43 protein-coding genes and 16 pseudogenes (1 of these 59 running past the window's edge) are annotated in these 56,482 nt (G+C 68.1%); 31 read left to right on the top strand and 28 right to left on the bottom strand.

Annotation, left to right across the window (positions count from 1 at the left end; all coding sequences use genetic code 11):
- The 5 genes and pseudogenes from alr to ABFB10_RS17720 form a co-directional block, all read left to right on the top strand.
- Window positions 1-521, top strand: a pseudogene (gene alr / locus ABFB10_RS17740) (alanine racemase) (it extends 522 nt beyond the left edge of the window).
- A gap of 44 nt (window positions 522-565) precedes the next feature.
- Window positions 566-1,300 (top strand): MlaE family ABC transporter permease, encoded by a 735-nt coding sequence (locus ABFB10_RS17735; protein WP_347168056.1) that lies wholly within the window; start codon window positions 566-568, stop codon window positions 1,298-1,300.
- 100 nt (window positions 1,301-1,400) lie between these two features.
- Window positions 1,401-2,146, top strand: a pseudogene (locus ABFB10_RS17730) (ABC transporter ATP-binding protein).
- Window positions 2,147-2,256: 110 nt separating this feature from the next.
- On the top strand, window positions 2,257-2,643 hold the full coding sequence (locus ABFB10_RS17725; RefSeq protein ID WP_347167506.1) for a hypothetical protein: 387 nt from the start codon (window positions 2,257-2,259) through the stop codon (window positions 2,641-2,643).
- Window positions 2,631-3,095 carry a paraquat-inducible protein A gene (locus ABFB10_RS17720; RefSeq protein ID WP_430523050.1) on the top strand — a complete coding sequence of 155 codons (465 nt, stop codon included), beginning with the start codon at window positions 2,631-2,633 and terminating at the stop codon, window positions 3,093-3,095. The genes ABFB10_RS17725 and ABFB10_RS17720 overlap by 13 nt, the downstream gene beginning before the upstream one ends.
- A gap of 273 nt (window positions 3,096-3,368) precedes the next feature.
- On the opposite strand, the gene ABFB10_RS17715 is transcribed toward ABFB10_RS17720, so the two are convergent.
- Complete coding sequence (locus ABFB10_RS17715) at window positions 3,369-3,614, bottom strand: hypothetical protein (RefSeq protein ID WP_347167504.1); 246 nt, start codon at window positions 3,612-3,614, stop codon at window positions 3,369-3,371.
- Between the two features lie 55 nt (window positions 3,615-3,669).
- On the opposite strand from ABFB10_RS17715, the gene ABFB10_RS17710 reads away from it, so the two are divergent.
- The 3 genes and pseudogenes from ABFB10_RS17710 (at window position 3,670) to ABFB10_RS17700 (ending at window position 6,222) form a co-directional block, all read left to right on the top strand.
- On the top strand, window positions 3,670-4,029 hold the full coding sequence (locus ABFB10_RS17710) for a hypothetical protein (RefSeq protein WP_347167503.1): 360 nt from the start codon (window positions 3,670-3,672) through the stop codon (window positions 4,027-4,029).
- 206 nt (window positions 4,030-4,235) lie between these two features.
- Window positions 4,236-5,604 (top strand): annotated as a pseudogene (radA, locus tag ABFB10_RS17705) (DNA repair protein RadA).
- A 39-nt stretch (window positions 5,605-5,643) separates the two neighbouring features.
- On the top strand, window positions 5,644-6,222 hold the full coding sequence (locus ABFB10_RS17700; protein WP_347167502.1) for a CvpA family protein: 579 nt from the start codon (window positions 5,644-5,646) through the stop codon (window positions 6,220-6,222).
- A 71-nt stretch (window positions 6,223-6,293) separates the two neighbouring features.
- Here the strand turns inward: ABFB10_RS17700 and ABFB10_RS17695 are convergent, their stop codons facing one another.
- Window positions 6,294-7,502, bottom strand: coding sequence for an alpha/beta hydrolase (locus tag ABFB10_RS17695; protein WP_347167501.1), 1,209 nt, complete (start codon window positions 7,500-7,502; stop codon window positions 6,294-6,296).
- Between the two features lie 154 nt (window positions 7,503-7,656).
- Between ABFB10_RS17695 and ABFB10_RS17690 the strand changes: the two genes are divergently transcribed.
- From ABFB10_RS17690 to ABFB10_RS24255, 7 genes and pseudogenes are all read left to right on the top strand, one after another.
- Window positions 7,657-7,833, top strand: a complete 177-nt coding sequence (locus ABFB10_RS17690; RefSeq protein ID WP_347167500.1) for a hypothetical protein — start codon at window positions 7,657-7,659, stop codon at window positions 7,831-7,833.
- Window positions 7,834-8,045: 212 nt separating this feature from the next.
- Window positions 8,046-9,507: pseudogene (gene purF / locus ABFB10_RS17685) on the top strand (amidophosphoribosyltransferase).
- A gap of 330 nt (window positions 9,508-9,837) precedes the next feature.
- Window positions 9,838-10,167: an amidophosphoribosyltransferase gene (locus ABFB10_RS17680; RefSeq protein WP_347167499.1), complete on the top strand. Its 330-nt coding sequence runs from the start codon at window positions 9,838-9,840 to the stop codon at window positions 10,165-10,167.
- 31 nt (window positions 10,168-10,198) lie between these two features.
- Window positions 10,199-10,834, top strand: a complete 636-nt coding sequence (locus tag ABFB10_RS17675; RefSeq protein WP_347167498.1) for an SDR family NAD(P)-dependent oxidoreductase — start codon at window positions 10,199-10,201, stop codon at window positions 10,832-10,834.
- A gap of 111 nt (window positions 10,835-10,945) precedes the next feature.
- Window positions 10,946-11,729: pseudogene (gene surE, locus ABFB10_RS17670) on the top strand (5'/3'-nucleotidase SurE).
- Window positions 11,726-12,368, top strand: a pseudogene (locus ABFB10_RS17665) (protein-L-isoaspartate(D-aspartate) O-methyltransferase). The pseudogenes surE and ABFB10_RS17665 overlap by 4 nt, the downstream one beginning before the upstream one ends.
- A 62-nt stretch (window positions 12,369-12,430) precedes the next feature.
- Window positions 12,431-13,637: pseudogene (locus ABFB10_RS24255) on the top strand (peptidoglycan DD-metalloendopeptidase family protein).
- A 247-nt stretch (window positions 13,638-13,884) separates the two neighbouring features.
- Here ABFB10_RS24255 and ABFB10_RS17650 read toward each other — a convergent pair.
- The 4 genes and pseudogenes from ABFB10_RS17650 to ABFB10_RS17635 all read right to left on the bottom strand — a co-directional run.
- Window positions 13,885-14,679, bottom strand: coding sequence for an ATP-binding protein (locus tag ABFB10_RS17650; RefSeq protein ID WP_430523049.1), 795 nt, complete (start codon window positions 14,677-14,679; stop codon window positions 13,885-13,887).
- A 38-nt stretch (window positions 14,680-14,717) separates the two neighbouring features.
- On the bottom strand, window positions 14,718-15,647 hold the full coding sequence (tatC, locus tag ABFB10_RS17645) for a twin-arginine translocase subunit TatC (protein WP_347167496.1): 930 nt from the start codon (window positions 15,645-15,647) through the stop codon (window positions 14,718-14,720).
- Window positions 15,644-16,126, bottom strand: a complete 483-nt coding sequence (gene tatB / locus ABFB10_RS17640; RefSeq protein ID WP_347167495.1) for a Sec-independent protein translocase protein TatB — start codon at window positions 16,124-16,126, stop codon at window positions 15,644-15,646. The genes tatC and tatB overlap by 4 nt, the downstream gene beginning before the upstream one ends.
- Window positions 16,127-16,176: 50 nt before the next feature.
- Window positions 16,177-16,374, bottom strand: a pseudogene (locus ABFB10_RS17635) (twin-arginine translocase TatA/TatE family subunit); the annotation flags it as partial.
- Between the two features lie 233 nt (window positions 16,375-16,607).
- On the opposite strand from ABFB10_RS17635, the gene ABFB10_RS17630 reads away from it, so the two are divergent.
- Entirely contained in the window at window positions 16,608-17,270 is a 663-nt protein-coding gene (locus ABFB10_RS17630) for a helix-turn-helix transcriptional regulator (RefSeq protein WP_347167494.1), read from the top strand.
- Between the two features lie 64 nt (window positions 17,271-17,334).
- On the opposite strand, the gene ABFB10_RS17625 is transcribed toward ABFB10_RS17630, so the two are convergent.
- The 4 genes and pseudogenes from ABFB10_RS17625 to ABFB10_RS17610 form a co-directional block, all read right to left on the bottom strand.
- Window positions 17,335-18,231: a fructose bisphosphate aldolase gene (locus ABFB10_RS17625; RefSeq protein WP_347167493.1), complete on the bottom strand. Its 897-nt coding sequence runs from the start codon at window positions 18,229-18,231 to the stop codon at window positions 17,335-17,337.
- Between the two features lie 275 nt (window positions 18,232-18,506).
- On the bottom strand, window positions 18,507-19,808 hold the full coding sequence (locus tag ABFB10_RS17620; RefSeq protein WP_347167492.1) for a cytochrome P450: 1,302 nt from the start codon (window positions 19,806-19,808) through the stop codon (window positions 18,507-18,509).
- Between the two features lie 49 nt (window positions 19,809-19,857).
- Window positions 19,858-21,097 (bottom strand): annotated as a pseudogene (locus tag ABFB10_RS17615) (hypothetical protein).
- A 143-nt stretch (window positions 21,098-21,240) separates the two neighbouring features.
- Window positions 21,241-21,984, bottom strand: a complete 744-nt coding sequence (locus ABFB10_RS17610; protein WP_347167491.1) for a cytochrome c biogenesis CcdA family protein — start codon at window positions 21,982-21,984, stop codon at window positions 21,241-21,243.
- A gap of 193 nt (window positions 21,985-22,177) precedes the next feature.
- Between ABFB10_RS17610 and ABFB10_RS17605 the strand changes: the two genes are divergently transcribed.
- Both ABFB10_RS17605 and ABFB10_RS17600 read left to right on the top strand, forming a co-directional pair.
- Window positions 22,178-22,399 (top strand): sulfurtransferase TusA family protein, encoded by a 222-nt coding sequence (locus ABFB10_RS17605; RefSeq protein WP_347167490.1) that lies wholly within the window; start codon window positions 22,178-22,180, stop codon window positions 22,397-22,399.
- 28 nt (window positions 22,400-22,427) lie between these two features.
- Entirely contained in the window at window positions 22,428-22,619 is a 192-nt protein-coding gene (locus tag ABFB10_RS17600; RefSeq protein ID WP_347167489.1) for a hypothetical protein, read from the top strand.
- Here the strand turns inward: ABFB10_RS17600 and ABFB10_RS17595 are convergent.
- The 3 genes from ABFB10_RS17595 to ABFB10_RS17585 all read right to left on the bottom strand — a co-directional run bounded on the left by ABFB10_RS17595 (window position 22,607) and on the right by ABFB10_RS17585 (window position 27,776).
- The gene (locus ABFB10_RS17595; protein ID WP_347167488.1) at window positions 22,607-23,251 is read right to left on the bottom strand and encodes a hypothetical protein; all 645 of its coding nucleotides are present in this window, start codon (window positions 23,249-23,251) and stop codon (window positions 22,607-22,609) included. The genes ABFB10_RS17600 and ABFB10_RS17595 overlap by 13 nt on opposite strands.
- A 133-nt stretch (window positions 23,252-23,384) precedes the next feature.
- The gene (locus ABFB10_RS17590) at window positions 23,385-25,856 is read right to left on the bottom strand and encodes an Rne/Rng family ribonuclease (protein WP_347167487.1); all 2,472 of its coding nucleotides are present in this window, start codon (window positions 25,854-25,856) and stop codon (window positions 23,385-23,387) included.
- Window positions 25,857-26,327: 471 nt separating this feature from the next.
- A complete protein-coding gene (locus ABFB10_RS17585; protein ID WP_347167486.1) occupies window positions 26,328-27,776 on the bottom strand; it encodes a YfcC family protein in 1,449 nt (482 codons plus the stop codon).
- Window positions 27,777-28,205: 429 nt separating this feature from the next.
- Here ABFB10_RS17585 and ABFB10_RS17580 point away from each other — a divergent pair, with 429 nt between their 5' ends.
- Window positions 28,206-28,613, top strand: a complete 408-nt coding sequence (locus tag ABFB10_RS17580; protein WP_347168054.1) for an FCD domain-containing protein — start codon at window positions 28,206-28,208, stop codon at window positions 28,611-28,613.
- Window positions 28,614-28,740: 127 nt separating this feature from the next.
- Here the strand turns inward: ABFB10_RS17580 and ABFB10_RS17575 are convergent, their stop codons facing one another.
- Window positions 28,741-29,613: an NAD(P)-dependent oxidoreductase gene (locus ABFB10_RS17575; RefSeq protein WP_347167485.1), complete on the bottom strand. Its 873-nt coding sequence runs from the start codon at window positions 29,611-29,613 to the stop codon at window positions 28,741-28,743.
- 106 nt (window positions 29,614-29,719) lie between these two features.
- On the opposite strand from ABFB10_RS17575, the gene ABFB10_RS17570 reads away from it, so the two are divergent.
- The 3 genes from ABFB10_RS17570 to ABFB10_RS17560 are packed head-to-tail and all read left to right on the top strand — an operon-like array spanning window position 29,720 to window position 33,133.
- Window positions 29,720-32,188 (top strand): penicillin acylase family protein, encoded by a 2,469-nt coding sequence (locus ABFB10_RS17570; protein WP_347167484.1) that lies wholly within the window; start codon window positions 29,720-29,722, stop codon window positions 32,186-32,188.
- A 16-nt stretch (window positions 32,189-32,204) separates the two neighbouring features.
- Window positions 32,205-32,513, top strand: coding sequence for a hypothetical protein (locus tag ABFB10_RS17565; RefSeq protein ID WP_347167483.1), 309 nt, complete (start codon window positions 32,205-32,207; stop codon window positions 32,511-32,513).
- Window positions 32,471-33,133: a phosphotransferase gene (locus ABFB10_RS17560; RefSeq protein ID WP_347167482.1), complete on the top strand. Its 663-nt coding sequence runs from the start codon at window positions 32,471-32,473 to the stop codon at window positions 33,131-33,133. Before ABFB10_RS17565 ends, ABFB10_RS17560 begins: the two co-directional genes overlap by 43 nt.
- Before the next feature lie 286 nt (window positions 33,134-33,419).
- Here ABFB10_RS17560 and hflX read toward each other — a convergent pair whose 3' ends face one another.
- The 10 genes and pseudogenes from hflX to dusB form a co-directional block, all read right to left on the bottom strand.
- On the bottom strand, window positions 33,420-34,676 hold the full coding sequence (gene hflX, locus ABFB10_RS17555; RefSeq protein WP_347168053.1) for a GTPase HflX: 1,257 nt from the start codon (window positions 34,674-34,676) through the stop codon (window positions 33,420-33,422).
- Window positions 34,677-34,693: 17 nt separating this feature from the next.
- Complete coding sequence (hfq, locus tag ABFB10_RS17550) at window positions 34,694-34,933, bottom strand: RNA chaperone Hfq (protein ID WP_023849333.1); 240 nt, start codon at window positions 34,931-34,933, stop codon at window positions 34,694-34,696.
- 133 nt (window positions 34,934-35,066) lie between these two features.
- The gene (locus tag ABFB10_RS17545; protein ID WP_347167481.1) at window positions 35,067-36,578 is read right to left on the bottom strand and encodes a TrkH family potassium uptake protein; all 1,512 of its coding nucleotides are present in this window, start codon (window positions 36,576-36,578) and stop codon (window positions 35,067-35,069) included.
- Window positions 36,578-37,955 (bottom strand): annotated as a pseudogene (trkA, locus tag ABFB10_RS17540) (Trk system potassium transporter TrkA). The gene ABFB10_RS17545 and the pseudogene trkA overlap by 1 nt, the downstream one beginning before the upstream one ends.
- A 190-nt stretch (window positions 37,956-38,145) precedes the next feature.
- Window positions 38,146-38,706, bottom strand: a complete 561-nt coding sequence (locus ABFB10_RS17535) for a hypothetical protein (protein WP_347167480.1) — start codon at window positions 38,704-38,706, stop codon at window positions 38,146-38,148.
- Window positions 38,707-38,794: 88 nt separating this feature from the next.
- Window positions 38,795-40,210, bottom strand: a pseudogene (gene ntrX, locus ABFB10_RS17530) (nitrogen assimilation response regulator NtrX).
- A gap of 24 nt (window positions 40,211-40,234) precedes the next feature.
- Window positions 40,235-42,497: pseudogene (locus ABFB10_RS17525) on the bottom strand (sensor histidine kinase).
- 122 nt (window positions 42,498-42,619) lie between these two features.
- Complete coding sequence (locus tag ABFB10_RS17520) at window positions 42,620-43,990, bottom strand: response regulator (protein WP_347167479.1); 1,371 nt, start codon at window positions 43,988-43,990, stop codon at window positions 42,620-42,622.
- On the bottom strand, window positions 43,990-45,081 hold the full coding sequence (locus ABFB10_RS17515) for a two-component system sensor histidine kinase NtrB (RefSeq protein WP_347167478.1): 1,092 nt from the start codon (window positions 45,079-45,081) through the stop codon (window positions 43,990-43,992). The genes ABFB10_RS17520 and ABFB10_RS17515 overlap by 1 nt, the downstream gene beginning before the upstream one ends.
- Window positions 45,078-46,015, bottom strand: a pseudogene (dusB, locus tag ABFB10_RS17510) (tRNA dihydrouridine synthase DusB). Before dusB ends, ABFB10_RS17515 begins: the two are co-directional and overlap by 4 nt.
- 242 nt (window positions 46,016-46,257) lie before the next feature.
- Here dusB and ABFB10_RS17505 point away from each other — a divergent pair.
- The 3 genes and pseudogenes from ABFB10_RS17505 (at window position 46,258) to ABFB10_RS17495 (ending at window position 48,336) form a co-directional block, all read left to right on the top strand.
- Window positions 46,258-47,390: pseudogene (locus ABFB10_RS17505) on the top strand (bifunctional 2-C-methyl-D-erythritol 4-phosphate cytidylyltransferase/2-C-methyl-D-erythritol 2,4-cyclodiphosphate synthase).
- Complete coding sequence (locus ABFB10_RS17500; RefSeq protein WP_347167477.1) at window positions 47,387-47,869, top strand: phosphatidylglycerophosphatase A family protein; 483 nt, start codon at window positions 47,387-47,389, stop codon at window positions 47,867-47,869. The pseudogene ABFB10_RS17505 and the gene ABFB10_RS17500 overlap by 4 nt, the downstream one beginning before the upstream one ends.
- Window positions 47,866-48,336: a CinA family protein gene (locus ABFB10_RS17495; RefSeq protein WP_347167476.1), complete on the top strand. Its 471-nt coding sequence runs from the start codon at window positions 47,866-47,868 to the stop codon at window positions 48,334-48,336. Before ABFB10_RS17500 ends, ABFB10_RS17495 begins: the two co-directional genes overlap by 4 nt.
- A 111-nt stretch (window positions 48,337-48,447) precedes the next feature.
- On the opposite strand, the gene ABFB10_RS17490 is transcribed toward ABFB10_RS17495, so the two are convergent.
- Complete coding sequence (locus ABFB10_RS17490) at window positions 48,448-48,819, bottom strand: hypothetical protein (protein WP_347167475.1); 372 nt, start codon at window positions 48,817-48,819, stop codon at window positions 48,448-48,450.
- A gap of 100 nt (window positions 48,820-48,919) precedes the next feature.
- A complete protein-coding gene (locus tag ABFB10_RS17485; protein ID WP_206565039.1) occupies window positions 48,920-49,363 on the bottom strand; it encodes a type II toxin-antitoxin system RatA family toxin in 444 nt (147 codons plus the stop codon).
- 70 nt (window positions 49,364-49,433) lie between these two features.
- Here ABFB10_RS17485 and hpt point away from each other — a divergent pair, with 70 nt between their 5' ends.
- From hpt to ABFB10_RS17460, 5 genes and pseudogenes are all read left to right on the top strand, one after another.
- Window positions 49,434-49,973: a hypoxanthine phosphoribosyltransferase gene (gene hpt / locus ABFB10_RS17480; protein ID WP_347167474.1), complete on the top strand. Its 540-nt coding sequence runs from the start codon at window positions 49,434-49,436 to the stop codon at window positions 49,971-49,973.
- 46 nt (window positions 49,974-50,019) lie between these two features.
- A complete protein-coding gene (locus tag ABFB10_RS17475; RefSeq protein ID WP_347167473.1) occupies window positions 50,020-50,244 on the top strand; it encodes a hypothetical protein in 225 nt (74 codons plus the stop codon).
- A complete protein-coding gene (locus ABFB10_RS17470; protein ID WP_347167472.1) occupies window positions 50,231-50,431 on the top strand; it encodes a hypothetical protein in 201 nt (66 codons plus the stop codon). The genes ABFB10_RS17475 and ABFB10_RS17470 overlap by 14 nt, the downstream gene beginning before the upstream one ends.
- A gap of 407 nt (window positions 50,432-50,838) precedes the next feature.
- Complete coding sequence (locus tag ABFB10_RS17465) at window positions 50,839-51,291, top strand: c-type cytochrome (RefSeq protein WP_347167471.1); 453 nt, start codon at window positions 50,839-50,841, stop codon at window positions 51,289-51,291.
- Window positions 51,292-51,310: 19 nt separating this feature from the next.
- Window positions 51,311-52,172: pseudogene (locus tag ABFB10_RS17460) on the top strand (c-type cytochrome); the annotation flags it as partial.
- A gap of 187 nt (window positions 52,173-52,359) precedes the next feature.
- On the opposite strand, the pseudogene lipA reads toward ABFB10_RS17460, so the two are convergent.
- Window positions 52,360-53,311 (bottom strand): annotated as a pseudogene (gene lipA / locus ABFB10_RS17455) (lipoyl synthase).
- Between the two features lie 308 nt (window positions 53,312-53,619).
- Here lipA and ABFB10_RS17450 point away from each other — a divergent pair.
- Window positions 53,620-55,110 (top strand): catalase, encoded by a 1,491-nt coding sequence (locus tag ABFB10_RS17450; protein ID WP_347167470.1) that lies wholly within the window; start codon window positions 53,620-53,622, stop codon window positions 55,108-55,110.
- Window positions 55,111-55,326: 216 nt separating this feature from the next.
- Here ABFB10_RS17450 and ABFB10_RS17445 read toward each other — a convergent pair whose 3' ends face one another.
- The gene (locus ABFB10_RS17445) at window positions 55,327-56,436 is read right to left on the bottom strand and encodes a DUF6456 domain-containing protein (protein ID WP_347167469.1); all 1,110 of its coding nucleotides are present in this window, start codon (window positions 56,434-56,436) and stop codon (window positions 55,327-55,329) included.
- Between the last annotated feature and the right edge of the window lie 46 nt (window positions 56,437-56,482).

Here is a 56,482-nt window from a genome sequence, read left to right as displayed (position 1 = left end):
TCCGGGCGATGACCGACGGCATCGAGGTGCCGCGCTCGCTGTCTGCCACCGGCGGCATCCTGCTGGGGCCCGACTATCATTTCGATGTCACGCGGCCCGGCGTCGGCATGTATGGCGGCCTGCCGCTGGTCGGCGCGCAGCCCGTCGCGCATCTGTCGATCCCGGTGATCCAGACCCGCGAGGTCCTGCCGGGCGAGACCGTGGGCTACGGCAACACCTGGACCGCGCAGGCCCCCACCCGCGTCGCCACCATCGCGGGCGGCTACGCCGACGGCATCCTGCGGGCAATCGGCGCCGAGGGCTGGCTCTGGACCGGAGAGACCCGCTGCAAGATCCTTGGCCGCGTGTCGATGGACCTGATCGGCGTGGATGTCTCGGCGCTGGATGGCGATCCCGAGTGGCTGGAGCTGCTTGGCCCGCACCAGGGCGTCGACCAGCTGGCCGACTGGGCCGGAACCATCGGTTACGAGGTTCTGACCTCTCTGGGGGCGCGCTACGCCCGGGACTACGTCCTCTCGTGAGCCTCGCCGCGCCCTTCGGCGCCCTGGGCCGCGCGGTGCTGGGCATGCTCTCTGCCGTGGGGCGGGTGACGCTCTTTGCGCTTGCGGCCCTGACGCAGATCCTGCGCCCGCCCTTCTACGGGCGCGAGGTCGCCGGGGCGCTCTTGCAGGTCGGCTGGCTGTCGCTGCCGGTGGTGGGACTGACCGCGGTCTTCACCGGCGGCGCGCTGGCGCTGCAGATCTATTCCGGCGGATCGCGTTTCAACGCAGAGGCGGTGGTGCCGCAGATCGTCGCCATCGGCATGGTGCGCGAGCTTGGCCCGGTTCTGGTCGGGCTGATGATCGCGGCGCGGGTGACCTCGAGCATCGCCGCCGAGATCGCCACCATGAAGGTCACCGAACAGATCGACGCGCTGGTGACCCTGTCGACCAACCCGATGGGCTATCTCGTGGCGCCCCGGGTGCTGGCGGCGCTGGTGACGGTGCCGCTGCTGGTCGGTGTCGGCGACGTGATCGGCATCTTCGGCGGCTACGCGGTGGCCACCGGCACGCTGGGCTTCAACGCGGCGGGCTACCTGACCAACACGGTGAATTTCCTCGAACCGCTGGACGTTGTTTCCTCGCTGGTCAAGGGCTGCGCCTTCGGCGGCATCGCGGCGCTGATCGGCTGCTATTTCGGCATGACCTCGGGGCGCGGCGCGCAGGGCGTGGGCCGCGCCACCAAGGGCAGCGTCGAGGCCGCCGCCGTGCTGATCCTTGCGGCGAACTTTCTGCTCACCGGGGTGTTCTTCTCGCTATGAGACCCTGCCGTGACATCCGCCCCGGGCGCCAAAGCGTCTTCGAAGACGCTTTGAAAGCGCGTTCGAACGCGCTTGCCCCCGCCCCGCAGGAGCGCGCCGCATGATCGAACTCACCGGGCTGCACAAACGCTTTGGCGACAATGCCGTTCTCCGGGAGTCGATCTGACGATCCCGCGCGGCAGTTCCATGGTGATCATCGGCGGCTCCGGCACCGGCAAGTCGGTGCTGCTGAAATGCATCCTTGGGTTGGTGACGCCGGATGCGGGCACCATCCTGCTCGACGGACAGGATGTGACCACGCAGGACCGCGACGCCTTCCTCGCCCGCTTCGGCATGCTGTTTCAGGGCGGCGCGCTCTTCGATTCCCTGCCGGTCTGGCAGAACGTCGCCTTCCGCCTGCTGCGCGGACGGCTGGCGCGGTCACGCGACGAGGCCCGCGCCATCGCCATCGAAAAGCTGCGCCGGGTGGGCCTGAAGCCCGAGGTGGCCGACCGCCTGCCCGCCGAGCTCTCGGGCGGCATGCAAAAGCGCGTGGGTCTGGCCCGTGCCATCGCCGCCGAGCCCGAGATCATCTTCTTCGACGAACCCACTACCGGGCTCGACCCGATCATGGCCGGAGTGATCAACGACCTGATCCGCGAGATCGTGACGGAAATGGGCGCCACGGCCATGACCATCACCCATGACATGTCAAGCGTGCGGGCCATTGCCGACGACGTGGCCATGCTGCACGGCGGGGTGATCCGCTGGACCGGCCCCGTCGCCCGGATGGACGACAGCGGCGATCCCTATGTCGACCAATTCATCACGGGGCGCGCGACCGGCCCGATCGAGACGGTGCGATGACGCGGCTCCCGGCCCTCCCCCGTGGCGCGCCGGCCGATCGGCGCGCAGGGTCGCACCCCGCCGTCCGGCACGGGCCTGTCCTGCCATCCCCCCGCGACAGAGGCGTTGTCATGACCCCGTTTTCCGGCGATCCCGACCTTCTGCTGACCTTCCTTGCCTTCAAGCGCTTCGTTTTCCTCGAGGTGCTGGCCGTACTTGCGCTGCTGCGGGTGATCCTCGGCCCCGGACTGGCGCGCTGGCCCGCGCTGGTGGCGTTCGGCCTTTCCGTGGCGGGTGTCGCGACCACCTTCGCCCCCGCGCTTGGGCTGACCGGCACGGCGGGCTACGCGCAGGCCGCGCGGGCCATGGCGGAAGGCGGCGGCATGGCCGCGCTTCTGGTGCCCGCCACGCTTTACGCGATCTCGGCCATCAGCCCGCGCGCGCGCTGGCGCTGGATGGACGCGGTCTTTGCCCTGCTGCTGGCGGTGCTTCTGGGGCTCTGGTGGTGGACCTCCTGAGCCGCGCCGCAACGCTGGCGCGCTGGAGCAACCTTCTGCTTTTGCTGCTTTATCCGCTGTCCTGGACCGCGCCGCTTCTGAAAGCCGGGCTTCTGCCGCTGTTCGGGATGAGCGAGATCAGCGTTCTGTCGGGTCTGGCCTCGCTGTGGCAGAGCGACCGTTTCCTCGCGCTTGTCGTCGCGCTCTTTGCGCTTGTGGCGCCGATGGCCAAAACCGCCGGCCTTGCGCTTGTCAGCTTCGGCCTCGCCCCGCGCCGCTGGCTGCCCGCGCTCATCGCGCTGGGACGGCTTGCCATGGCCGATGTCTTCCTGGTGGCGCTTTACGTGACGCTGGCCAAGGGCCTTGGCGTGGGCCGGGTCGACACCGCCTGGGGCCTGTACCTGTTTACCGGCTGCATCCTTGCCTCGCTGCTGTTCGGCACCGTCGAAAAGACCCTGACACAAAACAGGTAAACAAAGCGTTTACGTTTTTAGGGAACAAAAGATCCCTCCTTCGCGTACCATAGGCATAATCTTGCTCAAAGAGGTGCCGGGTTCAGCGGCATCCGACGGGGGAATGTCATGACGACCATGGTCCGCAGGGGTGCCGAATTTATCCGCCTTGTCCTGCAACGCGTGGCCTTCGCCGCCACGATCGCCGTCACGCTTGTCCTGCTGGGGCTGACCCTGGCCGCAGCCCTGGGCTACGCGCCCTGGCTTACCCTGCCGGTCGGCTATGGCGAGACCTTATATACCGATGCCGGTCAGGCGATCCAGATCGGGATGACCGTGCTGGCGGTGCTGCTGTGCTACCACCTGCCGACCAATGCCCGCATCATGGCGCTGGAAAACTCGCACCGGTCTTTCCACATGGGCATGCGCGACATCGCCCAGGCCTATGCGCTGTCGCACCGCTGCGACCGCGAAGGGGTGTTCACCCTGAAAGGCGAATTCGATTCGATCCGCGAGCGCATCGCCTTCCTGCGCGATCATCCGGACCTGTCCGAGCTGGAACCCTCGGTGCTGGAGCTGGCGGCACAGATGAGCCATGTCAGCCGAGGAGCTGGCCGAGACCTACTCGGACCGCAAGGTCGCCCGGGCGCGGGATTTCCTGATCGCGCGCCAGCAGGAGGTCGAGACCTTCAACGAAAGGCTGGAGCAGGCCAAGGCGGCGGCCAACGAGATCCGCAGCTGGGCGATGCAGGTGGACCTCGAGGAGGCGGTCGCCCGCGCCCAGCTGGACCGCATGCGCGCGTCGCTGGCGGATATCCTGCCGGAGCTGGACCCCGCGCAGCCGGAGGCCCCGGCGCCGGAACCGCAACCCGACGCCGGGATCGAGCCGATCCGGACCGCGGAGGCCCCGGCCTATGACGACAGGGTGACACCCCTGCCCCGCGCCGCGGAATAGCCGGGCGCGTATCGGTGGCGGCGGTGCCGCGGGGGCTCTGCCCCGCTCGCTGCGCTCGCCCCCCGAGGTATTTTTCAGACCAAAGAAGAGGGATCGGTACGGGCGCCGGGGCCGGGCAGCGCGGTTGGAGGCGGCTGTGCCGCTGGGCATTGGCGCCGGGGCGGCGATCGGGCATAAGCGGCGCGATCGCCGTTGAAGGAGGCCCGATGGCCAAAGCCGCCGCCCGTTTCGTCTGTCAGTCCTGCGGGGCCGTGACCTCCAAGTGGTCGGGCCGCTGCGAGGCCTGTGGCGAGTGGAATTCCGTCGCCGAGGAAGCGCCGCTGTCGCAGGGGCCCTCGGGCAAGACGCTGGGGCAATCGCGCGGCCGCACCCTGCCGCTGTCGGACCTCTCTGCCAAGGAGGCGCCGCCGCCGCGCACCGCCTGCCGCATCGACGAGCTGGACCGGGTGCTGGGCGGCGGGCTGGTGCCCGCCTCGGCGGTGCTGGTGGGCGGCGATCCGGGCATCGGCAAGTCGACGCTTTTGTTGCAGGGGGCCGCGGCCTTTGCGCGCGCCGGGCTGAAGGTGGTCTATATCTCGGGCGAGGAGGCCAGTGCGCAGGTGCGCCTGCGGGCGCAGAGGCTGGGCTTGCAGGACGCGCCGGTGCAGCTGGCGACCGAAACCAACCTGCGCAATATCCTGACCACGCTGGACGAACACCGCCCCGACCTGGCCATCGTCGATTCGATCCAGACCATGTGGGCCGACAATGTCGACAGCGCGCCGGGTTCCGTTTCGCAGGTGCGGGCCTCGGCGCATGAGCTGACCACTTTCGCCAAGCGCACCGGGTCCTCGGTGGTGATGGTGGGCCATGTCACCAAGGACGGGCAGATCGCCGGGCCGCGCGTGGTCGAGCACATGGTCGACACGGTGCTCTATTTCGAGGGCGAGCGCGGTCACCAGTTCCGCATCCTGCGCTCGGTCAAGAACCGCTTCGGCCCCGCCGACGAGATCGGCGTCTTCGAGATGACCGGCGGCGGGCTGGCCGAGGTCACCAACCCCTCTGCCCTCTTCCTGTCCGAGCGCGGAGAGCCCTCGCCCGGATCGGTGGTCTTCGCGGGCATCGAGGGCACGCGCCCGGTGCTGGTCGAGTTCCAGTGCGCTGGTGGCGCCGACGCCCCATTCGCAGCCGCGCCGGTCGGTGGTGGGCTGGGACGGCTCACGCCTCGCGATGATCCTCGCGGTGCTCGAATCGCGCTGCGGCATCCCGTTTTCGGGCCTCGACGTCTATCTCAACGTCGCGGGCGGGTTGCGCGTCAGCGAACCCGCCGCCGATCTGGCGGTGGCCGCCGCCCTGCTTTCCGCCGAGGAAGACGTCAGCCTGCCGCCGGAAACCGTGGTTTTCGGAGAAATCTCGCTATCCGGCGCGCTCCGCCCGGTCAGCCAGTCCGAAAACAGGTTGAAAGAGGCGCAAAAACTTGGTTTCTCCACCGCGATCCTGCCGAAGGGCGGCAAGCCCGGTTCCGCGGGCGACATGAAGCTGTCCCTGATGGGCGACCTGACCACATTCGTGGGCGATGTCTTCGGCGCAGGCTGAGACGGCAGGCAAGGAAAAGAAGAAAGGCGAGCGAGGCTGATGGAAGGCTTTACCGTTGTCGACGGCGCAGTGGGCGTCATCATCGTGCTATCGGCGCTGCTGGCCTATTCGCGCGGTCTTGTGCGCGAACTCATGGCGATTCTCGGCTGGGTCGCGGCGGCTGTCGTGGCCTTCATGTTCGCCGCACAGGTGCAGCCGCTGGTGAAAGAGATCCCGGTGGTCGGCGAATTCCTGTCGGACAGCTGCGAGCTGTCGGTGATCGCCGCCTTCGCCGCCGTCTTCACCGTGGCGCTGGTGCTGGTCTCGCTGTTCACGCCGCTGTTCTCGTCGCTGATCCAGCGCTCGGCGCTTGGCGGGCTGGACCAGGCGCTGGGGTTCCTCTTTGGCGTGGCGCGCGGCATCCTTCTGGTGGCCATCGGCTTCTTCGTCTACCAGACGGTGATCACCGCGCAGGACATCCCCGCCATCAACGACTCGCGCTCTGCCGCCGTCTTCTCGCGCTTCACCGACCGCATCGAGGAACAGAACCCCGAGCAGGCGCTGGGGTGGATCACCACCCAGTACGAGGCGCTGGTGAGCGTCTGCGAAGCCCCCGCCGCACCGGTTTCCGACAGCTGAGGGCGCGGGGCACCCTGCCCCGCCACCTGTCACCTGTCGCCCATCACCTGTCGCCGGACCGGAGTTGTCCGTCAATCCGCGAGGAAGGCGTCCACCGCATCCATGAGCCGGGCAAACCCCGGCTCGTCCGGCATCAGGATGTGGTTCTGCCCCTCCAGCGGCAGCAATTGCGCGTCCGGCAGATGCTGCATCAGGTGCTGCGCCTGTCCGAAGGGATGCAGGCTTTCGTGGCGCACATGGGCGACCAGAACCGGGCAGCGGACCTGCGCCAGCACCGGCGTCACCTCGAATTGCGCGATCACCGAGCGGATCTCGACCGCGCGCTCGGCGCTGGCTGGATCGCACTGCAGATCGACGAAGGCGCGTATCTGTTCGGGGCTGGCCGTGGGCAGGAAGAGCGAGACGAAGGCCCGCATGTAGCCGCCCTCGGGCTGGCCCCAGCCCAGCCGCAGCATGGTCGCCATGGCATCGGTCATGCCCGCCTTCCGCGCCCCGGGGCGCATCGCCGCCCCCTGTGCCCAGCCGCCATAGCTGACGATCCGGCGCACCCGGTCGGGATGGCGCGCGGCAAAGGTCAGGCTGACCGGGACGCTCTGGGACGAGGCAAAGATATCGAAGCGATCCAGCCCCGCCGCATCGGCCACGCAGGCGAGGTCGTCGACGAAGGCATCCAGCGACTGAGGCCCGCAGGCCGGGCCCGAAACGCCGGTGCCCCGGCCATCGTAGCGCACCAGATGGCGCCCGCGTCCCATCCGCTCCAGCCATGGGCCCCAGATCGGGCTGTCCGGATCGCGGTCGAGATTGGTCAGCCAATGGCCCGCCCGCAACAGCGGCGGCCCCGCGCCGCTGGCGCTCCATGCAAGGCGGCTGCCATCCGGCGCCCTGGCCATGCGCATCCGCCCCGGTGTCGCGAGGCGGGGTGTCGGCACCGCAACCGGCGGCTCCGGCACCGTGGGGTCCGGTGCGGCTGCGGTACAACGGACCTCGGGCACCAGTTCCAGCCCGACGCGCGGCACCGTTCGGATGATCGCCTGCGCGCGCCCCGTATCGCCGACGGCGGCACGGGCGGCACTGATGCGGGCGCCGACCGTCGCCTCGGATACGATCTGCCCCTTCCAGACGCGTTCTATCAGGGTGTCCTTGCTGACCACGGTCCCCGCCCGCTCGGCCAGCAGCGCCAGCAGCGCGAAGACCTGCGGCTCGACATGCACCGGTGCGCCGTCGCGGGTCAGCCGGTGACGCGCCAGGTCAAGACAGAGAGAGGCGAAGCGGTACTCCATGGCACCAGCTAACCGCAAAGCGCCCGCCCGACCAAGCCCGCACCCGGACCTTTGGCAAATCACAAGGGTTTCTCGGGGAAACCGCAAGGCGGTCTTCAAGCGCGGCGGCGGACCGCCTGCCATCCTGGGGGCACAGCGCCGAAAGGAGATCCCCATGCACATCACCGAAACCCCGATCCGCCTGCGCCGCGACGGCAGCATCGACACCGCCTACTACATGCAGCGCGGTCGCCTCCTGCGCAGCCGGGCGGCCCATGACCTTGTGACCGCCCGGAAGAAGACCACGCGCGCCAGGCAACGCGGGTGGCTGTGGGGGCTGTTGCCGAATTGAAGCGCACAGAACGGACGGCACCGCGGGCCGACCCGGCACGGTCACCGAAAACCCACGGGGGTTCTCCGGCGAGCCGGGCAACAGCCATCCGGGCCCTGCGACCGGAACACGCGCACCGCCTCTGTGATAGTTCCGTGACACCGGCGAAGATACGGCCTATGGAGGCTCCGTAAGTAGCCATGGATTCGGAGCGCGCTTTGTCCGACCGCCACATGCCCCCAGCCCATCCCTTCGATGACGACAAGCTCCGCGAGGAGTGCGGCGTCTTCGGCGTCGTGGGTGTCACCGACGCCGCCAACTTCGTGGCGCTGGGGCTTCACGCCCTTCAGCACCGCGGACAGGAAGCCGGGGGGATCGTTTCGTATCACCCCGACAAGGGCGGCTTCAATTCTGCCCGACGCTTCGGCTATGTCCGCGACAGCTTTACCAAGCAGTCGCTGATGGAGACCCTGCCCGGCGCCGTCGCCATCGGCCACGTCCGTTATTCGACCGCCGGGTCGAAGGGTCAGACCGCGATCCGCGACGTCCAGCCCTTCTTCGGAGAGTTCTCGATGGGCGGCGCGGCGATCGCCCATAACGGCAACATCACCAATGCCAATGCCCTGCGGCGCGAGCTGATCGAGCGCGGCTCGATCTTCCAGTCGTCCAGCGACAGCGAATGCATCATCCACCTGATGGCGCGCTCGCTGCAGCGCGACATCCCCAGCCGGATGGAAGACGCGCTGCGCCGGGTCGAGGGCGCCTTCAGCGTCGTCGCCATGACCCGGACCAAGCTGATCGGCGTGCGTGACCCCTTGGGCGTGCGCCCGCTGGTGCTGGGCAAGATCGGCGACGGCTGGTGCCTGTCCTCCGAGACCTGCGCACTGGACATCATCGGCGCCGAATACGTGCGCGAGATCGAGCCCGGCGAGATGGTCGTCATCACGCAGGAAAACGGTGTCGAATCGCAGCACCCCTTCCGCCCGCAGCAGCCGCGCTTCTGCATCTTCGAACATGTGTATTTCTCGCGCCCCGATTCGATCATCGGCGGCCGCAGCGTCTATGAAACGCGCCGCCAGATCGGTGTGGAACTGGCCCGCGAGGCGCCGGTCGAGGCGGATCTGGTCTGCCCCGTCCCGGACAGCGGCACCCCCGCCGCCATCGGCTATGCCGCCGAAAGCGGTATTCCCTTCGGCCTCGGGATCACGCGGAACCAGTACATGGGCCGCACCTTCATCGAGCCGACGGAACAGATCCGCAACATGGGCGTGCGGCTGAAGCTGAACGTCAACCGTGCGCTGATCCGTGGCAAGCGGGTGATCCTCGTCGACGACTCGGTGGTGCGCGGCACCACCTCGCGCAAGATCAAGGAAATGATCCTCGACGCGGGCGCCGCCGAGGTGCACTTCCGCATCGCCTCGCCGCCCACCGCATGGCCCTGTTTCTACGGCGTCGACACCCCCCAGCGCGAGATGCTGCTGGCCGCCACCATGACCGAGGACGAGATGTGCGGACATCTCGGCGTCGATTCGCTGAAGTTCATCTCGCTGGACGGTCTTTACCGGGCGGTGGGCGAATCGGGCGGGCGCGACCCGGAGCGTACCGCAATATTGCGACGCCTGTTTCTCGGGCGAGTACCCGGTCAAACCGGCAGACATGATCAAGCAGGGCTTCAAGCTCAAGGCCGCCCAGTAAGGCCAGCCACCGCCCTGTTTTTTTCTTTCAGCGTAGCCGTCCCCGGGGGCGGCCGTTTTGCCGCGTGGCCTTTACAGCGTCCCGGACGGCCCGCCGGCCCTGCCTTCCTCTTGCCACCCGGCCCGGGTCAGACCGTGCCGCGCGACCCTGCCATACAGGGCCTGCGCCTGCGGCACGCCGTCGCCCCGCGCGGCCTTCTGCCGATGTTTTTCCGGGCTTCGGCACCCCGGCGCCCATGCGCTGCGGGCTGTCTTTCGCACATGCAGCAAGGCCTGTATCAGCCCCCATCGCGCCGCGGACAGCGGCACCCAGAGACACCGGGACCAGCCCATGATACTGACCAAATCCCTCCGCCCCCTTGCCCGTCCCGACGGGTTCGACGCCCGCGCCGCGCAGGTCGTCCCCGCCGCCGCCAGCAACGACACCGTGGCCCGGGCCGCCACCACAAGCGCGCCGATCCCGCGCGCCGAACCCATGCTCATCGGCATCTTCGGCAGTTCCGACGACGCCTCTGCGCTTGTCCGCCTGCCCTCGGGCAAGATCGCCGAGGTGTCCAAGGGCAGCCGCCTCGGCCGCGATACCGTCGTGGCGGTGGCCGAGGACTCGATCATCCTTCAGCGGGGCAAGAAGGCGCACCGCCTGTCGATGCCGGACGCTTGACCTTGGCGCCAAAGCCGCTGAAAAGCGCCTCATGACACGGATCGCTCTTATCACCGGCGCCTCGCGCGGACTGGGCTTCGCCCTCGCCGAGGCGCTTTCGCCCGAGTATCACATCGTCGCCGTGGCCCGCACGGTCGGCGGTCTCGAGGACCTCGACGACCGCATCAAGGCCAAGGGCGGAGAAGCGACGCTGGCGCCGATGGACGTGTGCAACCGCGATGCCATGGCGCATCTGTGCCGATCGATCCACGACCGCTGGGGCGGCATAGGTCTTTGGGCGCACACGGCTGTTCACGCGGCCCCCCTGACGCCCGCACCGCATATGGACGCCAAGGACTGGAAGAAGTCGGTGACCACCAATATCGATGCCATGGGCCACCTGATCCCCTTCGTCGCGCCGCTTCTGGGCGATGACGGCACCGCGCTTTTCTTCGACGACCCGCATGGCGGAGAGAAGTTCTACGGCCACTACGGCACCACCAAGGCGGCGCAGATCGCGCTGGCCCGGTCCTGGGCGGCGGAACAGGAAAACTTCGGCCCGCGCATCCGCATCCTGACGCCCCAGCCGATGGAAACCCACACCCGCGCCCGGTTTCACCCCGGCGAGGACCGCGCCCCGCTGGCGCAGCCCTCGGCAGAGGCCGCGCGTCTGCTGGCGTTGCTTTAGAACCCCACATCTTGCCGCATTGCGCGCGGTGATTCCCTACAGTTGGTACGCGCCGCTTGCCCCGGCGCGCCCCTTCCCATAGGAAGGGCACAGGCTTAGACGAGCGGTTTCATGCGCATTCTCATCACCAATGACGACGGCATCAACGCCCCCGGCCTCGCGGTCCTGACCGAGATCGCGACAGAGCTCGCGGGGCCCGACGGCGCGGTCTGGACCGTCGCCCCGGCCTTCGAACAGTCGGGCGTCGGGCACTGCATTTCGTACACCCACCCCACGATGATCGCGCAGATGGGCGAGCGCCGCTTTGCCGCCGAAGGCAGTCCCGCGGACTGCGTTCTGGCCGGTCTGCACGATGTCCTTGCCGAGACCCCGCCGGACCTGATCCTCTCCGGCGTGAACCGTGGAAACAACTCTGCCGAGAACGCCCTGTATTCCGGCACGCTGGGCGGCGCCATGGAAGGCGCGCTTCAGGGCATCCTCTCCATCGCGCTGTCGCAGTACTTCGGCCCCGACAATGCCGAAGCTTCCGACCCCTTCGAGATCCGCGCGCGTCCATGGCGCCCGCGTGGTGCGCCAGATCCTCGAAAACGACCGCGTGGACCCGGGCTACCGGCTCTTCTACAACGTCAACTTCCCCCCGGTCCCGGCGGCGCAGGTCAAGGGCACCCGGGTCGCACCGCAGGGCTACCGCCACGCGACCGGCTTCAGCGTAGAGCCGCACAAGTCTCCGTCGGGGCGGCGTTTTCTGTGGATCAAGGGCGGCGACCAACGGGCCGCCACCGACGCGGGCACCGATGCGGACCTCAACCTGAAGGGCTATATCAGCGTCACGCCGATGCGCGCCGACCTGACCTGCCACGCCACGCTGGACGCGTTGCGAGACCGCCTGACATGAGCTTCGATGGCGAAGCCAAGATGCAGTTCCTCTTTGCCCTCCGCTCCAAGGGCGTGACAGACACCACGGTTCTGTCGGCCATGGAAAAGGTCGACCGCGGCGCCTTCATCCGCGGCTATTTCGCCGAACGCGCCTATGAGGACATGCCCCTGCCGATCGCCTGCGGCCAGACCATATCGCAACCCTCGGTTGTGGCCCTGATGACGCAGGCGCTGCGGGTCGGCCCCCGCGACAAGGTTCTGGAGGTCGGCACCGGCTCTGGCTACCGAGGCGGCGATCCTGTCGCATCTCGCCCGGCGGGTCTATACCGTCGACCGGCACCGCAGGCTGGTGGCCGCCGCCCGCGCGGTCTTCGATACGCTGGAACTGACCAATATCACCGCCTTCACCGCCGACGGCTCTTTCGGGCTGCCGGATCAGGCCCCCTTCGACCGCATTATCGTGACCGCCGCGGTCGAGGATCCGCCCGGGCCGCTCTTGGCCCAGCTCAAGATTGGCGGTATCATGGTGCTGCCGGTGGGACAGTCCGACACCGTCCAGCACCTGATCCGGGTGACGCGGCACGAGGGCGGCTTCGAATACGACGAATTGCGCCCCGTGCGTTTCGTGCCCCTCGTCGAGGGGCTGGGCAAGGATTAGACCGCCTTCGGCGCGGTGCAGTGACGTCCCGGCACAAGGGGCGCATATGAGGAAATCGAGAGATGACAACCCCGACCCGTTCCTTCACGGCCCTTGGCCTGCTGATCGCCCTTGGCGCCTGCGATGGCGGCCTCGATCTGGATATGCGCGGACGCATGGGCGGGGCGGTCGATACCTCTCAGGCCGCCCTGCAGGCCGTGGACAATCGCCCGCAGCCGGACGACCGGGGCGTGATCTCCTACCCGAACTACCAGGTCGCCGTGGCCCGGCGCGGCGATACGCTGAATTCCGTCGCCACCCGCATCGGACTGCCGGCGCCGGAACTGGCGCGCTACAACGGCGTGCAGGTGAACGACCCGCTGCGCGCGGGTGAGATCATAGCCCTGCCCCGCCGCGTGGCCGAGCCCTCGCCCGCCACCGGCGCGGCGACGACCGGGCCGATCCAGCCGCCCGCCTCTGTGGATGTGGCGACCCCGGCCGGCAGCGCCATCGAGCGCGCCCCCTCCGCCATCCGCCCCGCGCAGACGCCGCAGACCGGCACCGAGCCGGTGCGCCACAAGGTCGCGCGCGGCGAGACCGCCTTTACCATCGCGCGCCTCTATCAGGTCACCCCGCGCGCGCTGGCGGAATGGAACGGGCTCGACAGCAACTTCTCGCTGCGCGAAGGCCAGTACCTGCTGATTCCGACGGCCAAGAACGTGCCGCAACCGCAGCAGAGCGCGCAGGTGACGGTGCCCGGCGCAGGCACGGCCACGCCGCAACCGCCCTCCGCCTCCAAGCCGCTGCCGACAGAGGTCCTGCCCCCCGCCAACCAGACCGCCGCCGCGGCCCCTGCGGCGACGGTCGACAAACCGGCGCCGAAACCGGCGGAACCGGTGGCCGATATCGGCCAGAAGAAGGCCGCCAGCAGCAGCGGCGGCGGCGCCATGTCCATGCCGGTCAGCGGCTCGATCATCCGCGAATACGCCAAGGGCCGGAACGAGGGCATCGACATCTCCGCCGCCCCGGGCACCCCGGTCAAGGCCGCCGCCTCGGGCCGAGGTCGCGGCGATCTCGGCCACCGACGAAGGCGTCAAGTTCATGCTGATCCGCCACCCGGACGACCTGATCTCGGTCTACACCTATGTCGACGACATCTCGGTCAAGAAGGGCGACGCGGTCAGCAAGGGCCAGTCCATCGCCCGCGTGCGCTCCGGCGATCCCTCCTTCCTGCATTTCGAGGTCCGCAAAGGCTTCGAATCCACCGATCCGATGCCCTACCTGCGCTGACGCACCCGGGTTTTTCCAAAAGCCCCCATACCCCTGCGCACGGCGCCCGCGCGCTGGGGTATCACGGCGCAAGCTCCATCAAGATCCGAAAGCGGTAACCCCCGCCCGCGGCCAGCCCCGGCACGGCCTTCTGCTTCTTCTTGGTCCAAAATACCTCGGGGGAGCGCAGCGGGGGCAGAGCCCCCTCCACACCCTCTTACCGAGGCTCAGGCCGGCAGAATCGCCACCGCCGCCCGGAAGGCGGCGCTCAGCTCAGCGCCACGCCCTTTCGACCGGCAAGGTCGGTGAAATACTGCCAGGCCACCCGGCCGGACCGCGACCCGCGCGTGGCCTGCCATTCGATCGCCTCGGCGCGCAGGGTCTCGTCGTCGATCGCCACGCCGTGGCTGTCGCAATAGCCCCGGATCATCGCAAGGTATTCGTCCTGCGAACAGGGGTGGAAGCCCAGCCACAGCCCGAAGCGATCCGACAGCGAAACCTTCTCTTCCACCGCCTCCGAGGGGTTGATCGAGGACGAGCGTTCGTTCTCGATCATGTCGCGCGGCATCAGGTGGCGGCGGTTCGAGGTGGCGTAGAGCACCACGTTGTCCGGGCGCCCCTCGACCCCGCCGTCCAGCACCGCCTTCAGCGATTTGTAGTGCTGGTCGTCATGACTGAAGCTGAGGTCGTCGCAGAACAGCACAAAACGATAGGGCGCGTCGCGCAAGAGCGCCAGCAGGCGACCGACGGACGGCAGGTCCTCGCGTTGCAGCTCCACCAGCTTGAGGTCCGGGCCTTCCGCGCGCACGGCGGCATGGACCGCCTTGACGACGCTGGATTTGCCCATCCCCCGCGCGCCCCAGAGCAGCGCGTTGTTGGCAGGCAGGCCGCGGGCGAATTGCAGCGTATTGGCATAAAGCGTGTCGCGCGCCCGGTCGATGCCCACCAGCAGCTCCAGCTCGATGCGGCTGACCCGCGGCACCGGCACCAACGCATCGGGTGCCACGTGCCAGACAAAGGCCTCTGCATCGAAATCCGGCGCGTCCGGGGGCGGCGGCGCCATGCGTTCCAGCGCCGCCGCGATCCGTTTCAGGGTCTTGCTCACTTCTCGTCCTCGTCGAATTCCTTGACCAGCGGGTCCTCTTCGCCGTTCTCCTCCTCGAACCACAGGCCCTGTGCCCGCAGGTCGGCCTCGCGCTTCTTCTCGACGCGGGCGACCAGGAAGATCGAGATCTCGTACAGGCCGTAGACGACGGTAAAGAGGATCATCTGCGTGATCACATCCGGCGGCGTCACAAGCGCGGCCAGCAGCAGGATGCCGACCACCGCGTATTTGCGCACGTTGCCCAGCCCCTCGGCAGAGACCAGCCCGGCCTTGCCCATCAGCGTCAGCAGCACCGGAAGCTGAAAGCACAGGCCGAAGGCGATGATGAACTTCAGCGTGATGTCGAGCGACTCGTTGACCTTGCCGAAAAAGGTGATCCGCAGCCCGTCCTCGGTGGCGGGCACCACGGCGGCGGCATCGGGCACCGCGTCGGTGGTCTGCGCCAGCAGGTTGGCGAAGATCGAACTGACATCGGCGAAGCCCAGGAAGAAGGCCATCGCCAGCGGCGTCACCACGAAATGCGCAAAGGAGGCGCCCAGCAGGAACATGATCGGCGAGGCGATGGTGAACGGCAGGAAGGCCGCCTTCTCCGAGCGGTACAGACCCGGCGCCACGAAACGCCACATCTGGTGCGCGATCACCGGGAAGGCCAGCGCGAAGCCGAAGACCATCGAGATCCGGAACAGCGTGAAGAGGTATTCCTGCGGCGAGGTATACTGCAGCGTCGGCGAGGGGTCGCCGAGGTCGCGCAGGGTCGCCTCGATCGGCTGCAGCAGGAATTGCAGGATCGGTTCGGCCACGACGAAGGCCAGAACGATCCCGATGATGAAGGCGATGACCGACCGGATCAGCCGCGTGCGCAGCTCGGCCAGATGTTCGATCAGCGGCGCGGCGCTGTCCTCGATGTCGTCTTCGATATGGCTCATGCGTCGGTCCCCTTCGGGGTGTCCTCACCCGGCGCCGTCAGGTCCGCCTCCAGCGCCTCGGCCTTCTTCATGGCCTCCTCCGCCTCGCGCTTCTTGCGGTCGGCGGTCGCCCGGGCGGCACTGGCCTCGATCTTGCGGCGGGCCTCGTCGCGCTCCTGCGACAGCTTGGCGGTTTCGCTACCGGGTTTCGGGGCGGCCTTCTCCGGGTCGATGTCAGTCAGCGATTTCGCCGCGTCCTTGACGCCGTCCATGGCGCTGCTCATCGGGTTGGTCGCGGTCTTGAAGGTCTTGGCCACGTCGCGCACGCCGGATTCCTCCGCCGCATCGTTCATGGCCCGGCTGAACTCGCGCGCCATGCCGCGGGCCTTGCCCATGAAGCGGCCCACGTTGCGAAACAGCATCGGCAGGTCCTTGGGGCCGACGACGATCAACGCCACGACCCCGATGACCATGAGTTCGGTCCAGCCAAGATCGAACATGGCGGGTTACACCTTGTCCTTCTCGTCGAGTACGGGTTGTGCTCCGGCGCCTGCGGGGTCACGTCGCGCGCCTCTTCCGCTTTTTTCTGGTCTTCAAGTTCCTGGCCGCCTTCGCTCACGCCCTTCTTGAAGGCGGTGATGCCCTTGCCGACCTCGCCCATCAGCGAGGAAATCTTGCCCCGCCCAAACAGAACGAGCACGACGACGGCGATCAGCAGAAGGCCCGGAAGGCCGATATTGTTCAACATGGCGGTCTCCTTGTCCGGCGCCGCAGCCCTTGCGACGCGTGAAATCCGAGACAGGGTTCTAACGGCTCCCGGCGCCCGACAAAAGCGCCAAAGCGCCGCTATGCCCGACCACGTGTGTCATGACCTTGTCAGTTGTCAGGATTTTGTCAGTATAGCAGCGCGGCGCGGAAGGATTTTGCAAAATCCTTCCAAATTCCTTGCAAGGAATTTGCCCCCGGCACAGAGGTTGACGCATGAACAGGAAAGACCGGCTGTACGCCCTGATGCAGCGGCTGCGCGACGGCAGGCTGCACACGGCAGAGGCCATGGCACAGGATCTGAAGGTCTCGGTCCGCACGATCTACCGCGACATGGAGGTGCTCGCCGCCTCCGGCGTTCCGGTCGAGGGCGCGCGGGGCTACGGCTACACGGTGCAGGCCGCCATCACCCTGCCGCCGCTCAACCTGACAGAGGCAGAGCTCGAGGCGCTGCACCTCGCGCTCGCCGCGCTCGGCGCCTCCGAGATGGCCGAGCAGGCCGCCGCCGCCCGCAGCCTCGCCCGCAAGATCGACACGGTCCTGCCCGAAGACGCGGGCAGCGCGCCGGCGCCCTTCGGCTTTGCCACCGATGCCTTTGCGGAAGCGGCGCGCGGCTTCACCCATATGCCCGCGATCCGGGCCGCCATCCGCGCCCGGCAGAAGCTGCGGGTCACGCTCGACGGCCAGGTCCGGGACATCCGGCCCCTGCATATCGACTACTGGGGACGGGTCTGGACCTGCGTGGCCTGGGACGAGACGGCGGGCGATTTCGCCACCCTGCGCATCGACCGGATCGGGGCGCTGACGCCCCTGCCCGGCCTCTTCGTCGATGAACCGGGCAAGCGGCTGGCGGATTTCCGGGCGCGGCCCACGCCGTGACGACAGACAAAGACCCGGCCGCGCGGGCAGGCGCGGCCGGGTACGAAGATGCCGGGCGGGTCGCTTACAGCGAGGCCTGGTAGATCTTGTCGATGTTCGAGCCGAGGGCCGCGTTGAACGCGGCATCGGATTGCTGCTTCGACAGGCCCTCGGCCAGCGCCCGGCTGAAAGAGGCGATCATCTTCGGCTGCCGCGCCAGACGCGCACAGGCCTCGTCGGTGGAATAGCCCCCCGACAGGGCCACCACACGCACCACGCGCGGGTGATCGGCCAGATCGTCGTAGAGCCCGTCCTCGCTGGGGATGGTCAGCTTGAGCATCACGTCATGCCCCTCGGGCAGCGCGTCGAGGCCGGCCTTGAGCGCGTCCTTCAGGATCGCCTCGGCCTCGGCCTTGGTGGCGGAGTTGATCGAGACTTCGGGCTCGATAATCGGCACCAGCCCGCAGGACACCACAGTGGCGCCCACCTCGAACTGCTGCGCCACGACGGCCTTGATCCCCTCGGCATTGGCCTCGTGGATGACCGAGCGCTCCTTGGTGCCGAAGACGCCGAGGCCCGCGGCCTCTTTCAGCCTCTCTTCCAGACCCGGAATCGGCTTCATCATCTGCACGCCATTGGCCTCGTCCTCGAGCCCCTTGTCGATCTTCAGGAAGGGCACGACGGACAGGCTGTTCCACAGGTACTCTGCCACCGGGGTGCCATCCACGGCCCCGCGCATGGTGCGCTCGAACAGGATCGCGCCGATCACCTTCTCGCCAGTGAAGTCAGGCGCCTTGATGATCCGCGTGCGCATCTCGTGGATCTGGCCGAACATGGCCTCTTCGCCGTCGTACATGTCCTCGGTGACGCCGTAGAGCCCCAGCGCCTTGGGGGTCGAGCCGCCCGACTGGTCGAGCGCGGCGATGAACCCCTTGCCGCCCGCCATCTGCGCCTTCATCTTCGCGAAATCGTCCTGTGTCATGTACTCTTCCTCGCCACGGTGAAATCTCTAGACATGGTCGATACCCCGTCCCGCGAAGCGGGTATAGGGGCGCGCGCCACTGTTAACGCTAAACCTGGCCGGGGCTTCGCCAAACGCCAACCGCGGGCTAGCGGCACGGTCGCACTTGGGTATTTGTGCCAAGAAGAAGCCCAGGGCACGCCCGACTGGCGGCGTGGGACACCCGTTGCCCGGGCGGGCGGGTGTTTCTTCTTGGTCCAAATACCTTCATTCCGAACCCGCCCCGGGCGTGCCGGTCAGCGTTCCTCAACCCTCAGCCAGATGCCGTCGCGCGCGCGCACGGTCAGATGCGCTTCGGGGATCGGGGTGCGGTTCGTGACGGGCGTCACGCGGAAGTCGCGCAGCAACAGGGCCAGCAGCAGGACGCCCTCGACCATGGCAAAGCCCGCGCCGGTGCAGACACGCGGGCCTGCGCTGAAGGGAATGTAGGCCTCGCGCCCGCAGGTCCTGCCGTTCTCGGTCTGCCAGCGGGCGGGGTCGAAGCCATCGGGGTTGTCCCACAGGCGCGTGTGGCGGTGCAGGTGCCAGGGGCTGAGCACCATCTGTGCCGCCTCGGGGATGGCGCGGTCGCGGAAGCGCTCGGGCCGGGTCGTTTCGCGCACCATCATCGGCACCGGCGGGTAGAGCCGCAGGGTCTCGCGGAAGACGTCGCGGGTCACGCGCAGTTTCGAGACGCTGGCGAAGTCGGCGTTGACCGCGCGGCCCTCGGCCGCCACGCGGTCCTGCCATTCGGGATGTGTGGCCGGGAGGAAAAGCGCCCAGCCGAGCGCCGACGCCGAGGTCTCATGCCCGGCAAGGAAGAAGATCGCCACCTGGTCGACCATCTCGGCGGCGGAGAAGGTCTGCCCGGTCTCGGGGTCGCGGGTCGTCATGATCTTGGTGGCGAGGTCGTCGGGCGCGGTGCCTGCGGCGATGGCCTTCTGGCGCGCCTCTGTCAGTTGCGTGATGAGGCTTCGGATGCGGGTGGCCGCGGCGCGGGTGTCGCGCCGGAAGAAGCGCGGCATCCAGCGCGGGCCGGGGATGAAGGCGGCGAGGTTCAGGATCGGCTGGCTGCGCTGGTAGGCGCGGAATTCGTGGAAGACCTCCTGCGCCAGCGCGTCCTCGATGGGGATCGAGAAGAGCGTGCGAAAGATGACGTCGGCGGCGGCGTGGCTGGCCTGTTCCTCCACCTCGACCTCTGCGCCCCCGGTACCCAGCTGCCCCGCCAGCCGGTCGCGCGCCGCAAGCGCCGCCTGCCACATGGCCGGGTAGGTCTCGCGCAGGCGTCCGCCTTCGAAGGCCGGGTCGATGATGCGTCGCTGGCGCTGCCACTCGGCGCCATTGGTCAGGAAGACAGAGTTGCCCAGAAGCGGGCGCAGCCCGGCGCCGATGCGGTCGGATTTGGGGAAATCCATCGGGCGCTCCTTCAGCACCGTCTTCACCAGATCGGGCTGGTTCAGCAGGTAGGAGCGGAAGAAGGGCGTCCTGAACTCTGCCATCCAGGCCCGGTAGAGCCGCGCGGGCTGGGCCGAGAGGATGTCCTGCCGGAAGAGTTTCACGTAGCGCCAGAGCGAGACCCGGTCCGGGCGCGCCGCCGGTTTCGGGGGATCATGCGGCGACGCTCGTATACTTGGACACCGCGTGGTCGATGCGGCTGGCCGAGGGCGGGCGCCCGGCGTAGCGGCTGGCCAGCGACAGGGGGCCGGCGGTGATGCGGAAATAGTCGTAGTCGCGCGGTACGGTCGAAAGCGCAGAGATACTGGAAATGCAGGCGGAAGAAGCGCCAGCGCAGTTCCTTCCAGCGTTTGGGGCTGAGCGACCGGGTGAACTGCGCCGAGAAGACCAGCGGCCAGCGCTTGTCTGCGGGCGCCACCCCCGAGACGCTGACCGGATCGCAGAGCGCGAAGGCGCAGCCGTCCCCGGGCGCGGTCACGTCGACCCATGTCAGCGCCTCGCTGGCCGAGAGGAAGCGCAGGTCGGCCCGCAGCCGGTGGGCGTCGCGCAGGAAGGACACCATGGGCACCACCTGTCCGAGGCTGAGGAAGGCCAGGCGCGGCCCGTTGGCGGGCACGCGCCCCGCGCGGATCAGGTCGGCGAGGATCGAAACCGCCAGATGCGCACCCGAGGAATGGCCGACCACCAGAACCTCGTCGACGTCTTCGGTCAGGGCGGCGCCGATGGTGGCGGCAAACTCTGACATGCGGGCCTCCAGCGCGGGCGGGTTGGCGCCCCGGTGGAGGCCCGAGAAGGCGTAGTCGTGCATCAGGTAATAGGCGAAGAGCTTGCCGTCCTCGGCCCGGAACCAGCGCAGCACCGCATAGGCGATGCCGCCCCATGCGACAAGGCCGGACAGCGTGGCGGCGATGCCCAGCCAGGGCGTCAGCAGGCCGATCAGCGCGAATCCCGCCCAGCCCAGCAGCAGCGCAAGACCGAGTTGCACCAGAAGCGCCCCGACCGGGTAGAGCGCGGCGATCACCGGCCCCTTGCGCAGCCGCATCAGCCGCCGCAGTGCGCCGGTGGCGATGTATTCCCACGAGGTGCGGACAAGCTGCGCGTAGGTTGCCGGGATGCTGTTCGACATGCTGTCGCGAACGATGTCGGACCAGACCAGCACCTCGATATCCGCGCGGGTTTCCGCGCCCTCCATGACCGTCTGCACGTGCCAGCCATAGGCGCCGCCGCCCTGCTTGGGACGCAGCGTCAGCGCGTAGCCCGAGATTGCCGCCTGCGCCGCGCCCTCCTTGCGGTAGAGCTCGCGGTAGCGCCGGGGGTGAATCGGGTCGTAGCCGGGAATGTAGAAGACCCGGCGCCGGGCCACTTCCTGCGGGGTGTCGTGCTGCTCTGCCATGGCGCGCCCTCGTTTTGCCGGTCAGCCTAGCCTGGCAATCCGGCAGGAGTATGGCGCGCGCCCCGCCCCGCGCGCAACCGGACTTCGCACCGAAGTCCGGTCCGAAGTCCACCATGGACTTCGGCGCCCGCGAGGGGCGCCGCCTAGCCCAGTGTCGCGAGCGCCGGGAAGGTTTCGAGCAGCCAGAAGGACAGCGCCGAGAAACCACCCGTCAGCATCATCAGCCCGATGGTCCACAGAAGCAGCCCCATGGCGCGTTCGATCTGCTGCATGTGGCGCTTCATCCAGGCCATGGCGCCGGTCAGGCGCGGCAGGAAGGCCGCGACCAGCAGGAAGGGAATGCCCAGGCCCGCCGCGTAGACGCCCAGCAGCGCCGTCCCGCGCGAGACAGAGGCCTCGGACGCGGCCAGCGACAGGATCGCCCCAAGCTGCGGGCCGATGCAGGGCGTCCAGCCGAAGGCGAAGGCCAGCCCCAGCACATAGGCGCCGAAGGCGCTGCCGCCGCGGTCGCCCGCATCCATGCGCGCTTCGCGGTCGAGGAAGCCGATGCGGTAGACCCCGACGAAATGCGCGCCGAAGATCATCACCGTCACGCCCGCCGCGGCATTCAGATGCGCCTGATACTGCAACAGCGCCCGCCCCGCCGCAGAGGCCGCCGCCCCCAGCAGCAGGAAGACCGTGGAGAGCCCCAGCACGAAGAACAGCGCCGACATCAGCGCCTTGCGGCGCGAGGCCCCCAGCTCCGTCATCGAAACCCCGCTCATATAGGCAAGGTAGGGCGGCACGACCGGCAGCACGCAGGGCGAGAGGAAAGAAATGAATCCCGCCGCCAGCGCCACGAACATGGCGGGCAAGAGGGATGCGTCGATGATCTCGATTCCGAACATGTGTCAGGGCTTAGGCCATCCGGGCGGGCGCGTCACGCTCCGCCCGGGTCACATCCGCGTGGCGTCTTTGAAACATCCCAGGGCGTAGGGCCATGGCGCGCCGCCCCGGCCCCGCGGGCCGCCTGTCGCGGGCCGGTGGAAAATCCGCGCAGAGCCGCTTCTCCGCCCGGTCGAAACGCTCTATGTCTGCGCCATGACCCATGAACTCGACGCCACCGGCCTGCTTTGTCCCCTGCCCGTCCTAAAGGCCCGCAAACGCCTGCGGGCGCTGGAACCGGGAGGCCTGCTGGTGCTGCGCACCGACGATCCGGCGGCGATCGTCGACGTCCCGCATTTCTGCGCCGAGGCCGGGCATCATCTGGAAACACAGGCCGAGGACGGCAACGTGATGATCTGGACGATACGCCGCGGCTGATGTGCATCCGGCGGGCCCTGCGTCCGCCGTGTCCGCCGTGTCCGCCGTGTCCGCCGTGTCCGCCGTGTCCGCCGTGTCCGCCGTGTCCGCCGTGTCCGCCGTGTCCGCCGTGTCCGCCGTGTCCGCCGTGTCCGCCGTGTCCGCCGTGTCCGCCGTGTCCGCCGACAGGGATCCGGTGCTCGGCAAGACATCAAGACCGTTTCACAATCACCTGATCTGAAAAGAAAAAGCCCCGGCGTCGCGCCGGGGCTTTCCTTGTCTGTCCTGCCGGATCAGCGGCCCGGGGACCACCAGCCGCGGCGTTTCGGCTTGTCGTCCTCGCCAGCCCGTTCGAGCTGCCTCGGGCGCTTCTGCGGCGGGCGCTTCTTCAGCCTCGGCAGGCTCGGGCGCCGCCTCGGTCACAGTCTCCTCCACCACCGGAGCAACCGGCGCCTCGTCCTTGGCTTCGACGGGCGCGTCAGGCTCTGCCGGGGCGCCGACGACCGACGCGATGACGTCAGAGGCCTTGGCCCGCGTGCGCCTGCGCTTCGGCCCTTCCTGCGGGGCCTCTGCGGTTTCGGCCTGCGCCTCGGGCGCCGGAGCCTCGGACGGGGTCGCCGCCTCGGCAGTGTCCGCCACCTCGGTTGCGGCAGGCGCCGCTTCGGTCACAGTCTCCGTCACGGCCTCCGGGGCCGCCGCTGCGGGCGCCGCATCATCGCTGGCTTCGGCAGCGGGCGCGGCGGGCTCTTCCGTCACGACCTTGGGCTTGCGCGTCCGGCTGCGGGTCCGCTTCGGCCTTTCCTTCACCGGCTCGGCAACCTCTGCCTCGGGCGCGGTTTCGGGCGCGGCCTCGGCGGTTTCAGCTTCGGCCACGGCACCATCCGATGCCTCTGCCGCGACAGGCTCTGCCGGGGTGGCAGGCGCTTCGGCGGCGGGGCTCTGCGCGGGCTGGTCGTTGTCCGACGCGGCGCCGGTGCCATCCTCGGCGCTGTCGCCCTCGGGCTTGTCAGAGGCCTCTGCCCCATCCTGCCCCTCGCCGTTGTCGCGGGACTTGGACTTGCGGCGACGGCGGCGACGGCGCTTCCTCGGGCTTGCCGTCGTCCTCCCCGTCCTCGTCGGACGAGGGCGCGCGCACCTCAGATACCTCGGCCTCGGCCTTCTCGGCGGCTTCCAGTTCCTCGGCCTCTGCGGCTTCTGCCGCTTCGTCGATCTCGTCCATGATCGAGGTATCGACCGACACCACCGGCGCCGCCTCGGGCACCACGCGGGTCGCGGTCTTGAACTTCTCAAGCGTGAAGTCGGGCGAGACCAGGTGCACGTCCCCCTCGATCCGCACGGACATGCCGTAGCGGCTTTCGATCTGGGCCACATGCTCGCGCTTCTGGTTCATCAGGTAGTTGGCGATGCCCACCGGGCATTTCAGCAGCACCTCGCGCGAGCGGCGGCGCGTGCCCTCTTCCTCGACCTGACGCAGGATGTTCAGCGCCATATTGTCGTCGGACCGGATCAGCCCGGTGCCGTGACAGGCGGGGCACGGCTGCGTCGTTGCCTCGATCATGCCGGGGCGCAGGCGCTGGCGCGACATCTCCAGCAGGCCGAAGCCCGAGATCCGGCCCACCTGGATGCGGGCGCGGTCGGTCTTCAGCTTGTCCTTGATGCGCTTCTCGACGGCGGCGTTGTTCTTGCGCTCGTCCATGTCGATGAAGTCGATGACGATCAGCCCCGCAAGGTCGCGCAGGCGCAGCTGGCGAGCGACCTCTTCGGCGGCCTCGAGATTGGTCTTCAGCGCGGTCTCTTCGATCGAGCCCTCTTTCGTGGCCCGGCCAGAGTTCACGTCGATGGCCACCAGCGCCTCGGTCACGCCGATGACGATATAGCCGCCGGACTTCAGCTGCACGGTCGGGTTGAACATGCCGCCAAGGTACGACTCGACCTGATAGCGCGCGAACAGCGGCATCTGGTCCTGGTAGTGCTTCACGTTCTTGGCGTGGGACGGCATGATCATCTTCATGAAGTCCTTGGCCACGCGGTAGCCGCGCTCGCCCTCGACCCAGACCTCGTCGATCTCGCGCGAATACAGATCGCGGATCGAGCGTTTGATCAGGTCGCCCTCTTCGTAGATCTTCGCGGGCGCGATGCTCTTCAGCGTCAGCTCGCGGATCTGCTCCCACAGGCGCTGCAGGTATTCGTAGTCGCGCTTGATCTCGGTCTTGGTGCGCTTGGCGCCCGCCGTGCGGATGATCAGGCCCGCGCCCTTGGGCACGTCGATCTCGTTGGCGATGGCCTTCAGCTTCTGCCGGTCGGTGGCATTGGTGATCTTGCGGCTGATGCCGCCGCCGCGCGCGGTGTTGGGCATCAGCACGCAGTAGCGACCGGCCAGCGACAGGTAGGTGGTCAGAGCGGCGCCCTTGTTGCCACGCTCTTCCTTGACGACCTGCACCAGCATGATCTGGCGGACCTTGATGACTTCCTGGATCTTGTAGCGGCGCGCGCGCGACGGCTTGCGCACCGGGCGGATGTCTTCCTCGGTGTCGTCGTCGGCGACGGATTCGATGCCATCGTCGCCGTCAGAAGAGTCGTCGTCATCGTCGTCGGAACCGCCCGGCTCGGCGGTGATCACATCGGCGTCATCGTCGCTGTCGGCGGCCATGGGGCGGCCCTTGGGCTCGTCCTCTTGACTGTCCTGCCCGGCGTCCCCGGCCTCTGCACCGGCCTCGTCGGGGCTTTGGACCGGCGTCTCGGCGGGCGTCGGCTCGGGCAGCTCGGAAGGCGCGGGCGGCTCTGCCGGGGTCTCGGCGGGGGTCGGGTTTTCCGGCGCCTCGGCGGGCGCGGGTTCCTCTGTCGGGGTCTCTCCGGGCACGTCCGCGCCAGCGGCGGCGGGTGCCTCGGTCACGTGATCCGGCAGCGCCTGTTCCGCGGGCGTGGCTTCGGCCACACCGGTATCCGGCGTGCCGTCAGGCTCTGCCACCGGGGTCTCGGCCACGGTTTCCATCGGCGACAGGCCCTCGCCCGGCTCGCCGGCATCGCCGTCCTCGCCAAGATCGATGGTTTCCATCCCGCTGATCTCGCGGGGAGCCTTGTCCGCCTTGTCGGCCTGAGCCTCCGGGGCCTCGGTTGTCTTCGCAGGCTTCCGGCGCGACCGCGAACGCGACCGCTTGGGCTTCTCTTCTTCCTCGGCGGCAGCGGCGGCAAGCTCTGCCTCCTCCTCCATCAGCGCCTTCCGGTCAGCGACCGGGATCTGGTAGTAATCCGGGTGGATTTCCGAGAAGGCGAGGAAGCCGTGGCGGTTGCCGCCATAGTCCACGAAGGCCGCCTGAAGCGAGGGTTCGACCCGCGTTACCTTTGCAAGGTAGATATTGCCGGCGAGCTGCCGCTTGTTTTCGGACTCAAAGTCGAATTCCTCGACCTTGTTGCCGTCCACCACCACGACGCGGGTTTCCTCCGCGTGGGTGGCGTCGATGAGCATTTTCTTTGCCATGGGTTCCGTATGCACAGCCGGACGAGCCCCGTCCCGGGGGTCGCGGCGCGTGGGGACTGTGTCTTGTCAGGGCGAGAGGTAGCGCACCGTCACGAGGGGCGCAGACGCTCCTGTCCTCGTGCCTCATGTCTGTCGCGCGCTTCATCGCGGTTCTTCTCCGACGCTATACCGCGGCATGGTCCATGCCTCGGCTGCGCCCGTTCATGAAACCCGTCGCAAGAAGCGGTCCGGGCTCGGTTCTTTGGCCTTGCGGCTAGGATCGGTCTGCCAGAAAGCGGATTGGTCCGGGCTTTGAGGCAGCGAAACTGGTCGGCGCTGTCCTGAAGACAGCCTGCCTGAAAGCCAACATAACGTCTGAGGCACCAAGAACACAATGCTGAAATTGCGCTTTATCCCCAGTCCCCGGCGTGGATGACAAAAAGAAGGGCGCCGCGGATGGCGGCGCCCTTTGGCGTTCCGTTGCGGACCGGCCTACCCGATCCAGCCGGTTGCCTGTGCAAAGACCACGAAGCCCACGGCGATGGCGACCCAGACCGCGAAGAGCGGCAGGAAGAAGCGGATCCAACGATCCCAGCCGACCCCGCCAAGCGCCAGCGTCGCCATGAAGTACCCCGACGTCGGGTAAAGGATGTTCGAAAGGCCATCGCCAAGCTGGTAGGACAGCACCGCGTTCTGACGGGTCACGCCGATGATGTCCGACAGCGGCGCCATAATCGGCATGGTCACCAGAGCCTGGCCCGAGCCCGACGGGATCACGAAGTTGAACCCCAGCTGCGCAAGGAACATGCCCACCGCCGACAGCGTGTCGGGGAAAGAGCCGACGAGGTCGCCAAGCCCCAGCACCAGCGTGTCCATCACCTGCCCCTGCTCCAGCATCACGGCCACGGCGCGCGCCAGCCCGACGATGATCGCGCCCACCAGCACGTCGCGGAACCCTTCGTTGAAGGCCTCGCAGATCTTCGTGGTGGTGAGCCCGGCCACCATCCCGACCGTGATCCCCATGAGCACGAAGAGCCCCGCCATCTCCATCATGAACCAGCCGCGCGTCAGCACGCCCCAGATCATGACACCGAAGAAGGCCAGCGCCACCAGACCGGCGCGGAACTGGCGCGGGGTGAATTGCAGCGCCGCGCCGATCTCTGCGGTCTGGTACAGGCGGCGCTTCTCTTCCTCGCGCGCAGTGCCGGCCATCAGGCTTGCTGCGGGATTGGCACGGACCTTGCTGGCGTAGCGGGTGACATGGATCACCGCGGCGCCCAGCAAGGCGACGAAAAGAGCGGCCCGCAGACCGGCGCCGGAGTACAGCGGCACCTCGGCGATGGACTGGCCGAGGCCGGTGTTGATCGGGTTGAGAACGCCCGAGGTGAAACCCGCCGTCGTCGCCAGCAGCGCCACCGCCACCGCCGTCACGCTGTCGAAGCGCAGGGCGATCATCAGCGGCAGGATCACCGGCACGTAGACCAGCGCAAGCTCCTGCGTGCCGATCAGCGTCGCCACCACGGCGAAGGTCACCATGAGCACCGGCAGGATCAGGATCGAGCGCGCCGCGAACCGCCGTGTCAGCTTGTCCACCGCGACGTCGATCACGCCGGTGCGCCGGATCACCATAAACATGCCGCCGATGATGAAGGTGAAGAACACCACGACCGAGGCATCGGCGAGCCCGCGCGGCACCGCCATCATGAAATCCTCCAGCCCGACCGGGGTCGCGGCCACCTGCCGGTAGCTCTCGGGGTCGATGGCGCTGCGCCCGTTGGGCAGGGTCACGCGGTCGAAGACGCCCGCCGGAATGAAATGCGTCGCCAGCGCGGCAAGCGCGGTGAAGACGAATAGAATGACGTAGATATGCGGCATCCGCATGCCCTCGGATCCGGCAATCTCCTCCTCCGGGTCCAGTGTCCTCTGTGTCTCGCTTGTCATATCGGCCTCCCTACCGTTTCGACATGCCCGCCCGGGGGACCCGGGCTTGTATGCCATCGCAATTGAGCTATCTTCTAAAATGTTAGATGGGATTTCATCTGTCAGACAATGCAGAATGCCAATCAGGACCTTTCGTGGTATTTTGATAATGCCGTGATAGCGTCAAGCAGTTCAGGAGAGTGAGACAGGCATGGACGAAATGCAAAAACCGCTGGCAGATCAGGCATTTGACGCGCTTCTTTCGGCGCTCCGCAGCGGCGCGCTGGAAGCCGGGGCCTTCTTTTCCATGCCAGAGCTGTCGCGCAGGCTGGACTATCCCATCGCCGCGATCCGCGAGGCGACGAAGCTGGCAGAGGCCCGCGCCCTGCTCAGCATCCGGCCCAAACGGGGAATCACCGTGATGGATGCGGGCCCCCGGACCACGCGAACCTGCATGGACATGCGCTCGGCGCTGGAGCGCGAAGGCGCGCGGCGGATCCTGCTGACAGAGGCGCCCTTTCCGGCGGAAGGGCTGCGCCGGACGCACGAAGACCTGCTGGCCCGCGCGCGCGCGGCGATCCGACGGCCACCGGCACGCTCGCCATCGGCGTCGACCTCAGCCTGCACAACGCGCTGTCAGAGGGGCTGGACAACCCCTACCTGCAAGAGGCCTACCGGCAGAACCGCGACCGGATCGCGGTGATCCAGCAGACCCGGCCGTTCCTGATGGACCGGATCACCTCGGCGATGGAAGAGCATCTGGACATCATCGCCGCCATGGAAGCGCGCGATCTGCGCCGGGTCGAGGAAACCATCGACATCCATCTGGTGCAGACCCTGCGCTGGTGGGGGATGTAGCCGCCCGTTCCGGGCCGTCGGTATCCCGCCGAAACCCGCTAGCCTTCAGCCAAACCATTGCCTTCGAAGCCCCGCAGGTCTGGCGGGGCTTCGGTGCCTCGGGGTCAGGGCGAGGCGCCTTAACCGATCAGCCGAGGGCGTTCAGCCGCTTGATCAGCGCAGAGGTGTCCCAGCGCCCGCCGCCCAGCTTCTGCACGTCCTTGTAGAACTGATCCACCAGGGCGGTGACGGGCAGCGAGGCCCCGACCTCGTCCGCGGTGTTCAGGCAGATGCCCAGATCCTTGCGCATCCAGTCGACGGCAAAGCCGTGGTCGAACTTGTCGTCCAGCATTGTCTCGAAGCGGTTGACCATCTGCCAGGACCCGGCGGCGCCGCCGCCGATGACCTCGACCACCGCGCGCCCGTCAAGGCCCGCCTTCTGCGCGAAATGCAGCCCTTCGGACAGGCCCTGCACCAGCCCGGCGATGCAGATCTGGTTGACCATCTTGCACAATTGCCCGGCACCGCTTTCGCCAAGGCGGTTGCACAGCTTGGCATAGCTGTCGATCAGCGGCTTGGCGGCGTCGAAGGCGGCCTGATCGCCACCGCACATTACGACAAGTTGACCGTTCTCGGCGCCCGCCTGCCCGCCAGAGACAGGCGCATCCACGAAGGCGATCCCGGCCTCGCGCGCCTGCTGGAACAGCTCGGCGGTGACCATGGCAGAGACGGTGGTGTGGTCGACGAAGGTGCTGCCCTTCGCCATGCCGGCAAAGGCGCCGTCGGCGCCGGTGCAGACAGAGCGCAGGTCGTCGTCGTTGCCGACGCAGGCCATGACGAAATCCGCGCCGCTGGCGGCCTCGCGCGGGGTCGCGGCGCTGGCACCGCCATGCTCTGCAACCCATTTTTCGGCCTTGGCCGCGGTGCGGTTGTAGACCGTCACCTCGTGACCGGCCTTGGCGAGATAACCCGCCATCGGGTAGCCCATGACCCCAAGCCCGAGAAATGCAACCTTTGCCATTGTCGTTGGTCCTCCGTCAGGCCCGCCCGGCGCGCCTCTTGGCAAGCCCCGGCAGGCACGTTAATCCCGTCCATGCCCCACCTACCCCAATACAAGGCGCGTGCAAATGGCGGTTCTGTTCCGATGGCTTCTGCGACTGGCCACCGCCGCGGTGGTACTGAGCGTTCTGGGCATCGGGGTGGCCTATTACCTCGCCTCGCGGTCGCTGCCCGATTACGACAAGACGCTGAGCGTCTCGGGCGCCGCCGCCGAAGTCGAGATCGTGCGCGACAATTCCGGCGTGCCGCACATCCTTGCCGAAAGCGACGCGGATGCCTTCTTTGGCCTCGGCTACGCCCATGCGCAGGATCGCCTGTGGCAGATGATCGTGCTGCGCCGCACCGCGCAGGGCCGCCTGTCCGAGATCTTCGGCGAGCGCACGGTGCGCACCGACACGCTGCTGCGGCGGCTCGACCTTTACGCGCTGGCGCGGCAGTCGGTGCAGGCGCAGGACGCGCGCACGACGGACGCGCTGCGCGCCTATGCGGCCGGGGTCAACGCGCGGATCACCGAGATCAACACCGAAAGCCTCGGGCGCGGGGCACCGGAACTGTTCCTCTTCGACGCGCCCATGGCGCCGTGGCAACCCGCCGATTCCATCGCCCTGATCAAGCTGATGGCGCTGCAACTCTCGGCGCATATGTCCGAAGAGGTGCTGCGCGCCCGGACCTCATGGCTGCTGGACGATCCCGACCGGCTGGCCGACATCCTGCCGGACATGCCCGGGTCCGGCGTCGCGGCCCTGCCCTCTTACGCCAGCCTGCTGCCGGCGCCGCTGCAACGTCACGCGGCCCTGCCCGGCAAGGAGATGCCGCGCTTTCTGGCCGCCGTGCCCGAGCGCGGTCTGGCGGGCGCCTCCAACGTCTGGGCGGCGGCGGCCTCGCGCTCTGCCGGCGGCGGAACGCTGATGGCCAACGACCCGCACCTTGGCTTCACCGCGCCGTCGATCTGGTATCTGGCGCGGCTGCAACTGCAATCCGGCGGCGTCATCGGCGGATCCATTCCCGGCATCCCGGCGATCATGGTGGGGCGGTCGGAGAACCTCGCATGGGGCATCACCTCGGCCTATATGGACGATCAGGATCTGCACTTCGAAGAGGTGAACCCCGAGAACCCCGAAGAGGTGCGCAGCCCCGAGGGCTATGTCCCCTTCCGCACCCGCAAGTCGATCATCGAGATCAAGGACGCGGCCCCGATCACCATCACCCTGCGCTGGACGGAAAACGGCCCGGTGCTGCCCGGCTCGCAGTTCAACCTGGAGGACGTGACGCCCGAGGGCCATGTCATGTCGCTGTCCTGGACCGCGCTCTCGGGCGAGGACACCTCGGCCTCGGCGGCGGTGGGGCTGATGATGGCGCAGTCCGTGGAAGAGGCGATCGAGGTCTCGCGGCTCTACGTGGCGCCCGCACAGAACCTGACGCTGATCGACGACGAGATGGTGGCGATGAAGATGGTCGGCGCCATGCCGCGCCGCGATCCCGCGCACCAGAGCCGGGGGCGCCTGCCCTCGCCCGGCTGGCTGGAACAGAACCGCTGGCAGGGGGTCATGCCCTACTCCGCCAACCCCGAGTTCCTCGCCCCCGAGGGCGGCATCGTCGGCAATACCAACAACAAGGTCATCGACCGGCCCTTCCCCAACCACGTCAGCTTTGACTGGGGCGACAGCCAGCGGGTGCAGCGCTGGCAGGGGCTGATGCAGGGCCGCAAGGTGCATACCCGCGACAGCTTCATCGAGGCGCAGCTGGACACCGTGTCGCCCGCCGCCCGCACCCTGCTGCCGCTGATCGGGCGCGACCTGTGGTTCACCGGCGAGGCCGCCGAAGAGGGCACACCCGAGCGTCGCCGCCAGCGCGCGCTGGACCTGCTGGCCGACTGGAACGGCGAGATGTCCGAACACCTGCCCGAACCGCTGATCTACGCGGCCTGGCTGCGCGCCCTGCAGGACCGGCTGATCCGCGACGAGCTGGGACCGCTGGCCGAGGACTTCGACCATGTCGAACCGCTGTTCATCGAGCGGGTCTTCCGCAACGTGAACGGCGCCGGGGTCTGGTGCGACGTGATCCGCTCTGCCGAGGTCGAGACCTGCTCGGACATCGCGCGGCTGGCGCTGGACGATGCGCTGCTGTGGATCGCCGAACACCACGGATCGGCGCTGGAAAGCCTGCGCTGGGGCGATGCCCATGCCGCCGTGCACGAACATCCGGTGCTGGGCGAGGTGCCGCTGCTGCGCTACTTCGTGAACATCCGCCAAAGCACCTCGGGCGGCGACCACACGCTGATGCGCGGGCGCACCTCGGGGAAAGACCCGGCGCCCTTCCAGAACGTCCACGGCGCGGGCTATCGCGGCGTCTACGACTTCGCCGATCCGGATTCTTCGGTCTTCATCAATGCCACCGGACAATCGGGCCACCCGCTGTCTCGGCATTACGACGACCTCGGGCAGCTGTGGCGGCGCGGCGAATACATCCCCATGTCGCTGGACATCGACCTCGCGCGCGCCGCCTCTGTCGGCATCACGCGACTCGTCCCGAAGTGAGGCGGCAAGGGCCTTGGTGAGCGGCCTGCCCACCCATCTCGATGGCGAAAAGGCCCTTGCTGTGGCGCTTGCGGCGCTGGGGACGCTCTGGCCGCGACGGGCGGTGACGCTGACGCCGCTCAAACCCCTGACCAAACCCCTGCGGGCGACCGTCTTCCGCGTGGCGGGCGGGCCGCAACCCACCGTGGCAAAGGTCTGGGGGCCGGGCAACGCGGCGCGGGCGGCGGCGCAGGCGGCGCGACAGGCCGAGGTCGCCGCCGCGATGGCCCACGGGGCCGGCGGGTGCCCGCGGTGCTGGGCTTCGACGCGGCGCGCAACGCGCTGATCATGACCGACCCGGGCGGCGAGAGCCTGCGGACCCTGGGCGAAGGCGGCGCGGCGGTTGCGGCGCAGGCGGGCGGCTGGCTGGCGGCCTTCCACGATCTCAGCCTGCGCGCACATCCCTTCCGGCCCGCGGGCCATCTGGCATGGGCCGCGCGCCTGAAGGACGCTGTCCGCTCGGGCGCCCGCCTCCTGCCCGCCCCCGAAGACTTTGTTGCGCAGGTCGATGCGCTGACCCCGCTGGCCGGGGCGGCACGCGGCTCTCCCGCCTGTCGCGCGGTGACCCATCGGGACATGACCCTTGCGAATCTCGTGACCGGGGGTGGCGCGCTCTGGGGCATCGACTTCGAAAATGCCCGCGAGGACGAACCCCTGCGCGATCTCTTCACGCTGGCGCTGGACCTCTGCGTCCTGACGCCGGGCGCGACCGGGCGGGAAACGGCGCTGACGGCCCTGCGGCAGGGCTATGGCCGGGAGATCGCCACACCGCAGGCGCGGCTGTTCCTGCAACAGGCCTTCGCGCTCGGGGTCTGGGCCAACACCCCCGTCATGCCCTCGCGCCGACAGGCGGCGCGGCTGGACGCGGCGCAGTGGATTCTGGGGCTCGGCGAACCGGTGATCTGACAGGCCTTGGACCGCGCCGCGCGGAAAGCCTGCGCTGGAGCGCGACGGTCAGCATATCGAAGCCAATCGCAGGGCCGCGTCGAACTGGGGATCGGGAAGACCCCGGTCCGCCCTGCAAGGACGGCCTGAACGGGACGGCGGCGGCCAGCGCGTCGAGATCAGACGCAGGGCCGCGGGGTCACGGTCAGGGCTGCGAGCCAAGGCCAAGCGGCGCCACGCAAGGCAATCAGGCCGTAGCCACATCCCGGCAGCCGGACCATGTCCCGCCCCCGGAACGCTGCCCGCCCTACTCCATCGAGTCGAAGCGGGCGCGGTCGGCGGCGGACCACTTTACGGTCAGCAGATAGCCGTCCTCGTCCTGCGTCTCGGCCTCGACCAGCCCCTTCTCGAACAGCCACGCCCGGCGGCGGCCCGCGCCGAAACCCAGCCGCACCCTGTCCTGCCGGGTCTCTTCCCCCAGCGCCGCCGTCACCGCTTCCAGAAAGCCGTCCAGTCCGGCCCCGGTCAGGGCCGAGACCGCAAAGACCGCCTCATCGCGCTCGGCCCGCAGGGCCACCGCCTCGGCCCCCTCCGGGTCCAGCCGGTCGAGCTTGTTCCAAAGCTCCAGTCGCGGGGTTTCCTCGTCGAGGCCCAGCTCGGCGAGGATCGCGTTCACATCCTCGGCCTGCGCCTCGGATTCGGGGTGCGAGATATCGCGCACATGCACGATCACATCCGCCGCCAGCACCTCTTCGAGCGTGGCGCGGAAGGCGGCGACCAGCTGCGTCGGCAGGTCCGAGATGAAGCCCACGGTGTCCGACAGGATCACGTCGGCGCCGGTGGGCAGGCGCACCGCGCGCATGGTCGGGTCCAGCGTCGCGAAGAGCATGTCCTTGGCCATGACTTCGGCGCCGGTCAGGCGGTTGAACAGCGTCGACTTGCCGGCGTTGGTATAGCCCACCAGCGCGACAATGGGATAGGGCACCTTGGCGCGCGCCTTGCGGTGCAGTTCGCGCGTCCGGACAACCTTGTCCAGCTGGCGGCGCAGGCGCACCATCTGCTCGTCGATGGCGCGGCGGTCGGCCTCGATCTGGGTCTCGCCCGGGCCGCCGACAAAGCCAAGCCCACCGCGCTGCCGTTCGAGGTGGGTCCAGGCGCGGACCAGCCGCGTGCGCTGATAGGACAGCGCCGCCATCTCGACCTGCAAGACACCCTCGCGGGTGGCGGCGCGATCCGAGAAGATCTCGAGGATCAGCCCGGTGCGGTCCAGAAGCTTGACCTTCCACTCTTTTTCAAGATTGCGCTGCTGCACCGGAGAGACGGGACCGTCCACCAGCACCAGCTCGACCTCGGCATCGTGGAAGCGGTCTTTCAGCTCGGCGATCTTGCCGGTGCCGAACAGCGCCCCGGCATGGGGGCGCGGCAGGGGCACGACTTCGGAGCCGACGATTTCAAGCCCCGGCAGGGCATGCGCCAGCGACACGGCCTCTTCCAAGGCCATGCGCGCGTCCCGACGGTTCGGGTCGCTCTTGATGTCGGGATGCACGACCCATGCCCGGGTCACATGCGGAGCGTGTTCCTTCACGCGTCCCCTTCGCCGTCATACAGGTTGATCGGCTGGCTTGGCATGATGGTCGAGATCGCGTGCTTGTAGACCAGCTGGGACTGGCCGTCCCGGCGCAGCAGCACGCAGAAATTGTCGAACCAGGTGATCACGCCCTGCAGCTTCACCCCGTTGATGAGAAAGACCGTTACCGGAACCTTCGTCTTGCGGACGTGATTGAGAAACGCGTCCTGAAGGTTCTGTCTGTCAGAAGCCATTGACTTGCCTTTATTCTTGCCTTGCGCCCCGCTCGGGCGCCCTCGTCGGACAGAGTATGTCGCGCCCGGCGGGGAGTTTCCAGCCGAAAAGCGAAATCGCGCGTCAACTTGCGACCCGCCGGGCACGCCGCGCTCATTCCCGCCAGCTTTCCGGGGTCAGCATGACGATGAAGGCCAGCAGTTCCAGCCGCCCCAGCACCATGGCAAGGCACATGATCAGCTTGGTGTCCCAGAGCCATGCGCTCATGTTGATCGGTTCGGCGGCGGCGTATTGCGCAAGCGGTCCGGTGTTGGACAGCGCCACGACCGCGACCACCGTCGCCTCTTCGAAGGTCAGCCCGTAGCTGCCGAAGATCAGCGTCAGGGCGGCGATCATGATGGCAAACAGCATGAACACGACCCATGCGATGAAGGCGCCCTCGCGCCGGGTGCGGCGCCCCATCAGCCCGGCACGCCCCACCGACGAGGGGTGAATCAGCCGCTCCATCTCGCGCAGGCCGTTGGCGTAAAGGGTGTAGACCCGCAGCAGCTTGACGCCGCCCGCCGTGGTCGCCACGCCGCCGCCGATGACCGCGAGGCCCATCAGGATGATCCCCGGCGTCGGCAGTCCCGACCAGGCCCGCGCGGTGTCCCAGTCGCCCGACAGGAAGCCGGTGGTCGACAGGAAGGACATCGCGGTGAACAGCGCGCCCCACAGCGCCCGAACGCCGGTGACCCAGTCCTGTTCCTGCCCGACGTCGAAGGCCCCGGCCCAGTGCCGGACAAAGAGCGCGGCGGGCACGGCGGCGACCAGCAGGATACCCATGCGGAATTCCGGGTCGTACCAAAGGCTTTGCCCGTTGCGCGTGTCAGAGGAAAACGTCAGCCGCGACAGCGCGAAGAAGAGGAAGCAGAAGAGGATCATCTCTCCGGCCAGACCGCTGGGCGCGGCGCCCAGCGAGGCCAGCGGCGTGATGCCGGAGGTGGACAGCACCGCCATGGCATGGCTGAGCGCCACCAGCGGCGGGTCGCCCGCCACCAGCAGCATCACCGCCAGCCCCAGCGTCAGCCCCGCGTAGATCGGCACCAGCACCTCTGTGGCGCGCCAGACCCGCTGGCCGGGCGTGCCGGTGCCGCTGCGGGCAGAGCCGTCGAGGATGGTCTGCCCCGGCTCGCCGCTGGCGGTCACCTCGAAGCCCCCCAGCGCCAGCGGCGCCAGGATGGCCGAGGCGGCGATCCACATCAGCAGGCCGCCCATCCAGCCGACCTGCGCGCGCCACAGGTGTTCCGGCCCCGACAGCCGCGCCGCATCGAAGATCGTCGCGCCGGTGGTGGTCATGCTCGAGACCATCTCGAAATAGGCGCTGACGTAGGTGGTGTTGCGCACCGCCTCGTGGAAGGGAATCGCCATGAGCGCGGGCAGGATCAGGAAGCTGGCCGCCAGTTGCAGCAGCAGCCGCAGGGCCGACCGGTTGTGGTCCCTGTTCCCCAGCGCCAGCCCCATCAGCGCCGTCAGCGTCAGCCCGAGGACCGTGCCGTAGAAGAAGCTGCGCGCGTCGTGGAATTCCTCGATGGCCAGCGCATAACCCGCGGGCACCAGCATCGACAGGAAGGCCAGCCCCATGATGGACAGGAAGAACGGCAGGCGCGAGAGGATGCCCAGCATCAGAAGAAGTCGATCGAGACCTGCAACAGGCGCTCGACCTCCGGCACGTCACCCGACAGGGCGAAGATCACGATCTTGTCCCCCTCTTCGATCCGCAGGGCGCCGGTGGGTTTCAGCATCTGGTCGCCCCGGCCCACGGCGCCCACCAGCACGCCTTCGGGAAAGTCGATCTCGCGGATCAGCGAGCCCGAGATCGGCGAGGTCGACATGACCTCTGCCTCGATCACCTCGGCCTCGGCGTCGCCGATGGAATAGACCGCGCTGACGCGGTAGTGGCGGATGTGGCGCAGGATAGAGCTGACGGTGGTGGCGCGCGGGTTGATGTAGGCGTCGATGTCCAGCGCATCCATCAGCGGCACCAGCGTCGGGTCGTTGATCAGCGCGATCACCATGGGACAGCCCGCCGCCTTGGCGCGCACGGCGGCCAGCGTGTTCACCTTGTCGTCGTCGGTCACGCAGAGCGTCGCGTCCGAGCGCGAGACACCGGCCTCGGCCAGCAGCGCCGGATCGAGCCCGTCGCCGTGCAGCACGATGGTGCGTTCCAGATCCTCGAGCCGCCCGTTCGGCGATCGAGCGGTTGCGCTCGATCACCTTGACGCGGATGCGGCGCGGCCCCTGCTCCAGCCGCCGCGCGACGGCGAGGCCGACATTGCCGCCACCGATGATCACCACCCGCTCCTGCTTGCGCTGTGACTTGCCGAAGATCTCCAGCGCGCGCTGCACGTCCTCGTCGTGGACCATGAGATAGCAGCTGTCCCCGACGAACAGCTGGTCGCCGGATTCCGGCGCGAACAGCGTGTCGTCGCGCCGGATGCCCACCACGACCGCGCGCAGGGTGCTGAACAGGTCGGTGAGCTGCCGAAGCGGCGTGTTCACGATCGGACAGCCTTCGTCGATCAGCAGCCCCATCAGATGGGCCTTGCCGCCAAGGAACTCTTCGGTGTCGAAGGCCGCGGTGGCGGAGAGGCGGCGAAAGGCGGCCTCGGCCACCTCGCGTTCGGGGTTGATGACCACGTCGATGGGCATGTGGTCGCGCCGGTACAGGTCGGAGTACAGCGCCTTCTGGTAGCTTTCGGCGCGCAGGCGGGCGATCTTGCGCGGCACGGAAAAGACCGAATGCGCGACCCGGCAGGTGACCATGTTCACCTCGTCCGAATAGGTCGCGGCGATGATCATGTCGGCATCGCCCGCGCCGGCCTGATCCAGCACGTCCGGGTAAGAGGCAAAGCCCGCGATGCCCTGCACGTCCAGCGTATCGGTGGCGCGCCGCACGAGGTCGGGATTGTTGTCCACGACGGTGACGTCGTTGCGCTCTCCGGCAAGGTGGCGGGCGATCTGCCAGCCGACCTGCCCCGCGCCGCAAATGATGACCTTCATGGACCGTCCCCGAGGAATTGCCCTGCCGGAGTGACACGGCCCGCCCGGCGGGTCAACGCCAGCCGTGGCAGAGCCCGCCGCCCCGTGGCGCGGCGGTCGCGTTTGGCGCCAAGCGCCTTCGCGGCGCCCGGGACCGCGCAGGCCGTTGCATCAAGGCGCTTGCCACCGCAGGCGGCCCGCGACGCGCCCGTCACTGGCCGCGGATCTCCGCCCGCGCCTCGTCCTGCCACTGGCGCTTCCAGGCGAAGACATCGGCACGGCGGTCCCATTCATAGCGCGGGTCTTCGGTGACCCCGACGTAGTACAGACGGCCCTGCCCCTGCCGCCAGGGATCGAGGACAAGGCCCTTTTCCATCGGGTCGCCCTTGGCCGAGAGGATCAGCGTGGAATGCTCCAGCCGGACATTCCGCGAATTGGCGATGGCGCGGTGCAGGTCGAGGGTCTGGAAGCGTTGCGCCCGCATGTGCATTTCCAGATCGTCGGCCCAGTCCTTGCACAGGCCGCGTGGCCTGAGGCCATTGTTGACCTTGGTGTTGTGCAGCAGCGGCGGGTCGGTGACCTGCCACTCGACCGCCCAGTCCAGCGGCTCCATCACCGCGATCCGCGCCGCCCGGGCCGCTTCCTCGGACGAGACATTCGGCCCGAGGTCCAGCAACCGCCGCGTCAGCGCCGCGATCTTGGCCTCTTCGGTGCTGCGGCCTTCGGCGAAGGCCATGACCGCCCGCGACTGGGCCATCTCGTCCGCGGGCATGCCGCAGCCCGCAACCAGCGCCGCCCCGGAAAGGAGGCTGCAAAACCGTCTTCTGTTCATATCCCTTGTCCCCGGCTGTCCCTTGGAATCAGGACACTTCCTGCATGGCATCGTCCACATGGGCAATACGTCCGCCCGATTTTGCCGAGGTCACGACGCCCAAGGACTTCAACTTGCGGTGAAGCGCCGAGCGTTCCATTCCCACGAAAGAGGCGGTGCGCGAGATGTTCCCGCCAAAGCGGTTGATCTGCGTCAGCAGGTACTCGCGTTCGAAGGCCTCGCGCGCCTCGCGCAGCGGCATCGTGGCCAGCGTGCCCGACAGCACCACCCGCTCTTCGCCGTCGTCGCGCCCGGTGGTTTCCTGCGGCAGTTCGCGCGCCTCGATCGGGCCGGTGCCGTCGCCGAGGATCAGCACCCGCTCCACGAGGTTCTTCAGCTGCCGCACGTTGCCGGGCCAGGACATGGTCTGCATCAGCGCCACGGCGTCCTCGGTCAGTTCGCGGATCGGCAGGCCCTGCCCGCTGTGACAGGCTTCGATGAAATGCCGCGCCAGAACCGGGATATCCTCGCGCCGTTCCGCCAGCGAGGGCACCGCGATCGGCACCACGTTCAGCCGGTGATACAGCTCTTCGCGGAAGCGCCCGGCCTCGGATCTCGGACTGCAGGTCGCGGTTGGTGCTGGAGATCACCCGCAGGTCGACCCGCACCTTGTCGGCGCCGCCGACGCGGGTGAACTGCTGGTCCACCAACACGCGCAGGATCTTGGACTGGGTGCCGTTGGGCATGTCGGCGACCTCGTCGAAGTAGATCACCCCCCATGCGCCTGCTCCAGCAGGCCCGGCTCGATGCCACGCTTCGAGGATTCGCGGCCAAAGAGCATGGCCTCCATCATCTCGGGTTCGACGCCGGCGCAGTTCACCGTCACGAAGGGCGCATTGGCGCGCGCCGACTGGCCGTGAATGTAGCGCGCCGCCACCTCCTTGCCCGAGCCCGCCGGGCCGGTCAGCATCACGCGGTCGTTCGACTTAGTCACCTTGTCGAGCTGCCCCACCAGTGTGCGGAAAGAGGCGCTGTCGCCGATCATCTCGGCCGCCTTCACGTCGCCGCGCTTCAGGGTGGCATTCTCGCGGCGCAGGATAGAGGTCTCCATCGCGCGGCGGATCACCACCAGCAACTGGTCGATATTGAAGGGCTTCTCGATGAAATCGTAGGCGCCCTGCTTGATCGCCGCCACGGCGATCTCGATATTGCCATGCCCCGAGATGATCACCACCGGGATATCCGGGTTGTCCCGTTTCACCGTCTTGAGAATGTCGATCCCGTCCATCTTGCTGTCCTTCAGCCAGATGTCGAGGATCAGCAGTGCCGGTGGCTCGGAATTGATCTCGGCCATCGCCTCCTGGCTGTTGGCGGCAAGACGCGTGGTGAACCCCTCGTCTTCGAGGATGTCTCCGATCAGTTCCCGGATGTCGCGTTCGTCATCGACGATCAGGATGTCGCTCATTGGGTGCCTCTCAGGTATTGGTTATCAAACATCTTCCAGTTCCCGCCCCTCTTCGGGGGCCTCCCGGACCGGGCGGGTCAGGGGCATGCGGATCAGGGCCATGGCGCCGCTATGCGCCTCGGGGCCGAAGGGCGGGGCATCTTCCAGCACCAGCGTGCCGCCGTGTTCCTCGATGATCTTCTTGACAATGGGCAGGCCAAGGCCGGTGCCGCTGTCGCGCGTGGTCACGTAGGGTTCGAACAGGCTGGCGCGGTCCTCGGGCAGGCCGACGCCGTTGTCCATGATGCGGATCTCGGCGCGACCGTCCTCGGCGATGGCGGCGCTGACGCGGATCTCGGGGGCGTGGCCCTCGGGCGCGCCCCGTTCCTGCAGCGTGACGATGGCCTCGCCCGCGTTCTTGATCAGGTTGGTCAGCGCCTGCCCGATCATGGTGCTGTCCAGTTCGGCGGGCATCGGGTCGGATGGCAGGTCGGTGACGAAGTGCACGTCCGGCTGACCGGTTTCCTGCAACAACACCGCGCCGCGCAGGATCTCGCCCAGATCCTCGGGCTTGCGCTCGGGCTCGGGCATCCGCGCGAACTTCGAGAACTCGTCGACGATGCGGCGCAAATCACCGGTCTGGCGGATGATCACGCCGGTCATGTCGTCCAGCTTCTGGGCGTCGTCCTCGGGCAGGTGCCGCCCGAACTTGCGCTTGATGCGCTCGGCGGACAACTGGATCGGCGTCAGCGGGTTCTTGATCTCATGCGCGATGCGCCGCGCCACGTCACCCCAGGCCGCCATGCGCTGCGCGCTGACAAGGTTGGTGACGTCGTCGAAGGCCACCACGTACCCTTCAAGCGAGCGGTCGGCGCGGCGGCGGGTGGACAGGCGCACCAAGAGGTGCTCCAGCCGCCCCTCCCGGCTTACCTTGACCTCTTCCTGCGCGGTCTCCAGCGCATCCGCGCGAAGCCGGTCGAAGAGCGCGCCGAATTCGGGCACCGCGACACCCGAGGGCACCGAGCGGTGGGTTTCGTGCCAGCCCAGCAGGCGTTCGGCAGAGCGGTTGACGAAGGTCACCTTGCCCTCGGCGTCCAGCCCCACGACCCCCGAGGTCACCGAGGACAGCACGGAATCGAACAGCCGCTGGCGGCGCTCGATCTGGCGCGTGTTCTCCAGCAGCGTCTCGCGCTGCGCCTTCAGCTGGCGGGTCATCTGGTTGAAGTAGCGCCCCAGCTGCGAGATTTCGTCGTCGCCGTCGTCCTCTACGACCTGAACGTCCAGATCGCCCCCGCCGACGCGCTGCGCGCCGTCGGTCAGGCGGCCCACGGGGCGACTGAGGCGTTCGGCGAACAACAGGCCCGCCCAGGTGGCGGCAAGGATCAGCAGCAGCGCAAAGCCAAGGTACAGCAGCGCGAAGTCGAACAGGCGGCGCCCGCGCTCTGTCTCCTGCTGCTGGTAGAACCGCGCGGTCTCCTGCGTTTCATCGAGCAGGTTCAGCAGCTTGCCGTCCACCGCGCGCGAGATGTAAAGATAGCGGTCGACGAAGGCCCGCAGCGGCAGCAGCGCGCGGAATTCGCCATTGTCCCAGTCAGGGATCAGCGCGATGCCGGCCTTGTCCGCCTGCGCGAAATCCGTCTCGGTGGGTTGTTCGAAATCGAAGAGATAGGACCGTTCGCCCCGGGCGCGGATCGCCCCGGTGCCGTCGATGACATAGGCCTCGCGCAGCCCGCGCTGGATCTGTGCCTGCCCCTGCCCCAGCATGCGCCGCAATTCGCCGTCATCCATGACGAAGGACGCGCGGCGCGAGGCATCCGAGGAAGGCGCCAAGCGCGGCGGCGTCCTGTTCCAGCCCGGCGCGCGCCTCGGCCTCGTAGCTTTCCGCGGCCTCCAGCGAGGCGCCGACGACGTTCTGCACCCGGCTGGAAAACCATGTCTCCAGCCCGATATTGATGGTCAGCACGGCAAATACGGCCACGGTCACGGTGGGCAAGAGCGCCATCATGGCAAAGCCCAGCGTCAGCCGCAGGTGCAGCCGCGACCCCGCGGATTCGCGCCGCCGCGCGGCCACCATGCGCGCCACCCGCGCCAGCACCAAAGCCGCCAGCAGCAGCGTGTAGACAAGGTCCGCCAGCAGCACCAGCCGCAGCGACAGCGAAGAACCGCCCTGATCCAGAGGACCGAGAACGAGAAAGGTACAGAAGGCAAGGATCGGCCCCAGCGCGACCAGCGCAAGGGTCACCAGGTTGTGAAACCACCTTTGCCGACGCAGGCGCATAAGAAACGCCCAGGTCGGCGACCGAAACATGGGTCGTGCCCTTGTCGCCACAACCACCTCTCACCATGATGTGCTGCTCGTTGGCAGCGTCCGCCTTATGCTGTGGCCTTCTCCTGCCCATGGGGCAACGGGGCCACAGTCCTGTGGTCTTTTTACATCAACTTGCGGCGGCGTGTCACGCGAATATCGAGGTCGGTGATCTTCTTGCGCAGAGTATTGCGGTTGATGCCCAGAAGGTCGGCGCATTTGGCCTGGTTGCCGCCCGTCGCCTCCAGCGCGATCTCGATCAGCGGCGCCTCGATCTCGCGCAGGATGCGTCCGTACAGTCCCGGCGGCGGCAGCATGGCCCCGTGCAGGTCGAAGTAGCGCCGCAGGTGGCGCGAGACGCTGTCGGCCAGCTTGTCGCCATCGCCGCCGCGCAGCACCGGGCCGGTTTCCGGCTGATTGCCCAGCACCGCCTCGACCTCGGCCCGGGTGATTTCCTCGGAGCGGCTGGTCAGCGACAGCCGCCGCACCGCGTTTTCCAGCTGGCGCACGTTGCCGGGCCGGGAATAGACGCGGAACAGCTCTGCCGCGCCCTCGGACAACCAGCGCTTCGCCGCACCGTCGCGTTCGGCCCGCAGCAGGAAATGCTCTGCCAGAAGCGGGATATCCTCGACCCGCTCGCGCAGCGAGGGCACGGCGATCGCCGCCCCGTCGAGCCGATAAAACAGGTCGTGCCGGACCTTGCCGGTCTCGGTCAGGCTTTGCGGATCGTATTGCGAAGACGCCAGAAAACGCGGCACATGTTCGCCTGGCACGTCCATCATGCGCACGATGCGGCCCTGCACCTCGTCGTCGATATCGGCGATCTCGTCGATCAGCAGCGTGCCGCCCCTGACCCGCGCCAGCACCCGCGCCGGGCCGTCGAGGTCGGACAGGTCGGCCCCGGTCACGGTGACGAAGGGCAAGCTGCGCCGGTCGCTGAAATCGTGCAGCGCGCGGGCGATCAGGCTTTTGCCGGTGCCGCTTTCGCCGGTAATCAGCACCGGCAGATCGGTATTCATGACCCTTGCGACAAGGCGGTACAGTGCCTGCATCGCCGGGGTCTTGCCCACCAGCGGCAGCTCGTCCGGCTCGTCCGCGCCCACCACCGGCTCGTCCCGGCGCGGCTGCTTGTTGCGGTTCTCCAGCGCCCGCGCCGTGCGCTTCATCAGATCCGGCAGATCGAAGGGCTTCGGCAGGTAATCGTAGGCCTCGGCCTCGGCGGCCTGAATGGCGGTCATGATGGTGTTCTGCGCCGAGATCACGATCACCGGCAGCCCGGGCCGGTCCTCGGCGATCTTGGGCAGCATCTCCAGCCCGTTGCCGTCGGGCATCATCACGTCCGAGATCACCACGTCGCCCTTCCCCTCGCTGACCCAGCGCATCAGCGTCGTCAGCGAAGAGGTCGCGTGGACCTTGCAGCCGGCGCGGGTCAGGGCCTGCGTCAGAACCGTGCGGATCGTGCGGTCGTCGTCGGCAACCAGAACTGTGCCATCCATCACTCGGTCTCCTCGATGGCTGCGGGGCGCGGCGCGCGCGGCAGCGAGATGCGGAACAACGTCCGGCCGGGGACCGAGTCCACCGAAATCCAGCCGCCATGGTCGGAAATGATCTTGCTCACCAGCGCCAGCCCCAGCCCGGTTCCGTTCTCTTTCCCCGAGACGAAGGGGTCGAAGATGTCGCCCTTGATGTCCTCGGGCAGGCCGGGACCGTCGTCGATGATCTCGATCTGCAGGGGCAGCGTCTGCCCGCTGCCATCGGCGCGGCGCAGGCGAAAGCTGTGCTCGTAGAAGGTATGCAGACGGATCGTGCCGCCGGCCTTCGGGTCCGCCGCCTCGGAGGCGTTCTTGATCAGGTTCAGCACCACCTGCAACAGCTGGTCCGGGTCGCCAAGCGCCATGGGCAGCGAGGGGTCGTAATCCTCGATGATCTTCATGTGCCCGCCAAAGCCCAGCAGGGCCGAGCGCCGCGCGCGGTCCAGCACATCGTGGATATTGACCGGGCGCTGTTCCGGCGGAGAGAGGTTGCCGAACTGCTCCACCTGCTCCAGCAACTTCACGATACGCCGGGTCTCGGCAACGATAAGATCCGTAAATTCAAGGTCTTCCTTGGGCAAGCTCATGCTGAGAAGCTGCGCCGCCCCGGTGATTCCCGCCAGCGGGTTCTTGATCTCATGCGCCAACATCTCGGCCATGCCGATGGCGGATTTCGCCGCCGATTTCACGCTGTGGCTCTGGGTCATGCGGCCCGCCAGCTCTCGCGGGGAAATCAGCATGATCATCCAGCCCTCGCGCCCCTGCATCGGCGCGAATTGCAGGTTGCAGACCAGCGGCGGCCGCGCGCCGGTGCCCACGTCGACGTCGTTCACGAACAGCGGCGTGCCGTGTTCGCGGGCCCGTTGCAGGCTTTCCTCCAGCGGCGCATCGACGGCCAGCCGGTCCCAGATCGGCTGCCCCGTCAACCACTTGGCGGAATTGTTGAAGAAGCCCTCGGCGGCGGGATTCATCTCGGCGATCTTTTCGTATTCGTCGATCAGGATCGCCGGAACCGGCAGCGAGGACCAGATCTGCATCTCTGTGGGTCCGGTCATGCCGCCTCGCTTTCGCAGGCAAGGGCCTCGGGCAGCAGGCGCAGCACGCGGGCGGTGTCGCGCTCTGTCATCAGCGGCTTGCGCAGCGTCGCGGGCGTGCCCGCGCGGTCCATGTACCAGCCCAGATGCTTGCGCGCGACGCGGTTGCCCAGCTCGGGGCCGTAGAAGCTGAGCATCGCCTCGTAATGTCCTGAAACCATGTCGATAAGCTCTATTCCTTGCGGGATCTCGGGCGGCGGCGATCCGGTCAGCTGGGACGCCACCTCGGCCAGCAGCCGGGGGCGCCCTGCGCGCCGCGTCCGATCATCACCCCGTCTGCGCCCGACAGGCGCAGCGCCTCGCGCGCGGTCGCGGCATCGGTGATGTCGCCATTGGCGACCACCGGGATCGTCACCGCCTCTTTCACCGCGCGGATCGCCGTCCAGTCGGCGCGGCCCTTGTAGAACTGGCAGCGCGTGCGGCCATGGATCACCACCATCTGCACCCCCGCGCCTTCGGCCCGTTTCGCAAGCTCGGGCGCGTTCAGCGCCGCGTCGTCCCAGCCCAGCCGGGTCTTCAGCGTCACCGGCAGGTCGACGGCGCCCACCACCGCCTCGATCAGGCGCAGCGCGTGGTCGGGCACCTGCATCAGCGCCGAGCCGGACCAGCCGCCCGTCACCTTCTTGGCCGGACAGCCCATGTTGATGTCGATCACCCGGGCGCCCATGTCCGCCACCTGCCGCGCGGCCTCGGCCATGGGCCCCGGCTCGCGCCCGGCGATCTGGACAGAGGTGTTCTCGACCGCCGCGCCCAGTTCCGCCTTCTCGCGGGTGCCGGGGCGCGCGGTCAGGAACTCGCCGCTGGCGATCATCTCGGAGACCACCAGCCCGGCGCCAAAGCCCGAGACCAGCGTGCGAAAAGGCAGATCGGTGATTCCGGCCAGCGGGGCCAGCATCACCGGAGGCAGAATGTCACGGTTGCCGAGTGTCAGGCGCAAATGCCCAGTCCTTGTGCGTTTTCCCCGGATGGGGCTGGTTATGGGTCGAATTACCGTGAACCCTGTATTTGTTCAATGTTTCGGGCCGGATTTCACGCGGACAAAATGCGCATATGCTTAAAATTTAGGCATGCGCGCAGGGCGTTTGCAACGCCGGCCTGCCGCTCTTAGAAGGGCGAAAGCGAAAGGATATCAGAATGATGCGTTGCGCAGTCCTGATTGTCGCCGCCGGACGCGGCACCCGCGCGGGGGGCGAGCTGCCCAAACAGTGGCAAGACCTTGCCGGAAAGCCCGTCGCCCGCTGGACGCTGGAACGCTTCGCCGGACTGGGGCCGACCGTCATGGTCATCCACCGCGACGACCGCGCCCGGGCCGAGGCCGCCTGCGCCGGGCTGCCCGTGACGCTGGTCGAGGGCGGTGCCGAGCGCGCGGATTCGGTGCGCGCCGGGCTAGAGGCCCTCTTGGCCGATGCCCCCGACGCGGTGCTTATCCAGGACGTGGCGCGCCCCTGCACCCCCCGCATACCATCGCCCGCGTGCGCGCCGCGCTGGAAACCGCCGCCGGGGCTGCGCCCGCCCTGCCGGTCTCCGACGCGCTCTGGACCGGCGCCGGGGAGCGGGTCACCGGCACGCAGGACCGCAGCGGCCTGTACCGGGCGCAGACGCCGCAGGGCTTCCACTTTCCCGACATTCTTGCCGCGCACCGCGCCCATCCGGGCGGCGCCGCCGACGATGTCGAGGTGGCCCGTGCCGCCGGTCTGGACGTCACCATCGTTCCGGGCGATGAAGCCAACCTGAAGATCACCCTGCCCGAGGATTTCGCCCGGGCAGCGCGCCTGCTGAAGGAAGACACCATGGATATCCGCGTCGGGAACGGCTTTGACGTACATGCTTTTGAAGAGGGCGACCACGTCATCCTCTGCGGTGTGCGCGTCCCGCATGACCGCAAGCTCAAGGGCCATTCCGATGCCGATGTCGGGATGCATGCGGTGACCGACGCGCTGTACGGCGCCATGGCCGAGGGTGACATCGGCCAGCACTTCCCGCCCTCCGATCCGCAGTGGAAAGGCGCGGCCAGCGAGATATTCCTGACCCATGCCGCCGAAATGGCGCGGCAGAAGGGGTTCGGGATATCCAACGTGGACATTACCCTGATTTGCGAGCGGCCCAAGGTCGGCCCCCATGCCGCCGCCATGCGGGCAAGGATGGCGCGCCTGCTGGGCCTTGACGAGGACCGGGTGTCGGTGAAGGCCACCACCTCGGAACGGCTGGGCTTCACGGGCCGCGAAGAAGGCATCGCGGCGCTTGCCACCGCGACGCTGGTGAAGCCATGAGGTGGATCGCATCGGTCGGTGGCGTCGGCTATCTTACGCCCGCGCCGGGCACATGGGGATCGCTTGCGGCGCTGCCGCTGGCCTATGGCATCCTGCTGCTGGGCGGCTTCTGGCTGTTGCTGGTCGCCACCGTCGCGGCCCTTGCGCTGGGGTGGTACGCCACCGCAGAGGTCACGCGGGACGGCGAGCATGACCCGTCGTGGGTGGTGGTGGACGAGCTTGTCGGCCAGTGGATCGCGCTGTTCCCGGTGGGCTACGGCGCGGGCATGATGGGTGTCGAGTTTTGGCGGCTCTGGCCCGGCTGGGTCGCGGGCTTCGTGCTGTTCCGCCTTTTCGACATCTGGAAGCCCTGGCTGGTGGGCCGCATGGACGCGCGCGGCGACGCGGGTGGGGTGATGCTGGACGATGTCGTCGCGGGCATCATGGCGGCAGTGGTCTCGATCCTGCTGGCAGGTCTCGCGCACGGGGTGCTGATGTGAGCCCCCTCGCCCGGCAGATCGTGGAACAGGCCTGCGCGCGGGGTGTCACCGTCACCTGCGCCGAAAGCTGCACCGGCGGCCAGGTGGCCGCCGCGATCACCGATGTGGCCGGGTCCTCCGCCGTCTTCGCCTACGGCTTCGTCACCTATTCCAACGGCGCCAAGGTCGACCTTCTGGGCGTCCACCCCGAAACGCTGGAGGCGCATGGCGCCGTCTCGGAAGAGGTCGTGCGCGAGATGGCGCAGGGCGCGCGGGTCCGGGCGGGCGCGGATATCGCCGTGGCGATCAGCGGCATCGCCGGACCCGGCGGGTCCGAGTTCAAGCCCGAGGGCCGTGTCTGCTATGGCCTTGCCACCGCAACGGGGGTCACGGCCCAGACCATCGACCACGGCGCCCTGGGCCGCGCCGAGGTGCGCCTTGCCGCCCGCGATCACGCGCTGTCGCTGATCCTTGGCGCATTGGGCTAAGGACGCGCGACGGCCCCACCTGCCCAGCGATGGCAGGCCGTGCCAAGACAGGCCACGGACAGAAAGCACCCGACCCAGGTCCGACGATCCGCCCGCAAGGGGACCGGGCCGTTACGCCGTGATCAGCAGCTTGCCGATCTCGCCCCCCGCCATGGCCCCGGCGGCATCCCGGTAGCCCTGCCCCGCCGCGCAGGCGATATCCTCTGGCGCCACCGGGTCGCCCCTTCCGTTCACCGCCGCCGCGAAGGCCCTGACCGTTTGCGCGCTGGCCGCAGTCGGCGTCACCGCCGGGGCCGGGTTGGCCCCCGTTGCCTGCGTCACCTGCCCCGTGGCAACAGGCAGACCGGCGCCGTTGGGCGCGGCAGAAGAGGCACCGGCCTCTTTCCTTGCCTGTCCCGGAGGCGTCCCATCCGCCGACGCGCCGGGGTGCTGGACCTGCTGCGCGGCGGGCGCATAGGCGGCTGCCGTGAAGATGGACGTCATGAATTGGTCCCTCCCTTGCGAATGGTGGGACTCTGGTCGCGAAATCGGGCGAAACCTTGGCAGGTCGCCGCCGATCCTACCCTGTGGTTAACGCGGCGCTTCAGCCGTAGAGTTCAGCCGCCCGCCGTTCGAAGGCCCGCACGATGCGCTGCATCGCCTCGTAGAAGAACATCCCCGCCGCGCTTTGCAACAGCCTGTTCTTGAACTCGAAATCCACGAAGAACGCGACCTCGCAGCCGCCGTCGACATCCTTGAAGGCCCAGTTCGACTTCATGTGCCTGAACGGCCCGTCCAGGTATTCGGTGTCGATCTTCATCGCCTCGGGCCACAGCACCACCCGCGAGCCGAAGGTCTCGCGGAACACCTTGAACGAGATCACGAGGTCCGCCAGCATCTCCGTGTGGTCGCCCTTGTCCTCTGTTCTGCGGATGCGCGCGGCGGCGGTCCAGGGCAGGAACTTCGGATAACTCGCCACATCCGCCACCAGATCGTACATCTGCTGGGCCGTGTAGGGCAGCGTCTTGGTCTCGGAATGTGTCGGCATGTCGCTCTTTTTGGTGGGGCACAATGGGCGCTGATGTCGTATAGGGGGCGCGAATATTCAAGGGGATACCATGACAGAGCGACCTTATGTCGTCGACGAGATGATCTCGGCCAAATCCATCGCCGCCCGCATCGAAGCGCTGGCGCGCGAGATCGACGCGGCCTTTGCCGATACCGAAAAGCTGGTTGTGGTGGGGCTGCTGCGCGGCTCTTTCGTGTTCATCGCCGACCTCGTGCGAGAGCTGCGCCTGCCGGTCGAGGTCGATTTCCTCGAGGCCTCCTCCTACGGCGATGCGATGGAATCGAGCCGCGAGGTGCGCATCCTCAAGGACCTGCGCTCTGGCGTCGAGGGCCGCGACGTGCTGGTGGTCGAGGACATCGTCGACACCGGCCACACGCTGCACCACGTCACCGGCCTGCTGCGGTCGCGCGGCCCGGCCCGGTTGAAAAGCATCGCGCTGCTCGACAAGCCCACGCGCCGCGAGGTCGATTTCCGCTCGGACTGGCTGGGCTTCGAGATCCCCGACGAGTTTGTCGTGGGCTACGGCATCGACTTCGCCCAACGCAACCGGAACCTGCCCTACATCGGAAAGGTCCGCTTCACGGACTAGGCGGCACGGGGGCGCAGCCTGCCGAAAGGACGGCAGGAGGATCTCCATGGACGTGACATGGCGCTACGGCTGCCCCGGGGCCAACACCGCGCTGCTTGTAAGCGCAGCGGCGCAGACCGAGGGCCAGCGCAGCCTGTCGGAAAGCCCGGACAGGCCGGGCGCGCAGATCATCCGCATCGGCGGCGACGTTGCGGTCGCCGCCACGCTTTTGGCGCGGGTGCCCGGGGGCGGGATGGCGCGGCGCCGGGGGCCGGGGGGTGACGCCCTCTGACTTCCGCGCCGTCGCGCAGGTCCGGCGGGACGAGGCCTGGCATCTGGTGATGGCCACTGGCCCGTGCCACGCCGACGGGCTGGCAGGGGTGGCCGTGGGCCGCGACGCCTGCGACATGGCCTTCATCGACCGCCAGGCGCCGTCAGAGCTGGCGGAGCAGGCGGTCACGATCCGGCGGATCGGCTGACGGCGGCGCCAAGGGCCTTGCCCGGCGACGCTCCCTCTATGCGCGGACGCGGCGAAGGCCCTTGGCCTCACGCACGCGGACCGCGCGGGCGAAAGGGCCTTGGCACGCGGCGCACCGCAGGCCATGCGCGCGACGAAGGCCCTTCGCCTCCGGGCACACCGCTAGCTTCGCCCCTCAATGCCGCCCCCTGCCAGCAGGTACAGCCAAGGCACCTGTTTGCACGGTTTTTGCATCGTCTGACGCCATCGCTGCCGAAAGCATCGGCGCGGCGCTCGCATCCGGTCAATTCAACGTGATTCAGACGGGTTTTCAGCGCCTTGCCGCCTGCGTCGGGCTGTCGCACTATAGGATTGTCACAGTCACCATGCACAGTATGCTGGCACCATTGCACTTTAGGGAGTCACCCAATGACAAAGCTTTTTGCAGTCGCGGCAGCCACCGCCCTCATGATCACCCCCGCCTTTGCCCGGGAAATCCCGCAGGCCGTGAAGGCCCGTCAGGGCCAGTTCAACATCCTCGCCCTGAACCTCGGCGTGCTCGGCGGCATGGCCCGCGGCACCGTCGATTTCGACCAGGAGGCCGCGCAGGCCGCCGCCGATTCCCTCGTGGCGGTGAGCATGGTCAGCCAGCACGCCATGTGGCCCGAAGGCACTTCGGTCGACGACCTCGATGCCACCCGCGCCAAGGCCGAGATCTGGTCCGACATGGATGACTTCGGCTCGAAATGGGCCGCCCCGGGTGAGGCCGCGACCGCCATGCAGGCCGCCATCGGCGAGGGTCAGGCCGCCATCGGCCCGAACATGGGCCCGCTCGGCAATGCCTGCAAGGCCTGCCACGACACCTACCGCACGCCCGAGTAATCCGGGATGAAGAAGCTCCTTGGCTTCCTGGTCCCGTACCGCGATTGTCGCGGCCGGGGCCGGCTGGTTCCTGACCGGACCCTCGCAGGTCGATGCCTCGGCCTACGAGGGCCTCACCGGCGATGCCGACCGGGGTGAGACCGTCTTCACCGCCGCCGGCTGCGCCTCCTGCCACCACGCGCCCGACGCCGAGGGCGAGGCCAAGCTGGTGCTGGTCGGCGGGCAGCCCTTCGCCTCGGACTTCGGCACCTTCTACGCGCCCAACATCACCCCCGACGCGCAGGCCGGGATCGGCGACTGGTCCCTGACCGACCTCGCCAACGCGCTGACACAGGGCGTCTCGCCGCAGGGGCAGCATTACTACCCCGCCTTCCCCTACACCGCCTATGCCGGGATGGAGCCGCAGGACGTCGCGGACCTCTGGGCCTACATGCAGACCCTGCCCAGCGATGGCACCGCGTCGCAGGCCCATGACGTGGGCTTTCCCTTCAACATCCGGCGTTCGCTCGGCGGCTGGAAGCTGCTGTTCTTCCGCGAGAGCTACGTGATGGACGTGGACCCCGACCTGGAACGCGACTCGCTATCTTGTCGAGGCGCTGGCCCATTGCGCCGAATGCCACACGCCGCGCAACGCCCTGGGCGGGCTGGACCGGGGCCGCTGGATGGGTGGCGCGCCGAACCCCTCGGGCGAGGGCAGCATCCCGCCGCTGACCCCCGACAAGCTGTCGTGGTCGGCAGAGGACGTGGCCTATTACCTCGAAACCGGCTTCACGCCGGAGTTCGACGCGGTCGGCGGTCACATGGCCGAGGTGGTCGAGAACTTCTCGCAGCTGACGGCAGAGGACCGCAAGGCCGTCGCCGCCTACGTCAAAGCCCTGCCGCCCCGGGCGAGTGACAAGAGCCCGCCCCGGCGGGACGACAAACAGAAACCGCCGCCGACCCGGGTCAGCGGCGGTTTTCTTTTCCGGGAAGCGCATGGCAGTCAGAACGGGGCTTCGGGCGCCGCGCCGGGCCAGCCGGATCAGCCGCCCCCGAAGCGTCCCGGAAAAGCCGGGCGGCCTGCTGCGGTCAGGCCTTGGCCAGCTTCGCCTCGCGCGCGTCCCGCAGCCGGGCGAAATCGTCGCCCGCGTGGTAGCTCGACCGCGTCAGCGGCGTGGCAGAGACCATCAGGAAGCCCTTGCCATAGGCTGCCTTCTCATAAGCCGCGAACTCGTCGGGATGCACAAAGCGGTCCACCCTGTGGTGCTTGGGCGTCGGTTGCAGGTACTGGCCGATGGTCAGGAAATCCACGTCCGCCGCGCGCATGTCGTCCATGACCTGCCGCACCGACTGCGCGTCCTCGCCGAGGCCGACCATAATGCCCGACTTGGTGAAGATATGCGGATCCAGTTCCTTCACCCGCTGCAACAGGCGCAGCGAATGGAAATACCGCGCCCCGGGCCGCACCTCGGGGTACAGCCCCGGCACGGTCTCGAGGTTGTGGTTGAAGACATCCGGCTTGGCGGCCACCACGATCTCCAGCGCCTCCGGCCCGCATTTCAGGAAGTCGGGCGTCAGGATCTCGATGGTCGTGCCCGGCGCGCGATGCCGCACGGCGCGGATGGTCTGGGCGAAATGCTCCGCCCCGCCGTCCTCCAGGTCGTCGCGGTCGACGCTCGTGATCACGACATGGTTCAGCCCCAGCTTCTGCACCGCATCGGCCACCCGCCCCGGCTCGAAGACATCCAGCGTATCGGGCCGCCCGGTGGCGACATTGCAGAAGGTGCAGCCGCGCGTACAGATCTCGCCCATGATCATCATGGTCGCGTGGCCCTCGGCTCCAGCATTCGCCGACATTGGGGCAGCCCGCCTCCTGGCAGACGGTCACCAGGTTGTTGTCCTGCATGATCCGCCGCGTCTCGGCATAGCCCTTGCCGCCGGGCGCCTTCACCCGGATCCAGTCCGGCTTCTTCGGCTGGGCATTGTCCTTGCGGTGGGCCTTCTCGGGGTGGCGTTCCTCGGGGATCTTGAGATCGCGCATGGGATGGCGGCCTTTCTCGGGCTCCGGTCTTTGTGTCTAGGTAACCCCCCGCCCGCGAAAAAGCCAGTGCCCCGGATGACGCAGCGCCATGCATGCCGCGCAAACCCCGCAAAAGCCGCGCCCCCCGCTTCTTTGGTCCCCAAATACCTTGGGGGGGCGAGCGCAGCGAGCGGGGGCAAAGCCCCCACCCGGTCGCCTGCCGACAGGCGGGCGAGGCAAAGGATTTCCCTATCGCTCCGACAGGTTCTTTCAATGGAACCTATCGATTCACCCCCGCATTTTCCCGGCAGCACAAAGGAGCATCCCCCATGTCGAAACGGCAGACGACAAGCGCCGGCGCGCCGGTCCCCACCAACGAGACGTCGAAGACCGCGGGCGCCCGCGGCCCGGTGCTGCTGGAAGACTACCAGCTCATCGAGAAACTCGCCCATCAGAACCGCGAGCGCATCCCAGAGCGCGCGGTCCACGCCAAGGGCTGGGGCCTTCAGGGCACCTTCACCGTCACCCATGACATCACGAAATACACCCGCGCGAAGCTCTTCAGCGAGATCGGCAAGCAGACCGAGGTGCTGTCGCGCTGGTCCACCGTGGCGGGGGAACAGGGCGCGGCGGATGCCGAACGCGACGTGCGCGGCTTCAGCCTGAAATTCTACACCGAAGAAGGCAACTGGGACATGGTGGGCAACAACACCCCCATCTTCTTCGTCCGCGACGCCTACAAGTTCCCCGACTTCATCCGCACGCAGAAACGCCACCCCCAGACCAACCTGCGCTCGCCCGAGGCGATGTTCGACTTCTGGGCGGGCCAGCCGGAATCGGTGCATCAGGTGACGATCCTGATGTCCGACCGGGGCATTCCGAAGAACCCAGCGCATATGCACGGCTATGGCTCGCACACGTTCAGCATGTGGAACGAGGCCGGAGAGCGGCACTGGGTGAAGTTCCACTTCCGCTGCCAGCAGCCCATCGAGAACCACACCAACGAGGAGGCCAAAAAGTTGATCGGCGAGACCCGGGAGAGCTTTCAGGAGGACCTCTGGACCATGATCTCCGAAGGCAGGTTCCCGAAGTGGACGCTCTTCATTCAGGTCATGAAGGAAGGCGAGGAAGACAGGTTTCCCTTCAACCCCTTCGACCTGACGAAGGTCTGGCCGCATGCCGACTACCCGCTGATCGAGGTCGGCGAGCTGGAGATGCACACCCTGCCCGAGAACTACTTCCAGATGGTCGAGAACGCCGCCTATTCGCCGTCGAACGTGGTGCCGGGGATCGGCTTCAGCCCCGACAAGATGCTTCAGGCGCGGATCTTCTCCTACGCCGATGCGCACCGCTACCGCCTTGGCACGCATTACGAGGCGCTGCCCGCCAACGCCCCCAAGGCCCCGGTCGCGCATTACCACAAGGACGGCGCGATGCGCTTTTTCCGGAACGACACCGGCAACCCGGATGCCTATTACGAGCCCAACCAGTACGAGGACGCGCCGCGCGCCGACCCCTCGGTGCAGGAGCCGCCGCTGAAGATCGACGCAGAGGCCTATCGCTATCCGCAAGAGGTCACGGAGGACGATTTCGTCCAGCCCCGCGCGCTGTATCTGGAGGTTCTGGACGACGACGCGCGCAAGCGCCTGCACCAGAACATGGCCGGCGCCATGGGTCCCTGCTCGGACGCGGTCAAGGAACGCTGGTACGCGGTGCTGGAGCGCGTGCATCCGGACTACGCCAGGGGTGTCCGGGAAGCCGCCGAAAGCGCGCCCGCCCTGCCGGTGACACCGGACACGCCCGCCAAGGCGGCGGAGTGAGCGCTTCACTCTGATGACGTGATCGCGCCGTTCTGATGAGGTGACGCCACCGCACCGAAGACTGACCACCCTCGCAGGCAACTGCGGGGGCGTTTTCCTTCGGACCTCCGGTGTCAGTCGGAATGCGCCGGGCTGCCGCGCTCGGCCTTTGGCCTGCGTCCGCGCGCCAACGCTGCAAGGCTACAAAGCGCGGTCCGCTCTGGGACAACCCAATCCTCAGCCGAGGAAATCTCCGCCCTGCCGGGACATCGCGTCGTAATGCCGCCGCAGCCGTTGCAGCGCGATCCGCAGCACCACCTTGCCCGAACGCGCCGACCAGCCCAGCCGCTTTTCGGTGGTTTCCAGCCCTTCGAGGTAGCAGCAGCAGCGCAGCGCCACGTCCCCCAAACCCGGCCCCAGATCGCGCAGCGCGGCGCGCAGACGCGCCTGCGCCGGATTGGCCTCCGCGCCCTCGGCGATCTCGACCGGGGCCTCCTGCACGTAGCGGTCCCAGCTTTGCACGCTGCGCGGCCCCAGCTGCGCCAGCTCGTAATCCTCGCGCAGGCGCTCGCCCGCGGCGATCAGCGGCTCTGTCAGGAACGGCATGCCCTCCTTGTCGCGCCGCCGCCCCAGCGCCGTCAGTGGGCTTTCGGCCAGCACGTAGCGGCTCTTGCGGGCGCGCGGATCGCGCTCGACCGCGTCCAGCCCGGCCTCGGCGGCGCGACCGGTCTCGAACCCGGCCTGCGCCTCGGCGAAACCCCGGACCTTGTTTTCCTGCTCCGCCACCAGGCGGTTCAGCGCCGCCCGCCCTGACGCCGTCACCCGGTAGCGCGAGATCCGCGCCGGCTGATCGCAGGCGATCCAGCCCTTCAGCGCCATGGCCTCGGCCACGGCCACATCGACCACCCCGGTCCGGGCGCTGCCGCCGTCGCCGGTGTCGCGCACCACCACGGCCTTGTCCATCTCGGCGGCGACGGCCAGCACCGCCCCGCTTTCACACAGGCGCCTGAGGATCTGCCGCGCCTCGCGCGCCAGTGTCAGTGCGTCCGGCGGTGCCGGGTGTTGATTGGCAGCATTCATCGGATCCCTGTCCTTTCTGGTCATTCGATCCATGGCCGACGCCCGCGCCACGCCGAGGCTGCTGAGCGCCGCGTCTATCAGGGGATCGTCGCGCCGCGTCTCGATCCTGCGCACCTGCCGCAGCACGGTCGAGGCATGGCACCCCGCCTGCCGCGCCAGCGCCCGGATCGATTGCCCCTGCTCGGTATGAGCAAGGTAGACGCGCGCCGCATCGGGAACCCATTCCGGCAAGCGGTTCCATGGCGGCTTCACACCTGTGTCCATCATGACGTCCCTCCGTCCCGGAAGTTTTCCACAGCTTTATCCACAAGCC

This window comes from Ponticoccus litoralis (assembly GCF_039769985.1).
Lineage (GTDB): Bacteria > Pseudomonadota > Alphaproteobacteria > Rhodobacterales > Rhodobacteraceae > Ponticoccus > Ponticoccus litoralis.
Note: the sequence above shows the minus strand (reverse complement) of the source record. Positions and strands in the feature narration are given on the sequence as shown.

Bases quoted from the DNA above. Each gene is read 5' to 3' on its own strand.
- ABFB10_RS17625 (WP_347167493.1), bottom strand. From the start codon at position 18,231: ATGACACAGGACGATTTCGCGAAGATGAAGGCGCAGATGGCGGGCGGC.
- ABFB10_RS17675 (WP_347167498.1), top strand. From the start codon at position 10,199: ATGACACGGATCGCTCTTATCACCGGCGCCTCGCGCGGACTGGGCTTC.
- ABFB10_RS17500 (WP_347167477.1), top strand. From the start codon at position 47,387: ATGAGGTGGATCGCATCGGTCGGTGGCGTCGGCTATCTTACGCCCGCG.
- ABFB10_RS17585 (WP_347167486.1), bottom strand. From the start codon at position 27,776: ATGACAAGCGAGACACAGAGGACACTGGACCCGGAGGAGGAGATTGCC.
- ABFB10_RS17570 (WP_347167484.1), top strand. From the start codon at position 29,720: ATGGCGGTTCTGTTCCGATGGCTTCTGCGACTGGCCACCGCCGCGGTG.
- ABFB10_RS17610 (WP_347167491.1), bottom strand. From the start codon at position 21,984: ATGTTCGGAATCGAGATCATCGACGCATCCCTCTTGCCCGCCATGTTC.
- ABFB10_RS17735 (WP_347168056.1), top strand. From the start codon at position 566: ATGCTCTCTGCCGTGGGGCGGGTGACGCTCTTTGCGCTTGCGGCCCTG.
- ABFB10_RS17535 (WP_347167480.1), bottom strand. From the start codon at position 38,706: ATGCCCGCGGACGAGATGGCCCAGTCGCGGGCGGTCATGGCCTTCGCC.
- ABFB10_RS17475 (WP_347167473.1), top strand. From the start codon at position 50,020: ATGGACGTGACATGGCGCTACGGCTGCCCCGGGGCCAACACCGCGCTG.
- ABFB10_RS17465 (WP_347167471.1), top strand. From the start codon at position 50,839: ATGACAAAGCTTTTTGCAGTCGCGGCAGCCACCGCCCTCATGATCACC.
- ABFB10_RS17725 (WP_347167506.1), top strand. From the start codon at position 2,257: ATGACCCCGTTTTCCGGCGATCCCGACCTTCTGCTGACCTTCCTTGCC.
- ABFB10_RS17520 (WP_347167479.1), bottom strand. From the start codon at position 43,990: ATGGATGGCACAGTTCTGGTTGCCGACGACGACCGCACGATCCGCACG.
- hpt (WP_347167474.1), top strand. From the start codon at position 49,434: ATGACAGAGCGACCTTATGTCGTCGACGAGATGATCTCGGCCAAATCC.
- ABFB10_RS17485 (WP_206565039.1), bottom strand. From the start codon at position 49,363: ATGCCGACACATTCCGAGACCAAGACGCTGCCCTACACGGCCCAGCAG.
- ABFB10_RS17700 (WP_347167502.1), top strand. From the start codon at position 5,644: ATGGAAGGCTTTACCGTTGTCGACGGCGCAGTGGGCGTCATCATCGTG.
- ABFB10_RS17445 (WP_347167469.1), bottom strand. From the start codon at position 56,436: ATGATGGACACAGGTGTGAAGCCGCCATGGAACCGCTTGCCGGAATGG.
- ABFB10_RS17715 (WP_347167504.1), bottom strand. From the start codon at position 3,614: ATGATCGCGCAGGAAGGCGATGCGCTCGCGGATCGAATCGAATTCGCC.
- ABFB10_RS17515 (WP_347167478.1), bottom strand. From the start codon at position 45,081: ATGACCGGACCCACAGAGATGCAGATCTGGTCCTCGCTGCCGGTTCCG.
- ABFB10_RS17545 (WP_347167481.1), bottom strand. From the start codon at position 36,578: ATGCTGGGCATCCTCTCGCGCCTGCCGTTCTTCCTGTCCATCATGGGG.
- tatB (WP_347167495.1), bottom strand. From the start codon at position 16,126: ATGTTCGATCTTGGCTGGACCGAACTCATGGTCATCGGGGTCGTGGCG.
- tatC (WP_347167496.1), bottom strand. From the start codon at position 15,647: ATGAGCCATATCGAAGACGACATCGAGGACAGCGCCGCGCCGCTGATC.
- ABFB10_RS17710 (WP_347167503.1), top strand. From the start codon at position 3,670: ATGTCAGCCGAGGAGCTGGCCGAGACCTACTCGGACCGCAAGGTCGCC.
- ABFB10_RS17590 (WP_347167487.1), bottom strand. From the start codon at position 25,856: ATGGCAAAGAAAATGCTCATCGACGCCACCCACGCGGAGGAAACCCGC.
- hfq (WP_023849333.1), bottom strand. From the start codon at position 34,933: ATGGCTTCTGACAGACAGAACCTTCAGGACGCGTTTCTCAATCACGTC.
- ABFB10_RS17575 (WP_347167485.1), bottom strand. From the start codon at position 29,613: ATGGCAAAGGTTGCATTTCTCGGGCTTGGGGTCATGGGCTACCCGATG.
- ABFB10_RS17450 (WP_347167470.1), top strand. From the start codon at position 53,620: ATGTCGAAACGGCAGACGACAAGCGCCGGCGCGCCGGTCCCCACCAAC.
- ABFB10_RS17650 (WP_430523049.1), bottom strand. From the start codon at position 14,679: ATGGCGCCGCCGCCCCCGGACGCGCCGGATTTCGATGCAGAGGCCTTT.
- ABFB10_RS17690 (WP_347167500.1), top strand. From the start codon at position 7,657: ATGCACATCACCGAAACCCCGATCCGCCTGCGCCGCGACGGCAGCATC.
- ABFB10_RS17490 (WP_347167475.1), bottom strand. From the start codon at position 48,819: ATGACGTCCATCTTCACGGCAGCCGCCTATGCGCCCGCCGCGCAGCAG.
- ABFB10_RS17680 (WP_347167499.1), top strand. From the start codon at position 9,838: ATGATACTGACCAAATCCCTCCGCCCCCTTGCCCGTCCCGACGGGTTC.
- ABFB10_RS17605 (WP_347167490.1), top strand. From the start codon at position 22,178: ATGACCCATGAACTCGACGCCACCGGCCTGCTTTGTCCCCTGCCCGTC.
- ABFB10_RS17630 (WP_347167494.1), top strand. From the start codon at position 16,608: ATGAACAGGAAAGACCGGCTGTACGCCCTGATGCAGCGGCTGCGCGAC.
- ABFB10_RS17695 (WP_347167501.1), bottom strand. From the start codon at position 7,502: ATGGAGTACCGCTTCGCCTCTCTCTGTCTTGACCTGGCGCGTCACCGG.